Source organism: Veillonella sp. LMAG:90 (genome assembly GCF_008679445.1).
Classification (GTDB): domain Bacteria; phylum Bacillota; class Negativicutes; order Veillonellales; family Veillonellaceae; genus Veillonella_A.
Genome location: NZ_NAND01000001.1, coordinates 1,163,357 through 1,215,000 on the forward strand (window position 1 = coordinate 1,163,357; position 51,644 = coordinate 1,215,000).

At 43.3% G+C, this 51,644-nt stretch carries 52 protein-coding genes and 2 rRNA genes (2 of these 54 running past the window's edge); 51 read left to right on the forward strand and 3 right to left on the reverse strand.

The genetic code is table 11. The features are described 5' to 3' along the window. From CCC71_RS05110 to CCC71_RS05235, 26 genes are all read left to right on the forward strand, one after another. Nucleotides 1-578 carry the 3' portion of a lysophospholipid acyltransferase family protein gene (locus CCC71_RS05110; RefSeq protein ID WP_021840896.1) on the forward strand. The gene continues 358 nt to the left of window position 1, outside the view, so only the last 578 of its 936 coding nucleotides appear in the window; its start codon lies off the left edge, out of view; its stop codon occupies nt 576-578. Further along, a complete protein-coding gene (gene lptC, locus CCC71_RS05115) occupies nt 565-1,104 on the forward strand; it encodes an LPS export ABC transporter periplasmic protein LptC (RefSeq protein WP_296333166.1) in 540 nt (179 codons plus the stop codon). The genes CCC71_RS05110 and lptC overlap by 14 nt, the downstream gene beginning before the upstream one ends. A gap of 16 nt (nt 1,105-1,120) precedes the next feature. Then, the gene (locus CCC71_RS05120) at nt 1,121-1,834 is read left to right on the forward strand and encodes an LptA/OstA family protein (protein WP_021840898.1); all 714 of its coding nucleotides are present in this window, start codon (nt 1,121-1,123) and stop codon (nt 1,832-1,834) included. Between the two features lie 12 nt (nt 1,835-1,846). Then, nucleotides 1,847-2,566 (forward strand): LPS export ABC transporter ATP-binding protein, encoded by a 720-nt coding sequence (lptB, locus tag CCC71_RS05125; protein WP_021840899.1) that lies wholly within the window; start codon nt 1,847-1,849, stop codon nt 2,564-2,566. 19 nt (nt 2,567-2,585) lie between these two features. Continuing rightward, nucleotides 2,586-3,677, forward strand: coding sequence for an LptF/LptG family permease (locus tag CCC71_RS05130; RefSeq protein ID WP_296333169.1), 1,092 nt, complete (start codon nt 2,586-2,588; stop codon nt 3,675-3,677). A gap of 313 nt (nt 3,678-3,990) precedes the next feature. Further along, nucleotides 3,991-5,187 (forward strand): DUF3084 domain-containing protein, encoded by a 1,197-nt coding sequence (locus CCC71_RS05135; RefSeq protein WP_296333171.1) that lies wholly within the window; start codon nt 3,991-3,993, stop codon nt 5,185-5,187. 398 nt (nt 5,188-5,585) lie between these two features. Then, entirely contained in the window at nt 5,586-6,059 is a 474-nt protein-coding gene (locus CCC71_RS05140) for a hypothetical protein (protein WP_156704183.1), read from the forward strand. Nucleotides 6,060-6,062: 3 nt separating this feature from the next. After that, nucleotides 6,063-6,935 (forward strand): YitT family protein, encoded by an 873-nt coding sequence (locus CCC71_RS05145; RefSeq protein WP_021840903.1) that lies wholly within the window; start codon nt 6,063-6,065, stop codon nt 6,933-6,935. A gap of 142 nt (nt 6,936-7,077) precedes the next feature. Beyond that, nucleotides 7,078-7,674 (forward strand): signal peptidase I, encoded by a 597-nt coding sequence (lepB, locus tag CCC71_RS05150; RefSeq protein ID WP_127058468.1) that lies wholly within the window; start codon nt 7,078-7,080, stop codon nt 7,672-7,674. Nucleotides 7,675-7,841: 167 nt separating this feature from the next. Further along, nucleotides 7,842-8,816: a glycosyltransferase family 2 protein gene (locus tag CCC71_RS05155; protein ID WP_296333175.1), complete on the forward strand. Its 975-nt coding sequence runs from the start codon at nt 7,842-7,844 to the stop codon at nt 8,814-8,816. A 203-nt stretch (nt 8,817-9,019) separates the two neighbouring features. Then, nucleotides 9,020-9,961, forward strand: coding sequence for a C40 family peptidase (locus CCC71_RS05160; RefSeq protein WP_021840906.1), 942 nt, complete (start codon nt 9,020-9,022; stop codon nt 9,959-9,961). Nucleotides 9,962-10,072: 111 nt separating this feature from the next. Beyond that, nucleotides 10,073-10,783, forward strand: a complete 711-nt coding sequence (locus tag CCC71_RS05165; RefSeq protein WP_021840907.1) for a metal ABC transporter ATP-binding protein — start codon at nt 10,073-10,075, stop codon at nt 10,781-10,783. Between the two features lies 1 nt (nt 10,784). Next, on the forward strand, nt 10,785-11,591 hold the full coding sequence (locus tag CCC71_RS05170) for a metal ABC transporter permease (protein WP_156704181.1): 807 nt from the start codon (nt 10,785-10,787) through the stop codon (nt 11,589-11,591). Nucleotides 11,592-11,671: 80 nt separating this feature from the next. After that, the gene (gene alaS, locus CCC71_RS05175) at nt 11,672-14,281 is read left to right on the forward strand and encodes an alanine--tRNA ligase (RefSeq protein ID WP_156704179.1); all 2,610 of its coding nucleotides are present in this window, start codon (nt 11,672-11,674) and stop codon (nt 14,279-14,281) included. An 80-nt stretch (nt 14,282-14,361) separates the two neighbouring features. Next, entirely contained in the window at nt 14,362-14,619 is a 258-nt protein-coding gene (locus tag CCC71_RS05180) for an IreB family regulatory phosphoprotein (RefSeq protein ID WP_021840910.1), read from the forward strand. Then, a complete protein-coding gene (gene ruvX / locus CCC71_RS05185) occupies nt 14,619-15,041 on the forward strand; it encodes a Holliday junction resolvase RuvX (protein WP_127058473.1) in 423 nt (140 codons plus the stop codon). Before CCC71_RS05180 ends, ruvX begins: the two co-directional genes overlap by 1 nt. Before the next feature lie 10 nt (nt 15,042-15,051). Next, nucleotides 15,052-15,345 (forward strand): DUF1292 domain-containing protein, encoded by a 294-nt coding sequence (locus CCC71_RS05190; RefSeq protein ID WP_021840912.1) that lies wholly within the window; start codon nt 15,052-15,054, stop codon nt 15,343-15,345. Between the two features lie 95 nt (nt 15,346-15,440). Then, on the forward strand, nt 15,441-16,448 hold the full coding sequence (gene mltG, locus CCC71_RS05195) for an endolytic transglycosylase MltG (protein WP_156704177.1): 1,008 nt from the start codon (nt 15,441-15,443) through the stop codon (nt 16,446-16,448). 11 nt (nt 16,449-16,459) lie between these two features. Then, a complete protein-coding gene (locus CCC71_RS05200; RefSeq protein ID WP_021840914.1) occupies nt 16,460-17,062 on the forward strand; it encodes an O-methyltransferase in 603 nt (200 codons plus the stop codon). Between the two features lie 3 nt (nt 17,063-17,065). Then, on the forward strand, nt 17,066-18,298 hold the full coding sequence (locus CCC71_RS05205; RefSeq protein WP_021840915.1) for a peptidase U32 family protein: 1,233 nt from the start codon (nt 17,066-17,068) through the stop codon (nt 18,296-18,298). Beyond that, nucleotides 18,298-18,510 carry a DUF4911 domain-containing protein gene (locus CCC71_RS05210; protein ID WP_021840916.1) on the forward strand — a complete coding sequence of 71 codons (213 nt, stop codon included), beginning with the start codon at nt 18,298-18,300 and terminating at the stop codon, nt 18,508-18,510. Before CCC71_RS05205 ends, CCC71_RS05210 begins: the two co-directional genes overlap by 1 nt. Nucleotides 18,511-19,033: 523 nt before the next feature. Then, nucleotides 19,034-20,944 carry a threonine--tRNA ligase gene (gene thrS / locus CCC71_RS05215; protein ID WP_021840917.1) on the forward strand — a complete coding sequence of 637 codons (1,911 nt, stop codon included), beginning with the start codon at nt 19,034-19,036 and terminating at the stop codon, nt 20,942-20,944. Between the two features lie 739 nt (nt 20,945-21,683). Further along, entirely contained in the window at nt 21,684-22,226 is a 543-nt protein-coding gene (locus tag CCC71_RS05220) for a hypothetical protein (RefSeq protein WP_021840919.1), read from the forward strand. Between the two features lie 107 nt (nt 22,227-22,333). Beyond that, complete coding sequence (locus tag CCC71_RS05225; protein WP_296333178.1) at nt 22,334-23,314, forward strand: DUF805 domain-containing protein; 981 nt, start codon at nt 22,334-22,336, stop codon at nt 23,312-23,314. Between the two features lie 141 nt (nt 23,315-23,455). Then, complete coding sequence (locus CCC71_RS05230) at nt 23,456-24,082, forward strand: hypothetical protein (protein ID WP_021840921.1); 627 nt, start codon at nt 23,456-23,458, stop codon at nt 24,080-24,082. A gap of 321 nt (nt 24,083-24,403) precedes the next feature. Continuing rightward, entirely contained in the window at nt 24,404-25,753 is a 1,350-nt protein-coding gene (locus tag CCC71_RS05235; protein WP_021840922.1) for an amino acid permease, read from the forward strand. Between the two features lie 177 nt (nt 25,754-25,930). Here CCC71_RS05235 and CCC71_RS05240 read toward each other — a convergent pair whose 3' ends face one another. The 3 genes from CCC71_RS05240 to CCC71_RS05250 all read right to left on the reverse strand — a co-directional run bounded on the left by CCC71_RS05240 (nt 25,931) and on the right by CCC71_RS05250 (nt 28,075). Continuing rightward, nucleotides 25,931-26,206 carry a thioredoxin domain-containing protein gene (locus CCC71_RS05240; protein ID WP_021840923.1) on the reverse strand — a complete coding sequence of 92 codons (276 nt, stop codon included), beginning with the start codon at nt 26,204-26,206 and terminating at the stop codon, nt 25,931-25,933. Nucleotides 26,207-26,414: 208 nt separating this feature from the next. Next, nucleotides 26,415-27,305 (reverse strand): LysR family transcriptional regulator, encoded by an 891-nt coding sequence (locus CCC71_RS05245; protein WP_021840924.1) that lies wholly within the window; start codon nt 27,303-27,305, stop codon nt 26,415-26,417. Nucleotides 27,306-27,442: 137 nt separating this feature from the next. Continuing rightward, the gene (locus tag CCC71_RS05250; RefSeq protein ID WP_021840925.1) at nt 27,443-28,075 is read right to left on the reverse strand and encodes a YigZ family protein; all 633 of its coding nucleotides are present in this window, start codon (nt 28,073-28,075) and stop codon (nt 27,443-27,445) included. Nucleotides 28,076-28,387: 312 nt separating this feature from the next. Between CCC71_RS05250 and CCC71_RS05255 the strand changes: the two genes are divergently transcribed. From CCC71_RS05255 to CCC71_RS05375, 25 genes are all read left to right on the forward strand, one after another. After that, on the forward strand, nt 28,388-28,657 hold the full coding sequence (locus tag CCC71_RS05255) for a metal-sensitive transcriptional regulator (RefSeq protein WP_021840926.1): 270 nt from the start codon (nt 28,388-28,390) through the stop codon (nt 28,655-28,657). 118 nt (nt 28,658-28,775) lie between these two features. Next, complete coding sequence (locus CCC71_RS05260; RefSeq protein WP_021840927.1) at nt 28,776-30,944, forward strand: heavy metal translocating P-type ATPase; 2,169 nt, start codon at nt 28,776-28,778, stop codon at nt 30,942-30,944. Between the two features lie 567 nt (nt 30,945-31,511). Then, a complete protein-coding gene (locus CCC71_RS05265; RefSeq protein WP_021840928.1) occupies nt 31,512-31,862 on the forward strand; it encodes a putative DNA-binding protein in 351 nt (116 codons plus the stop codon). Nucleotide 31,863: 1 nt separating this feature from the next. Beyond that, complete coding sequence (gene ffh, locus CCC71_RS05270; protein ID WP_021840929.1) at nt 31,864-33,222, forward strand: signal recognition particle protein; 1,359 nt, start codon at nt 31,864-31,866, stop codon at nt 33,220-33,222. Between the two features lie 36 nt (nt 33,223-33,258). Beyond that, nucleotides 33,259-33,522 carry a 30S ribosomal protein S16 gene (rpsP, locus tag CCC71_RS05275; RefSeq protein WP_021840930.1) on the forward strand — a complete coding sequence of 88 codons (264 nt, stop codon included), beginning with the start codon at nt 33,259-33,261 and terminating at the stop codon, nt 33,520-33,522. A gap of 21 nt (nt 33,523-33,543) precedes the next feature. Further along, nucleotides 33,544-33,771, forward strand: coding sequence for a KH domain-containing protein (locus CCC71_RS05280; RefSeq protein WP_156704165.1), 228 nt, complete (start codon nt 33,544-33,546; stop codon nt 33,769-33,771). Nucleotides 33,772-33,784: 13 nt separating this feature from the next. Next, entirely contained in the window at nt 33,785-34,192 is a 408-nt protein-coding gene (locus CCC71_RS05285; RefSeq protein ID WP_021840931.1) for a YlqD family protein, read from the forward strand. Continuing rightward, nucleotides 34,192-34,689 (forward strand): ribosome maturation factor RimM, encoded by a 498-nt coding sequence (rimM, locus tag CCC71_RS05290; RefSeq protein ID WP_021840932.1) that lies wholly within the window; start codon nt 34,192-34,194, stop codon nt 34,687-34,689. Before CCC71_RS05285 ends, rimM begins: the two co-directional genes overlap by 1 nt. Before the next feature lie 57 nt (nt 34,690-34,746). Next, on the forward strand, nt 34,747-35,541 hold the full coding sequence (gene trmD, locus CCC71_RS05295; RefSeq protein ID WP_021840933.1) for a tRNA (guanosine(37)-N1)-methyltransferase TrmD: 795 nt from the start codon (nt 34,747-34,749) through the stop codon (nt 35,539-35,541). Between the two features lie 144 nt (nt 35,542-35,685). Beyond that, nucleotides 35,686-36,411 (forward strand): gamma-glutamyl-gamma-aminobutyrate hydrolase family protein, encoded by a 726-nt coding sequence (locus tag CCC71_RS05300; RefSeq protein WP_021840934.1) that lies wholly within the window; start codon nt 35,686-35,688, stop codon nt 36,409-36,411. Between the two features lie 164 nt (nt 36,412-36,575). Continuing rightward, nucleotides 36,576-37,076: a crossover junction endodeoxyribonuclease RuvC gene (gene ruvC / locus CCC71_RS05305; RefSeq protein WP_021840935.1), complete on the forward strand. Its 501-nt coding sequence runs from the start codon at nt 36,576-36,578 to the stop codon at nt 37,074-37,076. Nucleotides 37,077-37,098: 22 nt separating this feature from the next. Then, entirely contained in the window at nt 37,099-37,707 is a 609-nt protein-coding gene (ruvA, locus tag CCC71_RS05310) for a Holliday junction branch migration protein RuvA (RefSeq protein WP_021840936.1), read from the forward strand. Between the two features lie 2 nt (nt 37,708-37,709). Further along, nucleotides 37,710-38,759 (forward strand): Holliday junction branch migration DNA helicase RuvB, encoded by a 1,050-nt coding sequence (gene ruvB, locus CCC71_RS05315; protein ID WP_021840937.1) that lies wholly within the window; start codon nt 37,710-37,712, stop codon nt 38,757-38,759. Beyond that, nucleotides 38,756-40,279: a SpoIID/LytB domain-containing protein gene (locus CCC71_RS05320; RefSeq protein ID WP_295225149.1), complete on the forward strand. Its 1,524-nt coding sequence runs from the start codon at nt 38,756-38,758 to the stop codon at nt 40,277-40,279. Before ruvB ends, CCC71_RS05320 begins: the two co-directional genes overlap by 4 nt. Nucleotides 40,280-40,379: 100 nt before the next feature. Then, nucleotides 40,380-41,402, forward strand: a complete 1,023-nt coding sequence (gene queA, locus CCC71_RS05325; RefSeq protein ID WP_226974217.1) for a tRNA preQ1(34) S-adenosylmethionine ribosyltransferase-isomerase QueA — start codon at nt 40,380-40,382, stop codon at nt 41,400-41,402. A 127-nt stretch (nt 41,403-41,529) separates the two neighbouring features. Next, nucleotides 41,530-42,639 (forward strand): tRNA guanosine(34) transglycosylase Tgt, encoded by a 1,110-nt coding sequence (tgt, locus tag CCC71_RS05330; RefSeq protein WP_296333180.1) that lies wholly within the window; start codon nt 41,530-41,532, stop codon nt 42,637-42,639. Between the two features lie 51 nt (nt 42,640-42,690). Continuing rightward, nucleotides 42,691-42,972, forward strand: coding sequence for a preprotein translocase subunit YajC (gene yajC / locus CCC71_RS05335; RefSeq protein WP_021840941.1), 282 nt, complete (start codon nt 42,691-42,693; stop codon nt 42,970-42,972). A gap of 1 nt (nt 42,973) precedes the next feature. Beyond that, complete coding sequence (locus CCC71_RS05340; RefSeq protein WP_247239742.1) at nt 42,974-43,537, forward strand: 5-formyltetrahydrofolate cyclo-ligase; 564 nt, start codon at nt 42,974-42,976, stop codon at nt 43,535-43,537. A gap of 101 nt (nt 43,538-43,638) precedes the next feature. Then, nucleotides 43,639-44,895, forward strand: coding sequence for a protein translocase subunit SecD (secD, locus tag CCC71_RS05345; protein WP_021840943.1), 1,257 nt, complete (start codon nt 43,639-43,641; stop codon nt 44,893-44,895). Continuing rightward, nucleotides 44,895-45,797 carry a protein translocase subunit SecF gene (gene secF / locus CCC71_RS05350; protein ID WP_296333183.1) on the forward strand — a complete coding sequence of 301 codons (903 nt, stop codon included), beginning with the start codon at nt 44,895-44,897 and terminating at the stop codon, nt 45,795-45,797. Before secD ends, secF begins: the two co-directional genes overlap by 1 nt. Nucleotides 45,798-46,044: 247 nt before the next feature. Continuing rightward, nucleotides 46,045-47,316 (forward strand): MFS transporter, encoded by a 1,272-nt coding sequence (locus tag CCC71_RS05355; RefSeq protein WP_226974692.1) that lies wholly within the window; start codon nt 46,045-46,047, stop codon nt 47,314-47,316. A 261-nt stretch (nt 47,317-47,577) separates the two neighbouring features. Further along, nucleotides 47,578-47,787, forward strand: coding sequence for a hypothetical protein (locus tag CCC71_RS05360; protein WP_021842383.1), 210 nt, complete (start codon nt 47,578-47,580; stop codon nt 47,785-47,787). A 254-nt stretch (nt 47,788-48,041) separates the two neighbouring features. After that, a complete protein-coding gene (locus CCC71_RS05365; protein ID WP_021842384.1) occupies nt 48,042-48,431 on the forward strand; it encodes a hypothetical protein in 390 nt (129 codons plus the stop codon). Nucleotides 48,432-48,943: 512 nt separating this feature from the next. Further along, nucleotides 48,944-50,506, forward strand: a 16S ribosomal RNA gene (locus tag CCC71_RS05370). A 296-nt stretch (nt 50,507-50,802) separates the two neighbouring features. Beyond that, a 23S ribosomal RNA gene (locus tag CCC71_RS05375) occupies nt 50,803-51,644 on the forward strand; it runs 2,091 nt beyond the window's last position. The 16S and 23S rRNA genes sit together here, the layout of an rRNA operon.

The following is a 51,644-nucleotide window of genomic DNA, read 5'->3' on the forward strand; positions in this document are numbered from 1 at the left end:
TAGGCAACTGGGAATGGATGGGCGCAGCGTTGGCTGCCAGCGGTTATCCGTCCACAACCATTGTTAAGAAACAGCCAAATGCACAAGTTACACGATTGCTTAATGAATATCGTGAAATGGTAGGGCTTGAAGTATTTGCTCGCGGCGGTTCCGAAATGATTCGTGCCGTAAAAGCGATGAAACAAAAGAAACTCTTAGGTTTCTTGGCGGACCAGGATGGTTATATTCAGGGATTACCGGTTGAATTTTTGGGACAGGAATCATCGGCTGTAACAGGTCCGGCAACCTTTGCCCAGAAATTTAAAGCCCCCGTAGTACCTGTATTTACGCACCGTAAGCCGGATGGGGTAGGCCATGTAGTGGAAATACTGCCGCCGCTTTACTATGAAGATACGGGGAATGAAGAAGAAGATATTTACCGCTTGACGGAAGCCACCGTACGGGTTACGGAAGATTTTATCAGACAGCATCCTACCGAATGGTTATGGTTCCAGCATCGTTGGAATACTAAACTAAATGAAATAGTGGATATTGAGGCAAAACTGAAGGTGAGGGACGCAGTTCATGCTAAAAAATAAGAAGACGATTTTAGTCATAGCCATCATACTTGCACTGGTAGGGGTGTTTATCTGGATATTACTAAGCGGTGAGGCGGAAACGAAAACGGATCCGACGCAACCGACGGGGAATCTAGTGACATTTGACGGATCGACCATCACAGAAGAACAAAACGGTAAAACTGCTTGGTCCGTTTCGGCGGAACAGATTAAAGTGAATCCGAAGACTAAGGAGATTTACCTGACAAATATGAAGGGAACATTTTATGATGGTGATAAAACACTCGTTGTAACGGCACCGCGCGGTTACATGTCGGGGGACCATAATAAAATGCAATTGGCCGGTGGTGTAAAGGGTACTAATGGTGCCGATGTGGAACTTACTACCGAATCTATTTCCTTTGATAATAAAACGAAGAAATTGACTTCTGAAACACCGTTTACATTCTCTAACAGCGATGCTGTAGTGACCGGTGATCAATTGGAAGCCGATACGGTATTGAATAAAGTCATGGCCAAGGGTCATGCTAAATTAGTTAAGAAGTGATGGGAGGATTTGACAGATGAAATTGTCAAAAATAATGGCGGTTACTGCACTTGTGGCAGGCCTTGCGGTACCGGTTTGGGCGGCTCAGTCCAATTTGTCCATTACCGCCGATACCTTGGAATATGACGGTAACAGCGGTATTGCCAGAGCCAATGGCAATGTGGTAATTATCAATGAAGACAAGACGATGACCGGTAAAACCGGCTGGTATAATACAAAAACACAGGAAGCTGATTTGTCCGGCGGTGTCAGCATGATTGGTTCGGATACATCCTTATCCGCGCAGACGCTTCACAGTACCAATAATGAACAGCTTCAGGCAACCGGTAATGTTCGTTTGCAAAAAGAAAATAAACAAGTTTTCGGTGATACCGTAACATACAATACTAAAACGGAATACGGTACATCCCGCGGCAATGCTAAACTCGTTATGGATGATGCCGTATTGACCGGTGATTATGTACAAGGATGGCTCAATGAAATTCGTGCCACTGCACAAGGAAATGTAACCTTGCACAGTGCTAAGCACAATTTGGATGCCAGTGCAGATAATGCCGTGTACACCCAGACGCCCGGTCAGGATGATGGGGTAGCGTATTTAACCGGTAATGCTCACGCCGTACAAAACGGTAATGTGCTTAATGCGCCGGAATTAAAATTAGAAATGAAAGATAATTCGGTACAAACTGTAGGTGGACGTAGTACGTTGATCATCACGCCGCAGCAGTAAGGAGTAACTTGAATGTTTATTGAAACCCGAGATTTAGTAAAAACATATAAAGGGCGCAATGTTGTAGATGGTGTCAGTGTTCGTGTCGAAGAAGGCGAAGTGGTGGGCTTATTGGGGCCTAACGGGGCCGGTAAGACAACCACCTTCTACATGATTGTTGGCATTGAAAAACCAAATAGCGGTACAATTACTATCGGTGAGAAAGACATTACCAGAATGCCTATGTATAAAAGAGCCGATCAGGGCATCGGTTACTTGCCGCAGGAAGCTTCTGTATTTCGGTCACTCTCCGTGGAAGACAATATCCGCGCCATGTTGGAAACAACGACTAAATCGAAGGCGGAGATTGAGGAAACGGTAGAAGCGTTATTGCAGGAATTCCATATTGAACATGTGCGCCAACGCACGGGGATGCAATTATCCGGGGGTGAACGACGCCGTGTGGAAATTGCCCGTTGTATCGCCTTGGCACCGCGGTTTATTTTGTTGGATGAACCGTTTGCCGGGGTCGATCCTATTGCCGTAGCCGACATTCAATCTATCATTCGCCATCTAAAAGCACGCGGTATCGGCGTCTTAATTACGGACCATAATGTGCGTGAAACTTTAGGTATCGTTGACCGTGCTTATATTTTGAGCAATGGTAAAATCCTCTTGGAAGGTTCCGCTGATGAAGTGGCCAACAGTCCGGTGGCTCGTAAGCATTATTTAGGCGATAGTTTTAATATGTAGGGGCTGGTGATATACAAACATGCGAATATTAGATAAATATATTTTAAAAAGTTTTATAGGCCCCTTTCTTTTCGGTATTTTTGCCTTTACCAGTATTTTCGTAGGGACCGGTACTTTATTCCGTATCGCTCAATATATTACGGAATACGGGGCGTCCTTATGGTCGGTAACCAGGGCCTTTATTTTAGCCTTGCCGAGCATTGTGGTACTTACATTCCCGATGGCCGTACTTTTGGCATCGCTGTTGGCTTTTGGCCGTTTGAGCGGTACCAGTGAGATTATCGTAATGCGTGCCGGCGGCATGAGTTTCTTGCGCTTGGCCATGCCGGTGTATATTGCGGCATTCTTCATTTCTATCGGCGCTATTGCGTTCAATGAATATGTAGTACCGGCCGCTAACCATGCGTATCAAAACATTATTCGTAATGAAATTAAGAAGCAGGCGGAGCCGCCGGCTCAGGAGCATATTGTTTTGAAAACTATGGAAGGGGACAATATCAGTACCCTCATGTATGCGAAGCGTTATGATTCGACAACCAAACTCATTAACGGTGTTACGGCTCAGCTTTTTACCAATGGCGAAGTAATCCAGATTGAACATGCCGATACGGCAACCTGGAACGGTACGTATTGGGTAATGCACAACGGTGTTATCTATGACTTGGCGGCCGACGGCAATGGTGTAGAACGTACGATGCGATTTAAAGACCAGATATTGCCAATCGCTAAAGATCCGGACCAGATTTCACAGGAACAACGCGATCCTGACGAAATGACGATTAAAGAACTGCGTCAACAAATTAAGGCCTTAAATGCGAGCTATGTAACGGCTACCAAGTGGGAAATGGAAATGTATCAACGTTTTACCATTCCTATTGCCAGCTTCGTATTTGCCTTGGTAGGGGCGCCGTTGGGCCTTCAAAAACAGCGTTCCAGCTCGTCCATCGGGTTTGGTCTCAGCGTCATCATTATCTTCGTGTATTACGGGGTAATGACCTTTACCGGTGCGCTTGGTAAAGGGGGAGCGCTGCCACCGCTTGTAGCGGCTGCTATCCCTGATACTTTGGGGATTATCGCCGGTTTGTGGTTGAACTGGAAAGTATCTAAATAAAAGAAAAACGAAAACAGAAGGCATCTATTACAATAGATTCAGAAAGTTTTCCAATAAAATGTTGGATATAGATATAATGACCTTGGTATTTGTTTTGCCAAGGTCATTTTTTTCATGAAGTTTACTTTTTCTTTTCTTGAAAATAGAGTACAATAGAAACGGAAACTATATATTTCAGTTTTCAATTAGCAGAGTTAATAAGACGATAAAAAACCTCGCGCCTTGGCATAAAGGTTTATTATAAGTCTCTCGCATAAATGTTTTAGTGATAAATTGGTAAATTTGATTATAAGAGGAAAGGAGTGCGCTCGACATGTTGGTCGGTTTAAATATTATTTTAATTATTGCTATCATGGGCGGCGCCATTGCTTTCATTGGCGATAAATTAGGTACTAAAATCGGTAAGCGACGTATGTCCATTTTTGGCCTCAGGCCTAAACATACATCCATTATTATGACAATTGTTACGGGGATTTTAATTTCCGCCTTTACCTTAGGGGTGCTGGCCATTGCGTCGGAAAATGTTCGTATCGCTCTTTTTGGTATGGAGCAGTTGCGAGCTGAAATGGATCAGTTGAATAGCGATGTAGCGGCTAAGAATCAAGAGTTGGAAGCGGGCAAAAAAGAATTAAGCGAAAAGACTGTCGCTTTAAATACGATGCGTAAAGATGTGCAAGCAACACAGGAGGAATTGGAGGAAGCTCGCGCTGCTCGTAATGCTATGAGTGAAGAGCTTGTTTCCGTTCAAGAAGCGTACCGTCAGGCTGATGCACGCTTGGCTCAATCGGCCAAAGATATTCAAACATTGGAAAATACCAGAACCGAATTGGAACAACATATTGAAGATTTACGGGTAACTACGAAACGGTTGGAAGAAGGGATTACCCATGTTCGTGAAGGCACCGTGCTTTTCCGTGTCGGTGAAGTATTAAGTGGGGCCTTGGTTCGTCCGGGCTTAACCGAAGATGAAAGCGCCAAGGCGATTACGAGCATTTTGAATGACACCAACGGTTTGATTTTACGCCGTCTCGGAATTGATGAAAACCGTGCCGCTATTTATGTAAGTCGCAACAATTTGGAAGAAGTAGCCAAACAGGTGGCCAGCGCTACGGAACCGATGACGATTCGCGTGACCGCAGCGGCCAATATTATTTACGGCGAAGCCGCTTTGGCTGAAATTCATGCGTATCCGTATCAGAAAATATACGATAAGGGCGATGTAATTTGGTCCGCTGAAGTTGAAGGGGGCGACAATGCGCAGTTTGCCGTATTATCTTTCTTAAAAGACGTGAATGCCCAGGCAAAGTCTAAAGGCATTTTGCCGGATCCGATTTCCGGCGACGTAGGCTCTTTACCGGGTGATGAATTATTTGATACCATTCGTCAATTGAGCCGCTTGAGTGGTCCTGTTCGCATCAGAGCTATTGTAAATGAAGATACTTATACGACCGGTCCGGTTCAGATTGAATTGCGCCTTGATCCGGTGCGCACCAATACTTCTGGATCGTAAGTTTTAGCGTGATGATTTAATATCGATGAAATAGTCATGACGATTAAATTGCGGTAATTTGAGATTCAATGATTTTAATTATGTGAAAAAAGCATAGGTTATATAAGATTTAGTAACTAAGCCTTGTTACTTATATGGTATAATAAAACATATCGAAAAGATTCGTTTGAAAAGCAAATTGTAAATTCACCTGTTGCAGCTATGTTTGTAGGGCATGTAGGCTGAGTATTGCTTATAAACTGAGGTATCGATTTGATTACTATGCCGGAACAGATAGAATGCTGCCGATAGCTTAGCTACCGACAGCATTTTTTGTGAAAATTTTTAGGTAATAGGGTAGGGATATGTTCGATGGTTGTGCCGAATAGTTGGCACGAGTATAGTAAAGGAGGCTGGGGATGCAATTAGACACAGATGCTTTGTATAAAGCGGCTAATGTAGACGCCAAGGCGCCTTTACTGTTGGCGGTGGATCCGGGACGCGAGAAAAGTGGCGTTGCGGTCATGACGAAAGCAACCGCTACATTGGTATATAAAGCAATTGTTCCGACTGCGGAGCTTGAAACATCACTCACATCCGTTCTTACACAGTTTAAAGCGATTAATGAATTAATTTGCGGTAATGGGACGAATCATAAATTTGTATTTCACATATTGGAAACCTTAGGCAAAACACAAGATTTACCGGTAGCACTCGCTGAAGAAGCACATACTACGGAAGTGGCGCGTAAACGTTATTTTGAGTTTCATCCGCCTACCGGTTTGAAACGATTGGTGCCGAAAGGCATGCTGTATCCACCGGTGCCGGTTGATGATTTTACGGCGTGGATAATCGGTGAACAATATATTTTGGGCAAGAAAGAAAGGGGATAGACAATGGCAGCAGCTAAACGTTCACAAAAATTAACATGGAAGGATCATGCAATTCGTTACTTTTGGATGATTGTAGGGTCTTTGATTTATACCTTCGGTTTGGATGTATTTCTCGTACCGAACAGCATCATCGACGGTGGTGTAGTCGGTATTTCTTTGATGGCAACGGAACTTACGGGCATATCTTTCAGTGTTTTCGTAGTTATTCTTAATTTACCGTTCCTCTATATAGGCTATCGCCTTATCGGGCGCAGTTTTACCATTGCCACCTTATTCTCGGTAATGTGCATTTCTGTTTTTTCCGTATTCATGCATGATGTACCACCGGTGACCATCGACCCGTTCCTGGCTTCGATTTTTGGCGGGATTATCCTTGGTCTGGGTGTTGGCATGATTATTCGTAACGGCGGTTCTTTGGATGGCAGTGAAATTGTGGCTATTATTTTTGACAAAAAGAGCAGCTTCTCCGTTGGCGAAATCGTTATGTTTTTAAACTTATTCATTTTGGGGGCAGCAGGCTTCGTATATAGCTGGAACAGTGCTATGTATTCCCTTATTGCGTACTTTATTGCGTATAAGATGATTGATATTACCATCACCGGTCTTGAAGAATCCAAGGGCGTTATGATTATTACGGATTATCCGGATGAAATCAGTGAAGTGCTTACGAAACGACTCGGTCGTGGCGTAACCGTTCTTTTTGGTGAAGGTGGCTATTCAAAACAACCGAAAAAAGTGCTATACTCAGTAGTGACGCGTTTGGAAATCACCAAGTTGAAAGACGTGGTATATGAAAATGACGAAAATGCGTTTATTACTATTTCTGACGTGCATGATGTATTTGGCGGTCAGTTCGGGAAGAAGACGATTCACTAAATAGCAGCACGGTTCTTTGAAGAAAGGAGTCCGGTTTTAGCAACAATGGTTGAGTCTTGGTAAGAAACTTTCAACATAGAGGTTGACAGTTTTAAGCAATATGGCTTGACAGTAGGGTGTTGTAACGAAGCCGGAAGGTTGTATGGCAGAAGAAAAGTCAATTGGAAAACAGATTATACATGAAATCGGTGAGTGGTTATATGCGATTATTATTGCCCTCGCTATTGCGATTGTAGTTCATTTGTTCTTGGGGCAGATTACTCGTGTATCCGGTGAATCCATGGAAGATACACTGCATAACGGTGATTTTCTGGTTGTATCTAAATTAGATCATATTCAAGGCAATATGCCGCAATACGGCGATATTGTTATCATCGACAGCCGTGTTAATCGTGATCGTACCTGGAAAGATGATGTGGCTGATGTTGTATCGAACTACGTTTCTATTTTCAGTAAAGATGCGGAACGCCATGATGCTTGGGTAAAACGTGTGATTGGCTTGCCGGGCGATACGTTAGAGTTTAAAGATGGCCATGTATGGCGCAATGGCAAGGAATTGGAAGAACCATATACGAAAGAACCGACTATGCAATATAGCCAAACGGCACCGGTCGTTGTACCGGAAGGTCATGTCTTCGTAATGGGGGATAATCGCAATCATTCCAGCGACAGCCGCTTTATCGGCCCTGTGCCTATTAAAAATGTAATCGGTCATGTGGTATATGATTTAAGCTTTTAATTTGAATTGAAAGTTTAACGTGGAGTCGATTACATAACAGATTTTGCAGAAAGTCAGTTGAACTCTGCTTCGGCGGGGTTCAACTTTTTATTTTAAACTTTGTTTATTTGCCAAGGGCCTTGAAATTTAGTAAAATAAAGTCGCAATTAAGGAAACGGAGGCGGCCTATGTTATTGTCAGTAGTAGTGCCCGTATATAATGAAGAGGCAAATATAAAAAAATTCTACAGCTCGGTCAAAAAAGTGCTGAACACGCTACCTTACGACCAGGAAATTATCTTCGTCGATGATGGTTCGTCCGATGATTCGGCGACTATGCTCAGCCATATTGCGGCTGAGGATAAAGATGTTAAGGTGTTGTTGTTGGCCCGTAATTTCGGCCATCAATTGGCGCTGACCTGCGGACTTGATTATTCCACCGGTGATGCGGTCATTACTATGGATGGTGATATGCAGCATCCGCCGGAATTGATTCCGGAATTAGTTCGACTTTGGGAAGAAGGCCACGATGTAGTGCGCACCATTCGTGATTCCACGGAAGATGCGGGCTGGGCTAAATCTTTCACATCAAAATATTATTACAAATTAATGAACATAATGGCCAATGTGCCAATCGTAGAAGGGGGCTCCGATTTCCGTTTGATGAATCGTCGCGCCTTGGATACCTTGCTGCGTTTCCGTGAGCACGGTCGCTTTTTGCGTGGCATCGTTGGTGCTATCGGTTATAATCAAGCGGAAGTCCACTTTGTGGCGCCACCGCGTTTTGCCGGCAAATCCAAGTTCAGTGTGCGCAAAATGTTGCACTTTGCCTTGGACGGCATTGCGGCTTTCTCAAAAGTACCGCTAAGGGCCGCTTTTTATATCGGTCTGATTTGCGGCTTATTGAGCTTGCTCATGATTTTGCATATTCTATATGTGCATTTCTTCACCGACTCCGCTGTGAGCGGCTGGGCTACTTTGGGCGTTGCTATTTTCTTCTTAGGTGGTGTGCAACTCGTCGGTATCGGTATTATCGGTGAATATGTGGGACGTGTGTTTGAAGAAGTTAAGCACCGACCGTTATATTGGATACGCGGCGGTTATAATATTGACGAAGCCAATCAATCGCAAGGGCATAATAATGCACCAAAACGAGGTTTATAATACAGTAAGTGGAAGCGTATAATACAGTAAAATGAAGCTGATAATACGCCTAAGCGAAGTGTAATGAGTAAATAATATAGCTGTCTAAGGCTAGTTAATAGTCATCTGCAAACTATTTGTGGTATAATTATAAGAAGACAGTTTTGACGTAAGGAGAACCTGTTGAAGTATGGGTACTCAGAGACTAGTTTGAGGATAGTACTATGAAATCAATTAAAAGAAAAGTCGCCATCACAGCGGCAGTAATGTTAATGGTCAGCACGCAATTTGTCAGTGCGGCCGGGTATACGTATGGCGCTAAAGGCGGCGACATTTCGGCTATTCAGAAGAAGTTGATTGCAGCCGGATATAATGCACGACTCAATGGCGAGTATGATGCCAATACCAAATGGGCAGTACGCCTATATCAAAAAGATAACAATTTACCGGTGAACGGTGTTTTAGATGCTGTTACTTATAAGAAATTAATGGGTAAAGAGCTTGATGAACATGTGGTAGCCGGTTTGGGCCGTATGTCTGATGATAAGATTGCCGCTGAAATGGCGGCCGGTCGTAAAGCTACGGTTCAGAAAAAGACTGCAGCAGCAACCGATACAACGGCTGCCAAAACGACTAAAAAGACTAAGGTAAAAAATAACAAGTCAAATAAAAACGGCGATGCGAAAGTACAAGCGGTAGCCAAGAAAAATACCGCTACGATAAAGTCAAAGACACCGACAAACGGTATTCTCGATCCAATCGCTCCGGACTTTATTTTTACTAAAACCGGTAAAGTATCAAAGTCTATCAGTGAAATTATTACTGAAGCGGAACGTTATCGCGGTGTGCCGTATGTATTCGGCGGCGCTACCCCGCAGGGCTTTGACTGCTCCGGCTATGTGCGCTATGTATTTGCCAAATCAGGGATTGATTTGCCGCGCAGTGCGGATGAACAATATTTGGTAGGCCAGAAAATCGGGAAGCATAATTTGCAGCCCGGTGATTTAGTGTTTTTCCAAACCTATGAAGAGGGCGTATCCCATTCGGGGATTTATATCGGCGACGGTAAATTTATCAGTGCCACTTCCAGTAGTGGCGTAGCCATAGCCAGTGTTAATGACAGTTATTGGGGCGAGCGTTATATCGGTGCCAAACGCGTAATGTAAATGAACAACATTACATTATGTGAATGCGAAATATTGCATTATGTCAAATTAAGATATTTTGAAGAGGAGGCCCATGCCTCCTCTTTTAGCCTATAAAGTGAGGTTTTGCGGATGGGAGAAATTACTGTCGCTAAGGTACAGTTTAATTATGAGCAGGACACAGTAATCAGTGAAGTGTCGCTGACGATTCCGGAAGGGGATTTTACGGTTATCGTAGGTCCTAACGGGGCGGGGAAGACAACCTTTTTACGCCTCATTGCGGGGCTTTTAAAACCGGCAAGCGGTCAAATTACGATTGACGGTTATTCGGTAAGCGAGGCACAACAAAAAGGTCTCCTTCATTTGGTGCCGCAGATTTATAACAAAAATGCCGCTCAGTTTCCGGCTACTTGCGGTGAAATTGTGGAGTTGGGTTTACGTATTCGCGGTATGGGCCGCGCGGAACGGAAGGCCAAAGCTCATGAAGCCTTGGCTCAAGTGGGGATGGCTGAATTTACCCATCGCCGCATCGGTGATTTGAGCGGTGGCCAACAGCAGCGCGTCATGATTGCTCAGGCCTTGGCGCGAAATCCGAAATACTTGCTTTTGGATGAACCGACCAGCGGTATTGATTTTCAAGTGAGTGCTCATATTTTTCAGCTCTTGCGCAGTTTATGTGACAAGGGTATGACGATTATTATGGTTACCCATGATATTGAGGATGCCTGTAAGGAAGCTGACCAGGTAATTTGTATCGACCGTCACGTTTGTTATAACGGCGACAGCCAAGGATTTTTGAAAAGCCATAAGAATACGCCGCTCGCATGGCATATAGGAGGTTAACGTGGATATATTTACCTATGAATTTATGCAACGAGCCTTTATGGCCGGTTTAATTGTAGCCTTAATGTGTCCTTTAATCGGCACCTTTATCGTTATTAAACGACAATCGCTCTTAAGTGAAGGGCTCGGCCACGTAGCCTTTGCGGGCGTTACAGGGGCTTCGTTATTATCCATTTATCCGCCTTTGGGCGCCGCTATATTAACAGTGCTTACGGCTATCGGTATTGAGTTGGTGCGCCGTCGTCAGAACCAATATACCGACATGATTTTGGCCTTATTCTTTTACACCGGCTTGGCCTTGGCCGTAATCTTTGCGACTATGACTAAAATGCCGAGTACGGGCCTTTTGAACTTTCTGTTCGGCAGTATTTTGACCGTAACGGATACGGATATTATGACAATTGCCGGGGTGGCCGTCGTTGTGGCTCTGACCGTATATTTTATGTATTCGAAATTATTATTTACCGCTTTTGACGAACAGATTGCCGTGACTGCGGGGATTGCCGTTGGGCGCATCAATATGCTCTTCGCTATTTTGACCGCCTTAGTAGTGGTTATGGGGATGACCATTGTCGGGATTTTGCTTATCGGGGCACTCATGATTGTACCGGTAGCGGCTGCCCATTTATGGCGTCGTGGTTTTGGCCAAACGCTCATAATCAGTGAAATTTATTCATTAGCCAGCGTCAGCCTTGGACTTTTGGGGGCTTTTGAATATGATTTGGCACCGGGCGGGACCATCGTGCTGGTGGCAATTCTGGGCTACGCCTTAACTTTTGCCGTTACGGTGGCGCGCGACCGAAAATAGGCATAACTAAAAAATAGACAAACATAGACAATAAGGCTTATAATAAAGAGAATTCATATTTATTTAGGAGGCTGAAACTCATGAAGGGTAATGAGCTGCGTCAGGCTTATTTAAAATTTTTTGAAAGCAAACAACATTTAATCTTAGACAGTTTTTCCTTAATTCCGGAAAACGATCCTTCGTTGTTATTAATCGGCGCCGGCATGGCACCGTTAAAACCGTTCTTTACGGGTAAATTGGTACCGCCTCGTACGCGTGTCACCACATGCCAGAAATGTATTCGTACCGGCGATATTGAAAACGTAGGCCGCACGGCGCGTCATCATACTTTTTTTGAAATGCTCGGCAACTTCTCGTTCGGCGATTATTTCAAAAAAGACGCCATTCATTGGGCTTGGGAATTTTTGACCGAAGTTATTAAACTCGACAAAAATCGTTTATATGTAACCGTATATCCTGATGATCAGGAAGCTTACGATATTTGGCATAAAGAAGTAGGTATGCCGGAAGACCACATTACCCGCTTGGAAGATAACTTCTGGGAAATCGGGGAAGGTCCTTGCGGTCCGGATAGCGAAATTTTCTACGACCTCGGCGAATCTCGCGGTTGCGGTGAACCGGATTGTGCACCGGGCTGTGATTGCGATCGTTATCTTGAAATTTGGAACCTCGTGTTCACTCAATTTAACCGTACCGCTGACGGTGAATATGTACCGCTTGAAAAGAAAAATATTGATACCGGTGCCGGTCTCGAACGTTTGGCATCCGTATTACAGAATAAAGAAAGCAACTTTGAAACGGATTTAATTTTCCCAATCATTGAAAAAGCGGCTGAAATGGCTAAGGTAACCTATCACACCGACGCCAATACGGACGTATCCCTCAAAGTTATCGGCGACCATGCGCGCGCCATTACCGTACTCATCAGCGACGGCGTTTTACCGTCCAATGAAGGTCGCGGTTATGTATTGCGCCGTATTTTGCGCCGTGCCGTACGTCACGGTCGTTTACTCGGTATCGAAGGTCGTTTCTTGACCGATTTGGTGGACGTGGTTATCGACATTTTAGGCTCCGGCGTACCGGGTCTTATTGAAAAACACGACTTCATCAAACGCGTTGTAGCCAATGAAGAAGATCGTTTCAACCAGACTTTGGCACAAGGCCTCGATATGCTCGGTGCTTTGATTAACGAATTAAAAGAAGCTAAAGCTACGGAAGTTCCCGGTGCCGAAGTATTCAAATTATATGACACGTACGGATTCCCTTGGGAACTTACGGAAGAAATTGCCGGCGAAGCAGGCCTTACCATCGATATGGCCGGTTTTGAAAGTGCTATGGCGGAACAGCGTGCTCGTGCCCGTGCGGCTCGTGAAGACGTAGATGCCAAAGTGGCTACTCCGGACATTACCTTCCTTCGCGATGAAAAGTTGACCGATGATGAATCCGCTACTTCCTCTGAAGTCCTTATGCTTGGTGAAGGCGCTACTCGCCTTGACAGTGCGTCGGACGGCATGGAAGTCACTCTCATCGTACGCACTACGCCGTTCCACGCTGAAGGGGGCGGTCAGTTAGGCGATACAGGCTTTATCGTAGGCCCTATGGGTAAAATGGAAGTTCATACGACCAAGAAATTACCGGAAGGCACAACCTACCATGTAGGTACCATTGTGGAAGGTAATTTGCAGGTAGGCGATACGGTTCAGTTCGAAGTGGACACCACTCGTCGCCTTGCCATGGCTCGTAACCACACGGCTACCCATTTATTGCATGCCGCTTTGAAACAAGTATTGGGCAATCACGTAAATCAGGCCGGTTCCTTAGTTATGCCGGATCGTTTGCGCTTTGACTTTACTCATTTCTCTCCGGTAACAGCTGAAGAATTGCAACAAATTACTGATTTGGTAAACGGTGAAATCTTAAAAGCCGTGAGCTTGAACATCCAAGAAATGTCCATGGACGAAGCTAAAAAATTAGGCGCTATGGCACTCTTCGGTGAAAAATATGGTGACCGCGTACGCGTAGTTACCGTACCTGATTTCAGTATCGAACTCTGCGGTGGTTCCCATGTTGTGAACACCGCTGTAATTGGCACATTCCGTATCTTGTCGGAAGGCGGTATCGGCTCCGGTGTACGTCGTATCGAAGCGGTAACCGGCGAAGCAGCGTTGCAGTTAGCTCAAAAAGAACAGGCTGAACTTCGCGAAGTGGCAACGCTTCTTAAAACGAAACCGGAAGATATCGTAGCCCGTGCACAGCAGCTCGTGGAAGAAACGAAGCAATTGGAACACGAATTGGCAGCAGCTCGTAAAGAATTGATGTCCGGCGGTCTTGATGCGGTATTGAACACCGCTTTTGATGCCGGTGAATTCAAAGCCGTAGTAGCCGATGTAAAAGCAGCCGATATGGATGAACTTCGCAGCACGGCCGATATGGTTCGCGATAAAATCGGTTCCGGTATCGTTTTATTGGGGATGGCTGGTGACGACAAAGTTAACTTTGTCTGCATGGCTACCAAAGATGCCGTTAAAGCCGGGTTCCACGCCGGTAACATCGTTAAAGCAACGGCTCAGGCAGCCGGCGGTAACGGCGGCGGACGCCCTGATATGGCACAAGCGGGCGGTAAAAATCCAAGTGCCTTACAAAATGCTTTAGAAAAAGGTAAAGAAACTATCCTTTCTATGGTAAAATAGAAGTATGCCAGATTAATAGTCTGTCGGTGAGGGCTTAGCCAATCGGTTAAGCCGAATCACTCTATAAAGGAGGCTTTAGCATGAGTGTATCAGATGAAACTATGATGTTTCAGAAAGTAAATGATGTTCCTTCCGCCAGTGAAGTGTTACGTGATGTATATCACGCTTTGCAGGAAAAGGGATATAACCCGGTGGAACAAATAGTAGGTTTTCTTATCTCCGGCGAGCCTACCTACATTACCAGCTACAACAATGCGCGCAGCATGATTCGTCGCTTGGATCGTGATGAGCTCATCGAAGAATTGGTTAATGAGTATGTAAAGGCTAAGAAACTATAATGCGAATTATGTCGTTGGATGTGGGCAGTCGTACTATTGGCGTCGCGTGTAGTGACGCTTTGTACATGACGGCTCAAGGTATCGAAACAATACGGCGCACTTCCTTAGAACGGGATTTCTCGCGATTACAGGAACTGATTACGGAGTATGAAGTAGAAGAAATCGTGGTGGGCATGCCCAAGAATATGAACGGCACTAAGGGCGATCGTGCGCTAAAAACGGAAGAGTTTGTCGCTAAAATGCAGGAAGTCATCGATGTACCTGTTAAGTTTTGGGATGAACGACTCTCTACCGTTATGGCCGAACGTTCCTTGATTGCGGCCGATGTGAGTCGTAAGAAACGCAAGGATGTTATTGATAAAATGGCGGCGGTTGTTATTTTACAAGGTTATTTAGACAGTCGTAGTAATTTAATCAAATAAGGAGGATACCATGGCAGATTTAGATTATGAAGGCGAAGTGACGGTTGTTACATTTACAGACGATGAAGGGCATGAAACGCATTACGAAGAAGATATGGTCATCAACTATGACGGTAAACGTTTTGCCGTATTAGTTTCATTGCCACCGGAAGACTGTGAACCGGGGTGCAAATGCCACGAAGAACCGGAAGCTATCATTTCCCGTATCGATACGGAAGATGGTGAAGACGTCTATGTAGATCCGACCGAAGAAGAATTCGAAGCGGTTCTTGCTATTTATGAAGACGATTTTGTTGAAGAATAATCGGGTATAGGTTAAAAGGGAAAGAGGGGCCACGCCCCTCTTTCGTATGTTTATAATCATTTTTGACAGCATGTTTCATAAGGAGTTTTTAATGTATGGATAGACGTGTGAAGTGGATTGGAATTGGCGTCATCGGCGTTGTTCTGATTCTTTGCATCGCCATGATTACTATGTATTTAAAACCGAATTCTGTGGCCGGTACGCCGCAGGATGTAGTATTTACTGTTGATAAAGATCAAACGGGCGCCGAAATCGGTGATATGCTTTATGAGAAAGGTATCATCAGTTCGCCAACTACCTTTCGTTTGGCACTTAGGTTGACCGGTTCTATGGATAAATTGCAGCAAGGGTACTATCAGATTCCTCAAAACGCCAGCTTGCGTCAGGTAATCGCCTTATTGCAAAAGGGTAAATTGCAAGAAATTAAAGTCATCATTCCGGAAGGCTATACGATTCAGCAAATTGCCGATGAATTAGAAAAAGACGGCCTGGGCCCGAAAGAAGCTTTTTTAGAAAAAGCCAAGACCTATGTACCGTATCAATATATGTACGGACCGGCGAAAGTCGACTACCGTGTTGAAGGCTTCTTATTCCCAAGTACCTATGAAATTCCCGTAGGCAGCACGCCGGAAGAAATTTTAAAACGCATGGCCGGCGAAATGAATAAGCAATTGACGCCGGAAATTCGTGCTCAAATTGAAGCTAAGCATATGACGATTTTTGAATTCATCACCTTGGCCTCTTTGGTAGAAAAAGAAGCACTCTTTGATGAAGATCGTCCGATTATTGCGGCCGTATTCCTTAAACGTTTGCAAATCGGTATGCCCCTGCAATCCTGTGCCAGCATTCAGTATATTTTAGGTTACCCTAAGCCTCATATATCGATTGAAGATACAAAGTTACCGAGTCCGTATAATACGTACATGCACGTAGGCTTACCGCCGGGACCGATTGCCAATCCGGGCATGAAATCCATGGAAGCGGTACTCAATGCGCCAAGTACGGATTATCTCTTCTTTGTAGCGGATAAAGAAGGTCATCACCACTTTACTAAAACATACGAAGAACATATGAAAGTGGTAGAATCAATTTATGGGGAATAGTGGTGTGAGCTATGCAATTAAAGGAAATTTTGAATGAGCAACGCATTTATGCGATACTCAATAAAGTGCCGATTTTACGCGAATCGGAAGTCCATTTATTTGAAGAATTAATCGGTTTGTACGAGCCGTCGCGGGTTCTCGAAGTGGGGACCGCCATCGGTTATTCGACACTTCTTTTGGCAAAACATGCGGCTAAAGATGCGGAGATTGTGTCCATTGAATTGGACGAACAACGACATAATATGGCTAAGCAATATATCGGTCAGTCCGAGTACAAGGATAACATCACTTTGCATTTGGGAGATGCCAACGAAGTACTGACTAAGCTGGAAGGCACGTTTGACTTGGTATTTCTGGATGGGCCGAAAGGTCAATACGGTAAGCAACTGGAGCTCATAGAGTCTCATTTGGCGCCGGGGGCCGTTGTTTTGGCGGATAATGTCCTCTTCAGAGGCTATGTGCGGGGCGATAAGGAAGCACCGCACCGTTATAAAACGATTGTTAAACGATTACGTGAATATTTGGACATGGTTGAAGATAAATCGAAATTTAATACTACCATTTATCCTTTAGGTGATGGTATGAGCGTTAGTATATGGAAAGGTAATAAGTAATACATGAACAGACATATTGAAGTATTGTCGCCGGCCGGCAATATGGATAAATTAAAAATGGCCATTCGTTATGGCGCGGATGCTGTGTATTGTGCGGGCCAATCTTTTGGTTTGCGTGCCAGCAGCTCCAACTTCAGCAATGAAGAATTAAAAGAAGCAGTGGAATTTGTTCATAGTCATGGTAAAAAAATCTATGTAACTTGTAACATTATTCCCCACAATGAAGACTTGGTAGGCCTTGAAGACTACTTGAAATTCTTGGAATCCATCAAAGTAGATGCCATTATCGTAGCCGATTTGGGTATTTTCTTATTGGCAAAACGGGTGGCTCCTAATTTGGAACGCCATGTAAGTACACAGGCCAATACGACGAACTATTTGACTACCGAGTTTTGGAAAGAACAGGGCGCTACTCGTGTTGTGGTGGCTCGTGAAGTAAGTATTGCGGACATCAAGACTATGAAAGAAGCCGCTGACATTGAAATCGAAGCGTTCGTTCACGGTGCTATGTGTATTTCGTACTCCGGTCGTTGCCTCTTGAGTAACTATTTTACAACTCGCGATGCTAACCGCGGACAGTGTACGCAGGCTTGCCGTTGGAAATACTCCTTGGTGGAAGAAAACCGTCCCGGCGAATACTATCCGATTGAAGAAGACCAGCACGGTACTTATATTTTCAACTCCAAAGACCTTTGCTTATTGAAATATATCCCTGATTTGGTAGAAGCGGGCGTTGACAGTCTTAAAATCGAAGGCCGCATGAAGAGCGTTCACTATGCGGCGACGGTAACTAAAGTATATCGTGAAGCGGTGGATAGCTACTTGGCAGATCCTGAGCACTACGAAGTGAAACCGGAATGGATTGAAGAATTGGAAAAAATCTCTCACCGTCCGTATACGGAAGGTTTCTCCGTGGAAAAACCGGATGAAACGGCTCAGAACTACGGCCAGTCCAGCAATACGCAGACTCATGACTTCATCGGTCTTGTAGAAGGCTACAATGTGGAAGAAGGTTATGCATACTTAGAACAACGCAATAACTTCAAAGTGGGCGACGAAGTGGAATTTTGCCAACCTCATGGTGAACTCGTACATCATGTGATTACGAAGATGACCGATGAAGAGGGGAACGAAATCACCGTAGCGCCGCATCCGCAGATGAAAGTGCGTCTTTATATCGATACGCCGCTGGAAGAATATGCCATGATGCGTCGTCGCTGTAAGGTGAAAGCATAATGGAAGATTCCTATGTATATTTCAAAATTTCACCGAACCACACCAATTATGTAAATCGCATTTTGGAAGGCTATGAGTATTTGGGCGTCATGACGACCGTTAATCGCGCAGAAGGTCTTTGTATGGTACGAAGCACACCTGATACGGCACCGTTGGTGCGTGAAATTTTGAGCAGTTTACCTATTGAATTAGCTTTAGTAGATGCTATTTAAGCTTACCACTACTATAAAGTTTGTAGGTTCTATCGAGTCATATGACTAAAGTTATACAGTGAAAACTATAAAAGCTCCTATGGCCAACGGCTGTAGGGGCTTTTTAGAAGTATAAGCAATCAGAAAAATTTAATGGTGTAAAATTAAATTTTTGAAAATTATTATAAATTGTACACAATTAGTATTGACATTAACCCGGATATGGTGTAAAGTTAATACATCAAATGAAACAGGTAGAGCGAAGGATATGATATTTAATCCACTGTGTTCCAGAGAGAGACGGCTAGGCTGTGACCGTCTTACACAAGATCATCTATTACCCCCTTCAAACCGATTGGCTGAACTAAGTAAGCTAATCCGCGAGTATGCGTTATCGACAATAAAGTGAGTTATCCGAGTGGATGACTAACTAGGGTGGAACCACGAGACCTTCGTCCCTTGTCGGGATAGAGGTCTCTTTTTTATTATGCGTGCAGCTGTAGCGTGTCCCGCCGGTATAGCTGATTTCTTAGGAGGAATAACCATGAGTGAAGTAAAAATTATTTTACCTGACAACAGTGAACGCGCTTATGCAGCGGGCACTACTTTAGGCGAAGCTGTTAAACAACTGTCCAATAGCTTGGCTAAAAAAGTTTTGGCAGCCGACGTAGACGGTGAATTAACCGATTTGCGTGAAGAAGTAAAGGACGGCTCCAAAGTAAGCTTCTTGACTTTTAACGAACAGGGCGGTAAAGACACTTTGCGTCACAGCGCCTCTCATATTATGGCTCAGGCTATCAAACGCCTTTGGCCGGATGCTCAATTAGCCATCGGACCGGCTATTGAAAACGGTTTCTATTACGATATCGACATGGAACATGTATTGGTTCCTGAAGATTTGGCTAAAATCGAAGCGGAAATGCATAAAATCGTAAAAGCAAACTTCCCAATCGAAAAAGAAGTTCTTTCTCGCGATGAAGCGCTTAAATTCTTTAAAGAAAAACATGAAAACTATAAAGTGGAATTGATTGAAGATTTACCGGCTGACGCTGAGATTTCCACTTACCGTCAAGGCGAATTCGTTGACCTTTGTGCCGGTCCGCACGTAGCTTCTACCGGCAAAGTAAAAGCTTTCAAATTGCAGAGCTTGGCCGGTGCTTACTGGCGCGGCGACGAAAAGAACAAAATGCTCCAACGTATTTACGGTACTGCTTTTGAAAAGAAAGAAGAACTCGACGAATACTTACATCTTCTTGAAGAAGCAGCTCGTCGCGATCACCGTAAATTGGGCAAAGAATTGGGCTTATTCGTACTCAAAGAACAGGGCCCCGGCTTCCCATTCTTCTTACCGAAAGGTATGGCTCTTCGCAACGAATTGGAAAACTTCTGGCGTGAAGTTCACCATGATTTCGACTACGAAGAAATTCGTACCCCAATCATCTTGAACCGCCAACTTTGGGAACAATCCGGTCACTGGTTCCATTATCGTGAAAACATGTACACTACTGTAATTGATGATGAAGATTATGCAATCAAACCAATGAACTGCCCGGGCAGCATCTTGGTATATCAGAACGATTTGCATTCCTACCGTGATTTCCCAATGCGTATGGCTGAACTCGGTCTCGTTCATCGTCATGAATTATCCGGTGCGTTACACGGCTTGTTCCGCGTTCGCAGCTTTACTCAGGATGATGCCCATGTATTCATGTTGCCATCTCAGATTAAAGCTGAATTAATTAAAGTTATTGAATTGTTCGACCGCATTTACAGCCAGTTCGGTTTAACTTATCGCGTAGAATTGAGTACTAAACCTGATAACGCAATGGGTGATGATGCTATTTGGGAATCTGCAACTAATGCACTTCGCGAAGCTATCGAAGAAAAACAAATCCCTTACCAGATTAACGAAGGTGACGGTGCGTTCTACGGTCCTAAATTAGACTTCCATATTCGCGACTCCATCGGTCGTACTTGGCAGTGCGGTACTATCCAGTTGGATATGAACTTGCCTGAACGTTTCCATATGGAATATGTCGGTGAAGACGGTCAGAAACATCAGCCTATCATGATTCACCGTGCTTGCTTCGGCTCCATGGAACGTTTCATCGGTATCCTCATCGAACACTATGCCGGTGCATTCCCAACTTGGTTGGCTCCGGTACAGGTTAAGATTTTACCTATCAGTGAAAAACACGTTGAATATGCTGAAAAATTACGTAAAGCCTTCAAGAAAGCTTATGTTCGTGTTGAACTTGATGATCGTAACGAAAAAATCGGTTACAAGATTCGTCAGGCTCAGATGGAAAAAGTACCTTACATGCTCGTAGTAGGGGATAAAGAAGAACAAGAAGGCACTGTAGCAGTTCGTAGCCGTGTTGAAGGTGAAAAAGGTTCCGTTAAATGGGAAGACTTCTTGGCTGATATCTTAGAAGAAGTAAAAGAACGTAAATAAGAGTTCTTTGATTAAGCGTTCCTAAAACGGCCGCACTAAAGTATGGTGCGATTTAATATTGTAGCATAACTGTGGCTAATCAAGTTTAAAATTTAAATAAAGAGCTTGCTCAACAATTAGTTAGCGATTAATAATTTCTTAGAAATGTATTCAATCGAAACCTTTTGGAGAGCAAGCTCTTTTTATATTTGTATTGCATATTTACAAATTGATTTCCTTCCGATATAATCATTTTAATAAATGATGAAACAAATGTGAACTGCATGCTGTTTTTTTAGTATGACTATATTCTTAAATCAATTAAGGAGTATTTGTATGAAACATGCTTATGTTATATTGACAGCAATGAACGAAAATAAATTGAAAGAGTATAGAATGAAGGTATTCTTACGTCTATTGCATAAGTTTATGTAGTGGACCGAGGAGGGCCTTCTTTTTTTGTTGCCCATACGATTTTTATGATTAAGAGCTTATTTGCTTTCAAATTATGGACTTAACCATAAACGCTATCGCGGCTGTGATAGCTCCATATCTATCCATAGTTAAAGAAGGAATCAATGTTGTGATTGTGAAAATTTTAATGAGCTGGGAGTAATTATGGAAAAGCTGATGTAGGTATTGCCGTAAGGAATGCAGTATTAAGGTCGATAGAGGTGAAGGTATTTATATAGATAGGGGTTAAATATGAAGCAATTCCAATTAATGAGGAGAATAACGAATAAGAGCGTGATAAGAAAAAATGAAAATAATAAAAGACTGGATTGAAAAAAATGCTCAAAAAGAGGCACCATCTATTAGAATTCTTTTTGCTTGTATCTGCTTTATAGTTGGTGGAGTCTTTTTTATAGTGTATTGCCTTATAGATATTTTATTTCGGGAAAATAGATATCCTGATAGAGATGAAATTATTGTAATTTCTGCTCTTAGTGTATCAGTAATAATTTGCTATATAGTGGTAAAAGTGCATATTCGAGTTTACAAGCAAATTGCTAATGAGACGATAGGACAATATGGACTTATAGAGTTGCCAAGATGGCGACAGTATATTGAATTTGTTCGTCGGGCTATGGATATACATCAAGAACCTCCAAATAGAGAAATGTACCCGAAGGAATATATAACTTTTATGTGGAAACGATGGCTAGCTCGCTGCATTTATGGTGTTTTTTCAGTTGGTACGATATCATTACTGGTATATCATTGGGAAGATATTGATGCAGAAATTATTAGTACAATTATTGGCTTAATTATGTGGGCTATTGCACTTAGACGGTGGTTGTAATTTACGGGCGATATAGTTTTATTGCTAGCGGCTAAAGATATACAATTATTGGTAGGTACTAATTCAGGGAAAACTGAAAAAATATTATGAAAGAGCGAAGGTTTAATATGATAAATTACCAACCTATAGACTGGGGCAATGAGTGGAAATTATTTGTCTATAATTTTAAAGTATTTTGGTCAGGGCTTAGGCGACCTTTATTAGGACAACGAATTAATAAGGATACTTATAGATTTTTAGTATTTTTTTCTTTTCTGTTATTACCATCGAGTATTATTTTTTTTATTCCCTTTACATATTTTGAAATATTAGCTAGAGGTGACAGTATTTATTGTATATATATTATACATATGATAGTTCGTGTATTTTTTCAGCTTCTACTGTTAGGTAGAAGATTACAAGATTGGGGTATACCTAAATCTATAGTCTTGCTAATTTTAAGTGGCTGTATCTGGGGAACCTATGAGATGGGATATACTATGACCTTTGATATCAATCATCCTTTTATTGATCTGTCCAGCACGAAAGAAACAATTCTTGACCTACCTCAATACGTGGATTGGATGAGTTGTTTAGTTTTAGTAGCTATTTTTATACCAGATAATAAAAAGTTCAATCGATTTGGAGACTTTCCTAAGCAAGGAGTTATATTTTTTAGGTGGCGATTCAATGAATGGAAAACGGTTATTTATATAAGTCCTTTAAAATTCATTCAAAGTGGATTACTATTTTTAAAAAAATCGTTGAATTTTAGTGGCCGCACTTCTGCTGAGGAATTAGGTGGATTTGGTGGCTTTATAATAGCAATTCAGTGGTTTGTATCTGCAATGTGGTATGGTGGACAGTATGCAAATACTAATACTTTCGTAACAGTTTGTGAATGGTTACACATAATTTTTTTTATTCCCTCGGTTAGCTTATTTACACGACGGCTACACGATTGTTACTGTAGTGCGTTTTGGATTCCCTTTATGTATATTCCCATTACCAATCTTTTTGTATATGCTGTTCTAATATTTGGGAAATCATGGAAAATAGAGGATTTTGAGCTTAACGAGAATACGCTTGTGGGAAATATGAAAAATTAGGATGGATTGTAAATTAAAAAATAGCGGCTTTATGATATTTAGACCAATTAGTCATTTCGATTCTAGTCTTGTAAAAGATATAAATACAACATCTTTTTTATCTCAAAAAATTCACTTTATTAGATAAAAGGAGTATTTTGAATGATATTTACATTTAAAGATATACTAACGCCTGATGAGATATTAAGGTTAAGGTTCCTTAATAAGAAAATTTTAGATAGAATCTATTATTTTGATTATGTAAAGATGATAAATGATGACAGAGTTTTTGCAAGATCTTTATTTTTAGAATGTGATAAAAATATAATTATTATAGGAGCAGAGGAAAGTTGGAGAGCCGACGGTGAGGATTTTCAACGATTAAGAGTTGATAATATTAGTGATATTGATAATGTAAAAGAATATGTAAAAACTTTTTTTCCGAATACCGTTTCTAGAAAAAAAGAATTAGCTTTAAAATGTATAGAAATGGAAGTTAGAATTGATCGTGTTATTTGGAATAGAGAGCACTTCAAATATAGAAATCAAGATAATTATTGGAAAAGAGAATGGGATAATATGATTGTACTTTTTCTTGAGAATAATAAACAAATAATATTAGAATGTGTAACTGATTGTTTAGCGCCATGCATAGTTCTTTACAATTATTCCGATTTAAATTCTTACTTAAAAAAATATAATGAGCTGGATAGGCTAATCGGTAATTGGAATCCGGAAGATACTTATACTGCTGATATATTAGAATATAATCGATGTTTGTTAGAATAATGTGGTCTTAAATAGTAATATGAACCGGAATCTTTATGGGATACAAATAGATACTATAATTTATTAGGAGGTAAGCATGAGGAAAACTTTTTTAATAATAGTATCTATATTAGGGTTATGTATAGCTACTCTTATTTTTGTATATTCAATAGTTTGGCTAGCATTTGATGAATTTTTTGAAAGACCTGACAATATTAGATATACTGCAGTGGCATCACAAACTTCATGTATATTGTATTTTTCATAATTCTCTATAGAAATGAAAGTTTTTTATTGATATAATATGAAAATATAAAATTTATAGGTAGAGGAGTGAGTCACTTGGAGAAAGAGCAAACCCTCAATAGGGGGCTTAAGAACCGCCATGTGCAGTTAATTGCCATCGGAGGTGCTATCGGGACGGGCCTGTTTTTAGGATCGGGTCATTCCATAGCCTTGACGGGGCCGGCTATTTTATTTGCCTACATCATTACCGGTATCATTTGTTTTTTGATGATGCGAGCCCTTGGAGAGTTACTCTTATCAAACACGGAGTATCATACTTTTATTGAATTCGTGCAAGACTATATGGGTGAAAAAACCGCCTTTGTTACCGGTTGGACGTATTGGTTCTGTTGGATCTCCGTAGCCATGGCCGATATTACGGCCGTAGGGATTTACGTTAAGTATTGGTTTCCGTCCATTGAAGCATGGATACCAAGTCTCGTAACGCTGATTATTTTACTGCTTATGAATCTTGTGACGGTAAAATTATTCGGTGAAATGGAGTTCTGGTTTGCCTGTATTAAAGTAGTAGCTATTATAGCGCTGATTGTGCTGGGGCTGTATTTTATTCTTACGGGTCAGCCTACTTCAGCCGGTGTTGCCAGCTTCAGTAATTTATGGAGTCACGGAGGCTGGTTTCCGAAAGGGATGGACGGGTTTATCCAATCCTTCCAAATGGTTGTGTTTGCCTTTGCCGGTATTGAGCTCGTAGGTCTAACGGCCGGTGAAACGGAAAATCCGGAGAAGGTTATTCCGAAATCTATTAACAGCATTCCGGTGCGCATCATTTTATTCTATGTAGGTGCGCTCGGTGTTATTATGAGTATTTTCCCGTGGGATTCCGTAAATCCCGATCGCAGCCCGTTTGTTGAGGTTTTCCTGGCCGTCGGTATCGTCGGGGCTGCATCCATGGTTAACTTTGTAGTACTCACATCGGCAGCATCGGCCTGCAATAGTGGCGTGTTCAGTACGAGTCGCTTGCTCTATTCGTTGGCCAAACGCAATCATGCACCGGGGATTCTTGAAATTTTGACGAGTAAACAGGTGCCGGCTAACGCTTTGTTTTTATCGGTACTCGTAATTTGCCTCGTTGTGGCCTTGCAATATGTGGTGGCGGAAGGGGTATTCGTTATTATTTCCAGTGTGTCCACGTTCTGTTTCCTCTATATTTGGGGGATTATCACTATTTGTCACATGAAGTTTATTCGCAAGCGTCCTGATTTGGCGGCGAAAAGCGTATTTAAAATGCCGTTATTCCCATTCTTGAACTACTTGGTATTGGCGTTCTTTGCCTTCGTTATTGTTACCTTGGCCTTTAATCCGGCCACGAGAGTTGCACTCTTTGTAACGCCGGTATGGTTCATCATGTTGCTTTTGATTTATCAGTTGAAAAAGGAAATTGCATAATATCTGAGCAAAGATGAATTGCGAAAACGAACTGGTGATATATAGCAGAGAAAATATAATCCGGAAAATATAATACGTTAAGATACTCTATAGGGGTATAAAAAAGAGTTCATTAGGTCATATGACCTAATGAACTCTTTAGGTTGCTTGCGTTATGCTGTTAGTTGCTTTTTAGAATTATAAAGCTTTGTCAAAAACAGCTTTAATTAAGCGTTTAGTTTCGTCGTAAGATTCGCCCGGTTGAGCTTCATACTGTTTATCCAAGTCGAACCAAAGATTTGGATAGTATTCGTACGGATGAGTTTTGAATAATTCGTGAGCATCCTGATCTTCTACCCAATTAATTTTAATATCTTTGTATTGTGGATTTTCAGCTTTTAATTCGTCGATGGCTTTGAATGCGTTTTTGCAATAAGGGCAACCATTTAAATGGAATCCTAAAATTTCTTTCATAGTTATCTGTCCTTTTCGTATTAATAATAGAAACAAAAAAGGGAGTGGTTATCGTACCACTACCCTTAGTGTATCACAAAATCATACAATATTCAATTTTATAAATATAGAAATATCAAGAATTATAGGATTTACAATTACATAATCTCTTGATAGAAATCTATAATTACATTATCCCCAAATAGTATCTTTTAATAGAGTCCTACGATTACATCGTTCCTTGGTAGAATTCCAAGAATTGCTTGCTTACCAAAGAAGGCGTATGGCCTTTGACTACGATAAAGCTCTTGTGAAAACCGGTGGACAACTCGGGTAACCGAATGCGCGACATTTTGCGACCATGTACTTTTTCTTGTGAATCCATGGGAATAATGGCGACCGATCGGCCAAGCTGCGCCCATTCGATGGCGGAGCTCTTGGTAGTCGTTACAGAGACAACGTTTAAGTTGTTAAAGAGGCGACTCGCACTTTGCATAAGCATGCGCACCGATCCGCCGGATAGGCTGAGGGGGCAACGGGCGATTTCCTCCCACGTGAGGCTGTCTTTTTCCTGACTGCTCCAGAATACGTCATTCCGAAATACGGCATAGAGTGACTCCGGCTGGGTAAAAAGAATATCGAAGCGGCTGGTGTCCACCATTTGGGAATTGCAAAGACCGATTTCGGTGCGTCCGTTTAATAATGATTCCGTAACATCGCTCATGAGACCTTCGTAAATTTCGTAGTGCACGGAAGGATATTTTTGTGAAAAAGCATGTAAATATTGCTGTATCAGCCCCGTTGAGCGCGAGGCGGATGAGCTGATGCGGAGTGTCCCTTCCACCGCAGAGTTTAAGCGTTTTACATCTTCGTAGGTCGCCTCTTCAATCGCACATAATTGTTGGGCTTTTTCATAGAAAATGCGACCTGCTTCGGTGAGACGAAAATTAGCCCCTCGTTGACCGCGTTTTATATGCAGGAGGGGCGTACCGAATTCGGCTTCCAAATATTTAAGCTGTTTGCTCAGGGCCGGTTGTGTGATGTGTAAGATGTTGGCTGCCTGAGTCATATTGCCTGTTTGTACCAAGATAATGAAGTTGTAATAATATGATGTGTCCATGAGAATCCTCCCTTTGTTTTAGTCGGATTGTCATGACATGTAGTTTTGGGCGTACTACTTTACTATATGTTTACTTTATATTATACTATGGTACGAGAGTTTTGTCAGTACCCCATGGGGTATAAACGAATCGCAGATTAATCGTTGTAGGGGAGGGCTACCATTTTTTCTTCCAACGGCTCCCACGTCTGTTGACCGTTAGTTAGGTTAGTCATGGTAGTTGCCAACGTATTTATATCAGCCGGATCCACATAGATTAAAAGGCGTACCTGTTCGGCAAATTCTGACTCGTAGTGATAGCCCTGCTCTTGTAAAAACCGTTCGATAGCGCCGTAATAGCTGTAATCGATGGTAAGGGCTACAATTTGGCGCGGTGCGTAGAGTGTTTTCGGTGCATCGTGAATGACTTCCGCCGCACTGTGGGAATAGGCTCTGATGAGTCCGCCGGCGCCCAGTTTGATACCGCCGAAATAGCGGGTGACTACAATTAAGGTATTGGTGATGCCCGTCTTTTTCAAAACTTCCAGCATCGGTTTACCCGCCGTGCCGGACGGTTCACCATTATCTGAGGAGCGTTGTTGTTCTTGGCCGGGGCCTAAGGCGTAAGCCGTACAATTATGCGTGGCGTCCCAAAACTCCTTGTTGATGCGGGCGATACCGGCCTGCGCTTCTTCTTCCGTTTCGCAGGGAATCGCGGTGGCGATAAAGCGGGATTTTTCTACAATATATTCAATACGATGCTCTTTGGCAACCGTAATATAGGATTTCATATATACCCCCCTGTAAAAATGTTTTTAATTTTGGATGATAGTATTTATCAAATCGGAAATTTTAAATGCGAATAATGGCCTAAAGACCATGTATAAAGCTAAGTATAGCTACTGTGTTTTATGTATTTTATGATACGTAATTTTTTACAATTGCACAATACCCCCTTGTTGACCTTTTGGGGGTGAAGGTATAACATAATATACAGATGAGATACCCCATAGGGGTATCGAGAAGGAGATGAAAATCCCCGATGCTTTTCGTTTTTACAGCAGTTTTAAGCTGTTGTTAAGATAGAGTAAGGAGGAAGTAAGATGCTTACAGATATGGAAACAGAGAAATTAACTCGTCGCCTGCGCCGTATCAAAGGTCAGGTAGAAGGCATCGAAAAGATGATTGACGATCATCGTTATTGTGTAGAAGTGTTACAGCAAATAGGTGCCGTAAGAGCGGCTTTATATCAAGTTGGCCTTCTAATGTTAGAAAGTCATTCTCGCTCATGCGTAGTGGATGCCATTAAAAGCGGCAAGGAAGATGATGCCATTACGGAATTGATGGGTGTTTATAAATCACTCCATAAGTAATAAATTCATTAATTGACACTAAGTTGTGTATCATTTATTGAAATAAACAATGCGTTATGATTCGTTTGAATTAGCGAAATTAATTGCAATACAGTAGAGTTAAAAGGATGTGTTATATATGAGTCAAAAAAGTAATGAATTCGACATCACCGGCATGCACTGTGCCGCCTGTGTCGGTCGTGTTGAAAAAGTCGTCAGTCGCATGGATGGCGTAGCTGATGTAAAGGTTAACCTCTTAACCCGTAAAGGCAGTGTTACCTATACGGATGACAGCAAGGTAACCCCTGATGACGTAATTAAAGCTATTACGGGTATCGGTTTTGGTGCTACCCTCGCTGAAGAAGGGGTTCAGAAACTTGAAAAAGTTAATTACAAACCTCAATTATATCGTATGATTATTGCTGCCGTTATGGCTATTCCGATGATGGTCAGCATGATGGGTAACCATTTATTCGGCTGGCCTATGTTGCCTCATTGGGTAGAATTGGTATTGGCTACGGTTGCTCAGTTCGGTCCGGGCCTCGTGTTCTACCAAGGTGCTTGGAGCGCTATTAAGAGCGGTTCCTTGACCATGGATGTATTGGTTGCGTTAGGTACTTCGGTAGCTTACTTATTTAGTATTTACAATATGTATGTAGGCAGCCACGACATGTATTTTGAAACGTCCGCATGGCTCATTACCTTCATCTTATTAGGTAAGGTCCTTGAAGAAGTAGCCAAAGGTCGTACGTCCGAAGCGCTTGAAAAATTGATGGGCTTAACACCAAGTATTTCTCACGTGCAGCGTGACGGTCAGTGGGTAGATATTCCAACTGCCGAAGTTCAGGTTGGCGATATTCTTCAAGTTCGTGCCGGTGAAAAAGTTCCGGTTGACGGTGTTGTGATTGAAGGTCAATCGGCGGTTAACGAATCCATGTTGACCGGGGAAAGTTTGCCGGTTGAAAAATCCGTAGACAGCAAGGTTATCGGTGCTACCGTTAACGAAACCGGTGTTTTCACCATGCGCGCCGAAAAAATCGGTTCCGACACTATGTTGTCGCAGATTATTAAAGTTGTAGAAGCTGCGCAAACCTCCAAAGCGTCCATTCAGCGTGTAGCCGATGTGGTTGCTGCTTATTTCGTACCGACCGTTATTGCCCTAGCCGTATTAACATCTCTCGTATGGTATTTCGGTTTTGATTCAACTTGGGGCGTAGCTCTCATGCACGGTACGGCCGTATTGGTTATCGCCTGTCCTTGTGCCTTAGGTTTAGCGACCCCAACCTCTATCATGGTAGGCTCCGGTTTGGGTGCTGAACACGGTATTTTGATTAAGAGTGCCGAATTCCTTGAACGAGCCGGCAAATTAAATGCCATCGTATTGGATAAAACCGGTACTATCACTAAAGGTACCTTGATGGTAAGTAAAACTGTTAACTTCGCCGGTGATGAAAAAGTAAACACCGGTATTATGACCGCTATCGAAAGTTTGACAACTCACCCAATCGCCAAAGCTATGGCAGCGTATGGTACTACTGAATTGGGTAACGGTGTATTACCGAATGTTACCGGTTTTAAAGAAGTGCCCGGTCATGGTCTTGAAGCTGTCGTAGCTAATCAGATGGTTCAATTAGGTCACAGCCGCTGGATGCAGTCCTTAGGGTATATGAATGAAACGATTGAAAAAGCCGTTCTCGCCGAAGAAGAACGAGGCGCTTCCGTATCGCTCTTAGCCGTTGGCGGTGAAATCAGAGCTTTATGGGCTGTAGAAGATGAAGTTCGTCCGGAAGTACCGGAAGTGATTAAGACATTACAGAACCGCGGCATTGAAGTTTGGATGCTTACCGGTGATAATCGTCGTACCGCTCAATACATAGCCGACAAAGTGGGGATTACCCATGTTATGGCGGAAGTGTTGCCTCAGGATAAAGCCGGTAAGATTGATGAATTGCGTAAATCCGGTAAAGTTGTGGGCATGGTTGGTGACGGTATCAATGACGCACCGGCCTTGACTTTGGCTGATATCGGTTTTGCCATCGGTAACGGTACGGATATTGCCGTTGAAGCGGCCGACATCGTACTTGTTCGTAATGATTTGAACACCTTGGTTCAGGCCGTAACCTTAAGCCGTAAGACAATGACGAATATTCGTCAGAACCTCTTCTGGGCGCTTATTTTTAACAGTCTAGGTATTCCATTGGCTGCCATCGGTATGTTAACACCAATCGTAGCCGGTACGGCCATGGCTTTCAGTTCCGTTACGGTTGTTACGAATGCGCTTCGCTTGAAACGAGCTAAACTTGACTGATAATCGGTAGCACTGATTTAGGCGGTTCAAAGTAAGGCGCAGTAAAAAGCAAAATTAAATAAGACAAGTTAAAGTGAATTCCGTAAATCGAGGTTAATCTTAATTAACCTCGATTTTTCATTATTGGTTAACTTTGTATTTTTGTATTCAGTTAACATAAAAGAAGATAACAAGTCTGAAACAACGGCATTTATCAATATAGATTAAGGTTCTACTTAATTAAAGACTTTATTACTTTTCGTAATAACAGATATAAAAAGAGGCAATTTTACTAAATGGAGAGGGAGGTATATACTATCTGTAGAGAACGAAGCTGGGGGACTGAAGCGAGCAGTTTTTCAGTCGATTTTCTAATCTCCGTATTAGCGAGCGCTGCAAACTGTACGCTAATAGAGATAAAAATTCAATATTCACTACCGAGAAAGAAAAGCACCACGATGAAGCGAGCATCGTGGTGTTTTTCTGTTTATTTCACTTGTTAAGGAAAAAACCTTGACAGGGCATATTAACCCTGTTAGAATAACGTGTAAAGTTTTTTAGCTTGACACCGTGAAGGAGTGAGTTGACATGGAAGAAAGAGTTTTGATTAGCTTGCTGTTAGACTTCTATGGCGCTCTTTTGACGGAGCGTCAGCGCCAATGTTTGGTTCTGCATCATGAAGATGACATGTCTTTGGCGGAGATTGCCGAGGAAATGGGCGTATCGCGCCAGGCTGTATATGACAATATGCAAAGGGCCAGACAATTATTGGAAATGTATGAAAGCAAGTTGCACTTGGTGGCTCAGTATGAAGAGCGAGAACGTTTGATGAGCGCCATGCGTAGTGAATTAGACAGATTGAAAGCAAGTGTGGGCCGGGATGAGTTCCGCACTTCCACCAATATATTATATCAATTAGTTGCACAGATGGAGGGGTAGGATGGCTTTTGAGAATTTAACCCAAAAACTGGAAGAGGCTTTGAAATCCCTAAAAGGTAAAGGCAAAATTGAAGAAGATGATCTGAAGCAAGCCCTGCGTCAAGTGCGCTTAGCCATGATTGAAGCGGACGTAAACTTAGGCGTTGTTAAAGATTTTATCAATAACATTAAAGAAAAAGCCATCGGCCAGGAAATCTACGGGAACTTGAATCCGGTACAGACGGTTATTAAAATCGTTAAAGACGAATTAACCGACCTGTTGGGTGGCGTACAGAGTGGGATTACCATTTCCTCCAAACCGCCGACAGTAATTATGCTGGTTGGTTTGCAAGGGGCCGGTAAAACGACAACGGCCGGTAAATTAGCCGTTTACTTACGTAAGAAAGGTAAGCATCCAATGTTGGTAGCTGCCGACGTATATCGTCCGGCCGCTATTAAGCAGTTGCAGGTGGTTGGTAAACAGATAGATATTCCCGTGTTTGCCGATGAAACGCCGGGTGCCAATCCTGTAAATATTGCTCGTGACGCCATCGCGGCGAGCACATCCATGCTTAAAGATGTAGTAATCATCGATACGGCCGGTCGTTTGGCCATTGACGAAGTCCTCATGACGGAATTAGTCAACATCAAACAGTCCGTACGACCTCATGAAATTCTCCTCGTTGTGGATGCCATGATCGGTCAGGATGCGGTACAGACGGCGAAGACGTTTAACGAGCGCCTCGGTATCGATGGCGTAGTTATGACTAAGCTTGATGGTGACGCCAAAGGCGGGGCCGCCTTATCCATTAAATCCGTAACCGGTCGCCCTATTAAATTTATGGGTACCAGTGAAAAGATGGATGGTCTCGAAGAATTCAGGCCGGAAGGCATGGCTTCTCGAATCCTCGACCTCGGTGACTTGGGGGCTTTGATTGATAGAACCAAGGAACTGGTAAATGAGGAAGAAGCGAAAGAATTGGCCGATAAAATGCGGCGTAACGAATTCACGCTTGATGATTTCTTGAAGCAAATGAACCAAGTTCGCAAAATGGGTAAATTCCAAGATTTATTGGGATTGATTCCCGGCATGGGCAAAGTTAAAGATCAATTAAAAGATATAGATTTAGATAGTAAAGAAATTCGTCGTATTGAAGCGATTATCCAATCGATGACGCCTCAAGAAAAGACGAATCCTAAAATATTGAACGGCTCTCGCCGTAAACGCATCGCTATGGGCTCCGGCACTCGTGTGCAGGATGTAAACCGTTTAATCAAGCAGTTTGAAGAAGCTCAGAAGATGATGAAAAAAATGGGATCTATGCGTAAAGGTAAAAAAGGTATGTTACCTAAACTGCCAAACTTACCGTTTATGGGTTGATCATAGAAGATATTCTTACAAGGAGGTGAAATATACATGTTAAAAATTCGTTTAACTCGCTTGGGCGCTAAAAAAGCTCCATTCTATCGTATCGTTGTAGCCGATTCCCGTGCTCCTCGTGAAGGTCGTCCGGTAGACACTATCGGTCAGTACGACGCTACTAAGTCCCCGGCTGTTATCAACATTGATGAAGAAAAAGCTTTGACTTGGTTAGGTAATGGTGCACAACCAACCGACACTGTTCGTTCCCTTTTCAAACAGCACGGTGTTATGCAGAAATTTGCTGATGCTAAGAAGTAATTCATAGAGAGGCATACTGTGATGAAAGAATTAATTACATTAATTGCGAAGTCATTGGTTAAGCAGCCTGGAGCCGTTTCTGTTACCGTGACCGTAAAAGGTGATGTGGAAGTCTATGAAGTTCACGTGGCACCGGAAGACATGGGTAAGGTTATTGGAAAGCAGGGCAGAATTGCTAAAGCAATCCGAGCTGTCGCAAAAGCAGCAGCTATTAAAGAAAACAAAAAAATATCCGTTGATATTGTCTAAAGGGTGAGAAAACATGGAAGAAATGACAGTACGTGTTCCTGTAGCTATCAAATCGAAAGTTACAGAAGGGCTCAAAGCTAAGCTTATTGCCGATCTTCAGCAGCGTTTGGATCTTGTTGAACAGGACTTACAGCAAATCGAATTCCAAGCTAAACGTTTACTCAGTGAACAAGCTAAAATCGATGCGCAAGGTCTTATTCAATTACGTCAGCAGATTGAAGAAGAAAAGCAAAAACGTTTAAACTTTAAGGCGGACGTAGCAGCCAAATTAAAGGATGCGGAAAAGCTTGAACTTGGTTCTGAAATTAGTCAGGGCACTATGGAACAGACCATTACGGTTAAAGTTGGGGATGACCTCGACGCTTTAATGGGTTCTGAAATTTTGCTCGAAGACGGCAAAATTGTCGCTTTCCGTAAATAATGGATCGGAATGAGCTGATTACCATAGGCGTTATTGTTGCCCCGCACGGTGTGCGGGGTGATCTTCGTATAATGCCGCAGACCGATTTTCCCGATCGGTTTTTGACGATGGATGCCTGCTACATTGATGGTAAAGAATACCACATCACATCCGCTCGTTATCATAAACAATTTATTTTGGCGACTTTTAAAGAAGTGCCGGATCGTAATGCTGCCGAATTGATGGCTCGCAAGGAAATTCAAGTTCCTCGCGACCAGTTGGTGGAATTGCCGGAAGGCCGTTACTACATTTTTGATATCATCGGTTTAACCGTGGAAGATACAAAGGGCCATGTACTGGGTACCGTGTCTGATGTATTGCAACCGGGCGCCAATGATGTGTATGTAGTCAAACAGGAAGGTCAGCCTGATTTATTATTACCTGTGTTGGAACATGTAATTTTAGATATTGATGTTGAAGGCGGTAAGATTATTGCCGATCCGCCGGAATGGATTTAATAGAGCAGCCGAGACTTAGGTGAAAGGCCTTTAGGCCGGAAAGGATAATGTGATACTATGAGAATTGACATTATTTCTTTATTCCCTGAGTTCTTTGCTGCTTTTTTTGACCATTCTATTATTAAGCGAGCTATGACTGCCGAGCGCCTTACTATGGAAGTAACGAATCCCCGTGATTTTGCTCACAATAAGCATAATCAAGTGGATGATACACCCTATGGGGGCGGGGCCGGGATGCTCATGATGGCGCCACCCATTTTTGAAGCTGTGGAGCATGTATTGGCAAAAACAGCGGAACAGGTTGATGCACCAGAATCAGCTGAAGCGAACGAACCTGCTCCAGAGCTGCGAAAACGGGTCATTTTCTTAGGTCCTACGGGCAGTACTTTTAATCAGGCCAAGGCACGAGAATTGGCGACTTACGACCAGTTGGTGCTTATTTGCGGTCATTATGAAGGCGTCGATTATCGCGTGGAAGAGCATTTAATCGATGAAACGATTTCCATCGGTGACTTTGTGCTTACCGGCGGTGAACTGCCGGCCATGGTTGTGGCTGATGCGGTTGCGCGCATGATTCCGGGCGTTCTGGGGGCTGCTTCGGGGGCGATTGAAGATTCCTTCTACAGGCCTATTTTGGAAGGGCCGCAGTACACCAAACCACCGGTTTTTCGAGACTGGGAGGTTCCGGAAGTATTGCGCAGCGGTCATCACAAAAACATAGCCACATGGCGCTTACAGCAGGCCTTATTGCGTACTCGCCGTTTGCGTCCGGATTTATTGGAACGCGAACTTACAGATGATGAAAAACGGGCCATTAAAGAATTGGAAAAACAAGGTCTATGGAAACCATAAACAGGTGGAAATTTCATAGGCCTTTTTTGTATAATGTATGTAATGATAGTTTGACGGACGGCAGGCTTTAAAGGCGCTTACAGCTAAGCCGACTTGATTTACCTGTTTGCCCGAAGTTTACGTTTTTAGAAATGAGGGACTGCTATGAAACCACGCATTGCAATTACGGCCGATACTTATATGGATGCTACGAACAGCACCAATTTACAACGAGCACCGTATGTATCTCGTGAGCTGGTAGAAGTGCTCAGTGCATTGGGATGTATTCCGTTTATTTTACCGGATGTACCGAATGCCATCGGCGAAGACTATTTTGAATTATATGATGGTCTTATTGTTCATGGCGGCCCCGATGTAGATCCTCATTTATTCGGTGAAGAACCGCGTCGTGAAATCGGTATGGTGAATTATAAACGGGATGTGTTTGAGCGTGAATTGATTCAGGCTACCGTTAAGGTGCGTAAACCTATCTTGGGTATCTGTAAAGGGGCACAAATCATCAACGTAGCATTAGGCGGTGATTTGTATCAGGACATCAAAACGCAGTGCCCGAATTCGTATATTAAGCATTCCCAAAAAGCGCCCGGCGGCTATCCTACTCACAGTATAACCGTGGCCAAGGACAGCTTTTTACATGCTGTGTTAGGGTTAAATACTTTGGTCAATTCCCGCCATCATCAGGCGATTCGTGAGGTTGCTCCTTCATTGAAAGTAACGGCTACCAGTCTCGACGGCATTGTGGAAGGCATTGAAAACAATGATGCGTCCGTAGTGGGCGTACAGTGGCATCCTGAAAATATGTGGCGTGAACACGAAGATATGTATGCTCTTTTTGAAGCGTTTGTGTCAAAAGTTAAGGAACGCATGTAATACAGGAAAACTTACTTCTAATCATAACGGACTTATTTTAATAATAGCGGGCTTGAACGATAGTGAAGATGACTCATAGACTGTGATTAATTCGCTAATCTGTTTGGTCTATAGTTCTATAAATGCTATAATAAAAAGATAAATAGTTTTAGAAGGAGATTATTATGCGAATTATAGGTATAGACCCGGGCACCGCTATTTGCGGTTATGGCATTATCGACGTGGACGGCAGTCGGTTGCAACCCGTTGCTTACGGCTGTATTACAACCACGCCGCAGGACACGGATGCCATGCGGCTTGAAATATTATTCAATGATTTAAGTGATATTTTGGAAGAATACCGGCCCGATAAATTTGGCGTAGAACAATTGTTTTTTAATCGCAATGTAACGACTGCCATTGCCGTAGGACAGGCGAGGGGCGTCATTTTGTTGGCCGCCAGCCAACGGCGCATCCCTATTTATGAGTATACGCCGCTACAGGTTAAGCAGGCCGTAGTAGGCTATGGTCGTGCAACTAAAGAGCAGGTTATTTATATGACTATGAATATGCTCGGAATTCGTGAGAAAATTAAGCCCGATGATACGGCCGATGCCTTGGCCATTGCCATTTGTACTGCTCACAGCTCCCATGGCGATGACTTACGGCGCCGTTTGCAGTTATAGATTTTGTAGGAGGCAGTAGTTCATGATAGGTTTTCTTCGTGGTATCATTAATCAGATTTTTCAAGGCTCCTGTTTTATTGATGTGCATGGTGTAGGTTATCGCGTATATATTTCCGGAACCACCCGCGATGCGTTAATAGAAGGACAAGAAGCATTATTATATACCCATATGAGTGTTCGCGAAGATGCGATTCAGCTCTATGGATTTGCTACACAAGACGAATATGATCTTTTTACTTTGCTGATTTCCGTATCCGGTATCGGGCCAAAAGTGGGGCTCGGTATTTTGTCCGGGCTGTCCGTGGATGGTATCAAAGTGGCCATTATGAATGGCGAATTGGGAACACTTACGAAGCTTCCCGGTATCGGTAAAAAATCGGCCGAGCGTTTGGTGCTCGAATTAAAAGATAAAATCGGTAAATTTACGACGGCACCGGCCCCTCAGGCGGCTCTTGATACGGCGGTACATGTTGCGCAAACCGGCATTGCCGGTGAGGCGGCGGACGCATTAATGGCCTTGGGCTATCGGGAATCGGAATTTGTTGATATACTCACTCAATTGGATAATGGTGAGCGAGATGTGGCGACATTGATACGCGACGTATTATCTGAATTGGGAAAGGGTAGGTAGTCATGAAAGAAGAAATACGTGTGGTTGACAGTCAAAGCCGCGTGGTGGGTAAAGAAGAACAAAGTGGCGACACTTGGCAGTTCTCTTTGCGACCGCGCTATTTGCACGAATACATCGGCCAAACGGATGTAAAAAATAATTTAAAAGTATATATTCAAGCGGCGAAAGAACGTAAAGAAGCGCTTGACCATGTTTTGCTATACGGACCGCCGGGGCTTGGAAAAACTACCTTGGCCGGCATTATTGCTAATGAAATGGGCGTAAACTTCCGCATTACATCCGGACCGGCCATTGAACGTTCCGGCGATTTGGCGGCGCTCCTCAGTAATTTACAGGACCATGATGTATTATTCATCGATGAAATACATCGTTTATCCCGTACGGTAGAAGAAGTGTTGTATTCTGCTATGGAAGATTATTCTTTGGATATTATAGTCGGGAAGGGACCGAGCGCTCGTTCGGTGCGCATCGATTTAAGACCGTTTACCTTAGTCGGCGCTACCACTAAGGCTGGTGCTCTTTCGGGACCGTTACGTGATCGTTTCGGTATTATCAATCATTTGGAATATTACAAGCAGGATGAGTTGGAATTCATCGTAAAACGGGCGGCGGAAGTATTGAATACAAAGATTACCGATACCGGAGCCGCTGAAATTGCCCGTCGTTCCCGGGGAACCCCGCGTATTGCGAACCGCTTGTTGAAGCGCGTCCGCGATGTGGCGCAAGTACTGGGTGACGGTGAAATTACCAATATCATTGCCGATGATGCCTTGCAGCGTTTAGACATTGACCAATTGGGACTCGATCGGGTAGACCGGGTAATTTTAAAAACAATTATTGAGAAATTTAACGGTGGCCCTGTCGGCATCGATACGATTGCGGCGGCTACCAGTGAAGAGCGCGATACCATCGAAGATGTGTATGAACCGTATTTGATGCAATTGGGCTTTTTGATTCGCACTAGTCGTGGGCGTATGGCGACGCAGTTGGCTTACGACCATTTGGGTATTACGAATCCGAATGTTAATGCATCTAGTCAGGGGGATTTATGAGATTGAGAGCAGTAAATCGTGTAATTTTGGCAGCCGTTTTAAGCTGTTTGATGACATCGGTTGTGCCCGTTTGGGGGGCCAGTGTGACGGTCACTAAAGAAGGGTCTGAGTCGACAACGACGACTACGACGATTAAAACACCGGTAAAAGAAACTAAATCGACGACAACGGTGGTAACGAAGGCGAATAAAGATACCCATACGGTAACTACGACGAAAACTACCACGATTACTACGAAGTCGGAAAGTAAGAGTGCTGCAAAAGCTACTGATACAAAAAACAGTGCTACCGCTTCAAACTCTAAGTCTACGAAAGTGCCGGCCTTTAATACGCCACAGCAAGCTAATATTCCGGCCATTCGCGTTTTATTGGCGACGCGCAGCAGTACTTGGCCCGTAGCCGGTAGCGGCCAGTTGGCAGTGTATACGAGTAATAAATCACCATTTGCCAAGTTTGCCGCTACGGACACAGTAACAATCGGCGTTAAAAATAATAAAGTGACGGTAAACGGCAAAACTGTAGACGGTTCTGCCTATATTAAATCGTGGCAAGGCAATGTAGAAGGCACTATTTTGCTGGATAGTAAACCATATCGCGGCGCCATTAAAATTGTGCCCACTTCGTCAGGCGGCATGATGCTCATTAATGAAGTTTCTATTGAAGAGTATTTGTATGGCGTGGTACCGGCAGAAGTATCGCCAAGCTGGCCTCAAGAAGCTTTGAAAGCACAGGCCGTCGCAGCGCGCACCTATGCTTTATACAATATGAAACAAAGTGCTGCCAAAGCTTACGATGTGCAGCCGACTACAAATCATCAGGTCTATAACGGTCAGGCAGCGGAATTTAACAGCACTACGAAAGCCGTGGATGATACCAAAGGCATGGTGGTGCAGTATAAAGGACAGCCTATTGAAGCCTTGTTCCACTCCAATGCGGGTGGTTACACGGAAAACAGTGAAAACGTGTGGGGCAGTAATGTGCCGTATTTGCGCGGCGTTAAGGATTATGCCGATTACAAGCAAAGCGGCGACAGCTTTGCCTGGACCGTTAAACTTACGCGGGCCGAAATGGAAGCGAAGTTGCGTGTAGCCGGTAAAGATGTGGGCACCCTTAAAGAAATTAAACTCAGTACCTTGCGCCAGCGTCCTATGAAGTTTAAAGATCGCGGCGTGTCCGGTCGAGTTATGACGGCGGATTTTGTAGGTAATAAAAAGACGCTTACTTTGACGGGCGAGACGATTATGAAAATATTCGGCTTGAAATCCACCTTGTTTGATTTCTACGTAAACGTGAAAGTGCCGTCTACGGCGGATAGTTTTAAAAATCCAAAAGCTTATCACACGTTTAAAAAGGCAACTGATACCGTTTCGATTCGCGGTTATGGCTGGGGCCATGGTTTAGGCCTGTCCCAGTGGGGGGCAGCGGCTATGGCGGCGAAAGCACCTACGTCGGCTAAGGATTATTACAAAACGATTTTAACGCACTATTATACGGGTGTGACCATAGATAAAGCGTATTAATTTATCTCGCATAGGTATGCATAGCTAAGCCTGATAGATGGGAAATATGCGTAATCTCAAAAAACGTATTAACTACAGTTTGAAAGAAGGAAGTTTTACCATGAAGGTAACAGATTTTGATTATGAATTGCAGGAAGAACTGATTGCTCAGCATCCGGTGGAACCGCGTGATACATCGCGTCTTATGCTCCTTGATAAGGTGACCGGTGAAGTGGCTCACAAGGATCATTTTTATGACATCATTGATGAATTATCCGACAATGATGTGTTGGTCTTTAACGATACGAAGGTAATTCCCGCTCGTTTATACGGTCATCGCCGGGGCAGTGGCGGCAAAGTAGAAGTATTGCTCCTCACGCCTTGTGGTGAAAATAAATGGGAATGCTTGGTCAAACCGGGTAAAAAATGCCCGATTGGTCAGGAATTGGTATTCGATGACCGCTTGACCGGTAAAGTATTGGATAAAACAAGCTTTGGCGGTCGTATCATTGAATTTACGGCACAGGGTGTTTTCGACGATATCATTCAGGAAATCGGCGAAATGCCGTTGCCGCCATATATCCACGAAAAATTAGAAGATAAAGACCGTTATCAGACGGTGTATGCTCGTGAAAAAGGGTCGGCCGCCGCACCTACGGCGGGGCTTCATTTTACGCCGGAATTATTGGAACGCTTAAAAGCCAAAGGCGTTACTTTGGCCTTTGTAACCCTTCACGTAGGGCTTGGTACGTTCCGTCCCGTATCGGAAGAAACGATTGAAGACCATGAAATGCACAGTGAATACTATGTGGTAACGGCGGAAACGGCGAAAATTATTAACGACGCCAAAGCGGCCGGTAAGCGTATCGTAGCTGTAGGTACTACTTCGGTGCGCACCTTGGAATCGGCCACGAAGGATGGCGTTCTTCAGGCCGGTCACGATTGGACGCAGATTTTTATCTATCCCGGTTATGAATATAAGATGGTTGATGCGCTTATAACGAATTTTCATCTTCCTCAATCAACGTTACTCATGCTCATCAGTGCGTTGGCGGGCAGAGAGCATTGCTTAGCTGCTTATAAAGAAGCGGTTAAGGAACGGTATCGCTTCTTCAGCTTTGGCGACGCCATGTTTATTCGCTAACAGATTGGCGACACAACATACTTCGCTTCATTGTTAACAGTCAAGCAACGCGATGTTATGTTTATTCGTTAAATATTTTGTGCTATAATATGTACTTGACAGGTTGCAACTAGATAGGAGGATATGCTTGGTTATTACCTATGAATTACAAAAAGAATGTCCCCATACCGGTGCACGGGCGGGGCTTTTACATACGCCGCACGGTACATTTAAAACACCTATGTTTATGCCGGTAGGCACACAGGCAACGGTTAAAACCATGTCGCCGGAAGAATTAAAAGAGATGGGCGCTCAGATTATTTTGAGCAATACTTATCACTTGTTCTTGCGTCCCGGTCCGGACCTTGTAGAAGAGGCGGGCGGTTTACATCGCTTTATGAATTGGGATGGCGGTATCCTGACCGACAGTGGCGGGTTCCAGGTATTCAGTCTCGGTGATTTGCGCAAAATTACCGAAGAAGGGGTAGCCTTCCGTTCCCACATCGATGGTTCCAAGAAGTTTTTATCACCTGAAATTGCTACTAAAGTACAGGAGCAATTAGGTGCCGATATAGCTATGGCTTTTGATGAATGTATTCCGTATCCGGCTGATTATGCTTATGCGGACCGTTCTACGGCACGTACCACTCGTTGGGCGGAACGTTGCCGCAAGGCTCACACATCACCGACTCAAGGCATGTTCGGTATCGTTCAGGGCGGTATGTATAAAGATTTACGAACCCGTAGTGCCAAAGAATTGGTGGCTATGGACTTTGACGGTTACAGCATCGGCGGTTTATCCGTTGGGGAACCGCATGATTTGATGTACGATATCTTGGATCACACAACGCCATTATTACCGACTAATAAGGCTCGTTATTTGATGGGCGTTGGCACACCGGACTGTTTGGTGGAAGGTGTGGCTCGCGGGGTAGACATGTTTGACTGCGTATTCCCGACGCGTGTGGCGCGTAACGGTATGGCCATGACTCATAATGGCCGTGTAGTTATTAAAAACGCTACGTACGCTCATGATTGGGGTCCGTTGGAAGAAGGCTGTCAGTGCTATACTTGCCGCAATTATTCTCGTGCCTATATTCGACATTTATACAAGGCGGAAGAAATTTTGGCTTTCCGTTTGGTGTCGTATCATAATTTGTATTTCTTATTGAATTGCATGCGTCAAATGCGCGCCGCTATTTTGGAAGACCGATTCCCGGCTTTTCGTGATGAATTTTGGGCCGGTTATAAAAAATAGGGGACACTAGACGTTGAAAGATATATATGTTTTTTTGGAGGTGAACAGACAGTGGCAGATTTAGAACAGTTATTTCAAGCCGGTTGGCCGATATTATTAATGGTTGTAATTTTCTATTTCCTTTTATATCGTCCACAGAAAAAGCAACAGAAAGCTCGTAACGAACTTTTGAACAGTTTGAAAAAAGGTCAGAAAATTGTGACTATCGGTGGTATTTACGGTACAATCAATGCTTTGACTGACGATGCAATTATGCTTCAAATCGCTGAAAAAGTTGAAATCAAATTAGCTCGTTCCAGCGTAGCTCATGTGCTTGGCAAAGATGACAAATAATATGGATAAGCATACAATGCGCCTTGCTTTTAAAGCAAGGCGCCAAGCCATGTCTGACAGTGAATGCAAAACGCGGGCCGAGGCACTGTGCAAACACATTATGGAATCAGCTGAATATAAAAAGGCTCACTCCATAATGGCCTATTTGGCCATGCCGAAAGAGGCTAATCTCGATGCTCTGGTTACACAGGCTTTGGCAGAGGGCAAAGCGGTCTTTGTGCCGGTTTGCGTATCTAAAACCGAAATGATTGCAGCCCGGTTAACACGTCTTGATGATGTGAAAACAGGCGTCCTTCATATACGCATTCCTAATGAACCTTATGAAACGGCGGCGCCTAATGAACTGGATTTAATTTTAGTTCCCGGAGTAGCTTTTGATACCAAAGGTGGCCGTATGGGGATGGGGGCCGGTTATTATGACCGATTTTTGGCTAAAGTCCCTAAAGAACGCTTAATCGGCGTTGCATGGGACATCCAAGTTGTATCCGATGAGATTCCTATGGAAGCGCATGATAAACGCCTCGCCGGGTTAATTACGGACGAGCGCGTTTTAACATTTAAATAATTATGTATCTTAATTATGTGAAATCATTTTACACTGCTATTACGTTTCAATTTATTGGCGCAATAGTGGCTGCCCTGGCGATTTAAGGAGGGGGAATTTTTTTGAACGGTAAGGCACTGGCAAAATTTCTTGCAGTTATTGCCTTGATCTTTGCAGCCTTTATTTATTTTATTGGGCCTTTGGCACAATCGATTAAACAAGGTCTGGACTTACAAGGTGGTACACACATCGTTCTGGAAGCAGAAGATGCGGGCGAGAACAAAGTAACTGATGATGCGGTAGAACGAGCCAGACAGATTCTTGAACGTCGTATCAACGAAATGGGTTTGGCTGAACCATTAATTCAGCGTGAAGGTAAGAAACGTATCATTATCGAATTACCGGGTGTTAAAGATCCGGACCAAGCCATTAAAACCATTGGTAAAACAGCGGTTATGGAATTTAAGGATGAAAATGGCACAGTTCATTTAACCGGTAATGATTTAAAAGATGCGAAAGAACAAATCGGTCAGAATAAGCAATTCATGGTAGCTATTGAGTTTACCGATGAAGGGGCTAAGAAATTCGCTGATTTGACAACTATGAATGTGGGTCGTCACATCGGGATTTATCTTGATGGAGAACAATTAACAAACCCTGTAGTTAACGAACCGATTACGGGCGGTAAAGCCGTAATCACCGGTAGTAGGACCTTAGATGAAGCTAAAAACCTTGCGATTTTGCTTCGTTCCGGTGCGTTGCCTGTAAAAGTTAATGTATTGGAAGTTCGTACCGTAGGTCCGACACTTGGTCAGGACTCCAAAGATAAGTCGGTAACAGCCTTTGCCGTAGGTATCGGTCTTATCGTAGCGTTTATGTTGGTATTGTACCGTGTCTCCGGTTTCGTAGCGACTACAGCGCTTCTCATTTACGTATTATTATTGTTGGCCGTATTGCATTTCTTGCAGGCTACCTTAACACTGCCGGGGATCGCCGGTATTATTCTCTCCATGGGCGTCGCGGTGGATGCGAATATCCTGATTTTCGAACGCTTTAAAGAAGAAGTTCAGGTTGGTAAAACCTTGCGCATGTCTATGGAATCCGGTTTCCGGCGTGCCCTTGCAACTATCGTGGATGCGAACATGTCCGTTATGATTACGGCAGCCATCTTGTTTGTGCTTGGTTCCGGTCCGGTGCGCGGTTTCGCTATCACCCTCGGTCTCGGTGTTGCTATCAGTATGGTTACGGCCGTATTTGTAAGCCGTTATTTATTGCGGATGTTGATCGAATGTAATTTGACGAATCATCCATTCTGGTATGGTGCTAATGTGTCGCCAACCGCGACCATGGAGCTTTACAAGAAAGGAGGCAAAAAATAATGCGTTTTGACGTTATTAAACACCATCGTTGGTGGTTCACGTTGTCTTCTCTCTTGGTTATTGCCAGTCTTGTGTCTATCTTCGTACGCGGCTTTAACTTCGGTATCGACTATACCGGTGGTACCATTGTAGAAGTAGTATTTAATCAGCCTGTACAGGTTGCGCAAGTTCGTGAAGATTTGAAACAGTTCAATTTGGAAAATGCTATCATTCAGTTATTCGGTGAAAGCAATGAAACATCCGGTAAGGACGTTATCATTCGTACCCGTAACCTCGATGCGAATGAAAGCGCAGCCGTTGTGGAAAGCTTAAATAAAAATGTAGGTCAAAATGAAGTAAAACGTGTGGAATCCGTAGGGGCCGTAATCGGTTCGGAAGTTACGGAACATGCGCTTATTAACTTGGCCATTGCTTTCTTAGTATTGGCAGCGTATATTTCCTTCCGTTTCGAATACCGTATCGCGTTTTCGTCATTAGCCGCTATTTTCCATGACCTTATCATGGTACTTGGCGTATTCTCCTTCTTCCAGTTGGAAATCGATGCGTCCTTCTTGGCCGCTATTTTGACGGTAATCGGTTATTCCATGAATGAATCGGTAGTTATCTTCGACCGTATTCGTGAAAACACGCATACCCATAAACGTTCTGATACATTTGCCGATTTGGCGAATGCAAGTATTGCGCAAAGTATTCACCGCAGTTGCTATACTTTGACAACAGTATTGTTTGCTTGTTGCTCACTCTACTTCTTCGGTGGCGATACAACTAAAAACTTCGCTCTCTGTATGATTGTCGGTTTCGTAAGTGGTGCGTACTCTTCCATTTGCGTAGCTACTTCTATTTGGGCTATTTGGAAGAGCAGCAACAAAAAAGATATGCGTAATGCCGTTAAAGCTAATTAATGGTAATACATAAAATTAGTGTGGCTATATAATGCGAACGGTAGTATAATCGTATAAGTAATATAATTAACACAGTAGTCTTTCGAGGCTACTGTGTTTTATTTGTACTTTATGAGTTACCGCAAAATGATGGGACTCATTAAATACAGCCCAAAGTATAAACCTGTTATTGGAACAGAGTTTTAATAATCTTTCAGCAGGTAAAACTATAATGGTGTGATGATAGCGAAAAAGGAAGGAGATGTCTATGGGTCAGGACGGACAAAAAAATAGTACTCATCAAACTAATGCAGCGGGTACTCATGATATGGGGGATATGATGTCATCGAATCAGCAGCAGGCAGCGGAAGAAGGTAAAATTTGGTCAGCGGAATTTCTCGGTTGCGGCCTAAGCAGTTGTCTTTACTATATGAGCCAATATATATTGATTGCGGGCTTGCCTTTAATTATTACCGGGGTCTACGGCGGGACGGCCTTCCAAGCCGGTATGGCTATGACGTATTTCCAGATTGGTACAATTCTTTGTCGGCCCTTTGCCGGTGAAATTATAGACGGTTTTGACAAACGTAAAGTACTCTTTGCCACAACCGGTATTTTCCTGCTCATTATGATAGCCTTTAACTTTACACAGTCTATGGATTTAATCTTCTTTTTGCGCTTATTGCACGGTATGATTTTTGCTGTCGGCACGACGGCGGTAGCGGCAGTGGCCGTTTTGGTATTGCCGAAGCATCGCAAAGGGGAAGGGATAGGTTATTTTTCCGTATTCGTTAATGTGGCCATGGTTATCGGACCGTTTTTAGGGCTGACTATTCTGGATTTATGGGATAAGAATGCCTACTTTATCTTTTTAAGTCTTTGTGCTTTGTTGAGTTTTTATGTGGTTAATCGTAAACAGCTCGATGAGTCTTTGGCTCTGCCGCAATTAGCTAAAAAACGGCCTTGGAATTTTGATCGTTTCTTTGAGCGCACTACCTTGCCATGGGCTATCATCGGTGTTTTTATCAGCTTCACCTATTCCGGTGTATTGGTATTTGTGCCGATTATGCTTACTGAGATGGGGCAGGGTACTATGGCCAGCATTTTTTTCGTATTATATGCCTTAACCATTGTGGTAACTCGTCCGTGGGTAGGGCGGGCTTTTGACCAGTTGGGCGCGAATATATTAATTTATCCGGGCTTTCTCCTTTATGGTATCGGGATTATCATATTGAGTTTGGCCACTACGCCGTGGTGGATTATAGCATCAGCGCCAATTATCGGTCTTGGCTACGGTGCCATCAGTCCGGCCTTTCAGACATTGGGTGTTCAAGCGGCTGCTCCGGAACGAGCCGGTGCGGCTAATGCAACGTACTTTTTATCGCTGGACATTGGCGTAGGTTTAGGCTCAGCCCTTTTAAGTTTAGTCATCGGCTGGGTCGGCTTTGAATTGATGTATCAGCTTAATGCAGCCATCGCCATTGTGGGGCTCCTAATTTATCACTTCTATGTGAAACGTTTTTATCAACGTTTGGCGTAAAAATATAATAGTCATAATCAATAAACCGCAACATTAGATAATAGTTATATTACTGATTGTTGCGGTTTTTTTATGTAATGAGTTGTAACTTAGTTCTTTGACGGAAGAATACATACAAAAAATATTGAAGTATGAATAGATTGTTGTAAGCTGATATTCATAAGCAAAAATAAAAAAATAATTTTTATATTGAAAAAAATAGAAGAAGTTGTTATTATGATGGTAGCGAGTATGTGTTATTAAGAAATGGGGGTATTTCTTATGTCAGACATAAAAAAAGTAGAAGATCGCTTATTAGAAAAAGAAACAGAACGCCTTAATACCATCAAAGATTCTTTGAATTTGGGTGAAAAACACCCTGAAGAAGAAAAGGTTGAAGTTGATACCGGTAATAAGGTATATGACAAACTTTTGGAAAAAGAAATTAAACGTATGAATGTACAGGAAGAAGAATTAGGTTTAAAGAAATAATATTGGCAAATAATTGCTGAATATTAAGAAACATAACAATTAGCAGGATTAAGAGGCTGTAACTATATAAAGCATTAAGCTATATATCAGTTATGGCTTCTTTTTTTATAACTACACATTATGTTTAATCACTTTTTGAGATAAAATTTATAAAATTAGTTGATAAAGTTTATTTTTTATAATATTATATTTAGTAGAGAATCATTTTCTATTTTTTGTTAGTGTATAGTATTTTGAAAAAAGAGGTGGAGCGTATGAAACTTTGGAAAAGTGCAGTTCTTGCGTTAGGTGTGTTTGGTGCTTTAACTTTTGGTGGTACATTTGAAGTAAATGCAGCTGATTGGTACTACTTGGGTGAAAATACTGATGGGGAGCAATACTCGGTCGATAATAGCTCGGTTGTAAAAGATGATCGGGTAGCTACCATGTGGATTCGTGTAAATGAAACCAATGGCGAACATTATTTAGAGTTGGTTCGTATAAATCGTGTTAACTACACTATGCAAACCTTAGATGTAAAACCTTTCCATGCTGATGGCACACCATATGCAGCGGATGAGTTTTATTTTGATAATACAGTAGATACAATTCCTGAAGGCAGTATGGGTGAAGAGTTGTTCTACCTCGTGTGGGGGAAGAAATAGTTTCTTACTCACAGCAATGTACAGAATGCAATAAAGTAAACAATTAAGAATACATAGCCGATTGCCTGTGAGGTGTCGGCTATTATATTCTTGTTTTAAAATTTTCTGAAAAAAATTAAATTAGGGGTTGACGTTCCCCTTATTAATTTGGTAAGATAGTCAAGTCGTCAGTTGAAGACGACAAACAACACTGAGTGTTGTGAGTAGCCTGAATGTTTAAATCTCGTAAATAACTTGTAAAAAAGTTGTTGACAGAATAAAACAACGGTGTTACAATATAAAAAATGTCAGAGATGACGGTGACTGAATCGCAAATCTGAAATGCGTTAAGTGCAATGAAGATTAAGCGAGCAGATCTTTGAAAACTGAACAATGTAAGGTAATCATTTTTAACGAAATGAACATAGCCAGAGTGCGGGTTTCGACAACGTCGAAACCAACCAAATAAATTCTAGTCACTAACTTCGGTTAGAGACAAACAACGAAAACGAGCTAGCAAATAGCTCCAAGATATCTTGGAGAGTTTGATCCTGGCTCAGGACGAACGCTGGCGGCGTGCTTAACACATGCAAGTCGAACGGAGAGAGATGGAAGCTTGCTTCTATCGATCTTAGTGGCGAACGGGTGAGTAACGCGTAACCAACCTGCCCTTCAGAGGGGGATAACAACGGGAAACCGTTGCTAATACCGCGTACGAATGAACTTCGGCATCGAAGCTCATTGAAAGGTGGCCTCTATTTATAAGCTATCGCTGAAGGAGGGGGTTGCGTCTGATTAGCTAGTTGGAGGGGTAACGGCCCACCAAGGCAATGATCAGTAGCCGGTCTGAGAGGATGAACGGCCACATTGGGACTGAGACACGGCCCAAACTCCTACGGGAGGCAGCAGTGGGGAATCTTCCGCAATGGACGAAAGTCTGACGGAGCAACGCCGCGTGAGTGATGACGGCCTTCGGGTTGTAAAGCTCTGTTAATCGGGACGAATGGTCCTTGTGTGAATAATGCAAGGATTTGACGGTACCGGAATAGAAAGCCACGGCTAACTACGTGCCAGCAGCCGCGGTAATACGTAGGTGGCAAGCGTTGTCCGGAATTATTGGGCGTAAAGCGCGCGCAGGCGGTTTCATAAGTCTGTCTTAAAAGTGCGGGGCTTAACCCCGTGAGGGGATGGAAACTATGGAACTGGAGTATCGGAGAGGAAAGCGGAATTCCTAGTGTAGCGGTGAAATGCGTAGATATTAGGAAGAACACCAGTGGCGAAGGCGGCTTTCTGGACGACAACTGACGCTGAGGCGCGAAAGCCAGGGGAGCGAACGGGATTAGATACCCCGGTAGTCCTGGCCGTAAACGATGGGTACTAGGTGTAGGAGGTATCGACCCCTTCTGTGCCGGAGTTAACGCAATAAGTACCCCGCCTGGGGAGTACGGTCGCAAGGCTGAAACTCAAAGGAATTGACGGGGGCCCGCACAAGCGGTGGAGTATGTGGTTTAATTCGACGCAACGCGAAGAACCTTACCAGGTCTTGACATTGATGGACGAAACAAGAGATTGTTTTTCTCCTTCGGGAGCCAGAAAACAGGTGGTGCACGGCTGTCGTCAGCTCGTGTCGTGAGATGTTGGGTTAAGTCCCGCAACGAGCGCAACCCCTATCTTATGTTGCCAGCACTTCGGGTGGGAACTCATGAGAGACTGCCGCAGACAATGCGGAGGAAGGCGGGGATGACGTCAAGTCATCATGCCCCTTATGACCTGGGCTACACACGTACTACAATGGGCTTTAATAGAGGGAAGCGAAACCGCGAGGTGGAGCAAACCCCAGAAACAAGCTCTCAGTTCGGATCGTAGGCTGCAACTCGCCTACGTGAAGTCGGAATCGCTAGTAATCGCAGGTCAGCATACTGCGGTGAATACGTTCCCGGGCCTTGTACACACCGCCCGTCACACCACGAAAGTCGGAAGTACCCAAAGCCGGTGGGGTAACCTTCGGGAGCCAGCCGTCTAAGGTAAAGTCGATGATTGGGGTGAAGTCGTAACAAGGTAGCCGTATCGGAAGGTGCGGCTGGATCACCTCCTTTCTAGGGAGACATACACGAAGACAGGTTCTTCGATGTCACTTAGGTCGACACTTTGGCGCTGTACTTCGTACAGTAACCTACATTGTTCGGTTTTGAGAGATCTGCAAAGACTCTCAAGTTCATATAACTATATATGAGCATTGTTCTTTGAAAACTGCATAGAAGATAGATAATTAATATGTAAGGTAAGCCTCTTGGAGTAATCCAAATGGTTTAACCAAGCACATTAGGAAAAAATTCTCTGATTTATAAAGAGTAGGTTAAGCTACAGGCGAGACGCAAGTCTTAAAAATCTAAGTAAAGATTTTAAGGGCGTACGGTGGATGCCTTGGCTATACTGGCCGATGAAGGACGCGGTAAGCTGCGATAAGCTACGGAGAGGTGCAAGCAACCTTCGACCCGTAGATTTCCGAATGGGGGAACCCGGCAGAAGTTATGTTCTGTCACCCATACCATAGAGTATGAGGAGGGCACCTGGGGAACTGAAACATCTAAGTACCCAGAGGAAGAGTAATCAAACGAGATTCTCCTAGTAGCGGCGAGCGAACGGGGAAGAGCCCAAACCGGATCGGGAAACCGAACCGGGGTTGAGGACTGTCATCAAGTGTAAATGGGATAGAAGAATCGTGTTGGAACACACAGCCGTAGAAGGTGAAAGCCCTGTAATCGAAATCCTGCATGCACGGGACAGTATCCAGAGTACCACGAGACACGTGAAACCTTGTGGGAAGCAGGGGGGACCACCCTCCAAGGCAAAATACCAGTATGGACCGATAGCGCATAGTACCGTGAGGGAAAGGTGAAAAGCACCCCGGGAGGGGAGTGAAAGAGAACCTGAAACCGTATGTCTACAAACAGTCGAAGCGCGTATAATTGCAGCGCGACGGCGTGCCTATTGAAGAATGAACCGGCGAGTTACTGTTACTAGCGAGGTTAAGTGGAAAACATGGAGCCGAAGCGAAAGCGAGTCTGAATAGGGCGAATAGTTAGTGATAGTAGACCCGAAACCGTAGTGATCTATCCATGGCCAGGTTGAAGCACAGGTAAAATTGTGTGGAGGACCGAACTCGTGAGCGTTGAAAAGCTTTGGGATGAGCTGTGGATAGGGGTGAAATGCCAATCGAACACGGAGATAGCT

Bases quoted from the DNA above. Each gene is read 5' to 3' on its own strand.
- lptC (WP_296333166.1), top strand. From the start codon at position 565: ATGCTAAAAAATAAGAAGACGATTTTAGTCATAGCCATCATACTTGCA.
- CCC71_RS05120 (WP_021840898.1), top strand. From the start codon at position 1,121: ATGAAATTGTCAAAAATAATGGCGGTTACTGCACTTGTGGCAGGCCTT.
- lptB (WP_021840899.1), top strand. From the start codon at position 1,847: ATGTTTATTGAAACCCGAGATTTAGTAAAAACATATAAAGGGCGCAAT.
- CCC71_RS05130 (WP_296333169.1), top strand. From the start codon at position 2,586: ATGCGAATATTAGATAAATATATTTTAAAAAGTTTTATAGGCCCCTTT.
- CCC71_RS05135 (WP_296333171.1), top strand. From the start codon at position 3,991: ATGTTGGTCGGTTTAAATATTATTTTAATTATTGCTATCATGGGCGGC.
- CCC71_RS05140 (WP_156704183.1), top strand. From the start codon at position 5,586: ATGCAATTAGACACAGATGCTTTGTATAAAGCGGCTAATGTAGACGCC.
- CCC71_RS05145 (WP_021840903.1), top strand. From the start codon at position 6,063: ATGGCAGCAGCTAAACGTTCACAAAAATTAACATGGAAGGATCATGCA.
- lepB (WP_127058468.1), top strand. From the start codon at position 7,078: ATGGCAGAAGAAAAGTCAATTGGAAAACAGATTATACATGAAATCGGT.
- CCC71_RS05155 (WP_296333175.1), top strand. From the start codon at position 7,842: ATGTTATTGTCAGTAGTAGTGCCCGTATATAATGAAGAGGCAAATATA.
- CCC71_RS05160 (WP_021840906.1), top strand. From the start codon at position 9,020: ATGAAATCAATTAAAAGAAAAGTCGCCATCACAGCGGCAGTAATGTTA.
- CCC71_RS05165 (WP_021840907.1), top strand. From the start codon at position 10,073: ATGGGAGAAATTACTGTCGCTAAGGTACAGTTTAATTATGAGCAGGAC.
- alaS (WP_156704179.1), top strand. From the start codon at position 11,672: ATGAAGGGTAATGAGCTGCGTCAGGCTTATTTAAAATTTTTTGAAAGC.
- CCC71_RS05180 (WP_021840910.1), top strand. From the start codon at position 14,362: ATGAGTGTATCAGATGAAACTATGATGTTTCAGAAAGTAAATGATGTT.
- ruvX (WP_127058473.1), top strand. From the start codon at position 14,619: ATGCGAATTATGTCGTTGGATGTGGGCAGTCGTACTATTGGCGTCGCG.
- CCC71_RS05190 (WP_021840912.1), top strand. From the start codon at position 15,052: ATGGCAGATTTAGATTATGAAGGCGAAGTGACGGTTGTTACATTTACA.
- mltG (WP_156704177.1), top strand. From the start codon at position 15,441: ATGGATAGACGTGTGAAGTGGATTGGAATTGGCGTCATCGGCGTTGTT.
- CCC71_RS05200 (WP_021840914.1), top strand. From the start codon at position 16,460: ATGCAATTAAAGGAAATTTTGAATGAGCAACGCATTTATGCGATACTC.
- CCC71_RS05205 (WP_021840915.1), top strand. From the start codon at position 17,066: ATGAACAGACATATTGAAGTATTGTCGCCGGCCGGCAATATGGATAAA.
- CCC71_RS05210 (WP_021840916.1), top strand. From the start codon at position 18,298: ATGGAAGATTCCTATGTATATTTCAAAATTTCACCGAACCACACCAAT.
- thrS (WP_021840917.1), top strand. From the start codon at position 19,034: ATGAGTGAAGTAAAAATTATTTTACCTGACAACAGTGAACGCGCTTAT.
- CCC71_RS05220 (WP_021840919.1), top strand. From the start codon at position 21,684: ATGAAAATAATAAAAGACTGGATTGAAAAAAATGCTCAAAAAGAGGCA.
- CCC71_RS05225 (WP_296333178.1), top strand. From the start codon at position 22,334: ATGATAAATTACCAACCTATAGACTGGGGCAATGAGTGGAAATTATTT.
- CCC71_RS05230 (WP_021840921.1), top strand. From the start codon at position 23,456: ATGATATTTACATTTAAAGATATACTAACGCCTGATGAGATATTAAGG.
- CCC71_RS05240 (WP_021840923.1), bottom strand. From the start codon at position 26,206: ATGAAAGAAATTTTAGGATTCCATTTAAATGGTTGCCCTTATTGCAAA.
- CCC71_RS05245 (WP_021840924.1), bottom strand. From the start codon at position 27,305: ATGGACACATCATATTATTACAACTTCATTATCTTGGTACAAACAGGC.
- CCC71_RS05250 (WP_021840925.1), bottom strand. From the start codon at position 28,075: ATGAAATCCTATATTACGGTTGCCAAAGAGCATCGTATTGAATATATT.
- CCC71_RS05255 (WP_021840926.1), top strand. From the start codon at position 28,388: ATGCTTACAGATATGGAAACAGAGAAATTAACTCGTCGCCTGCGCCGT.
- CCC71_RS05260 (WP_021840927.1), top strand. From the start codon at position 28,776: ATGAGTCAAAAAAGTAATGAATTCGACATCACCGGCATGCACTGTGCC.
- CCC71_RS05265 (WP_021840928.1), top strand. From the start codon at position 31,512: ATGGAAGAAAGAGTTTTGATTAGCTTGCTGTTAGACTTCTATGGCGCT.
- ffh (WP_021840929.1), top strand. From the start codon at position 31,864: ATGGCTTTTGAGAATTTAACCCAAAAACTGGAAGAGGCTTTGAAATCC.
- rpsP (WP_021840930.1), top strand. From the start codon at position 33,259: ATGTTAAAAATTCGTTTAACTCGCTTGGGCGCTAAAAAAGCTCCATTC.
- CCC71_RS05280 (WP_156704165.1), top strand. From the start codon at position 33,544: ATGAAAGAATTAATTACATTAATTGCGAAGTCATTGGTTAAGCAGCCT.
- CCC71_RS05285 (WP_021840931.1), top strand. From the start codon at position 33,785: ATGGAAGAAATGACAGTACGTGTTCCTGTAGCTATCAAATCGAAAGTT.
- rimM (WP_021840932.1), top strand. From the start codon at position 34,192: ATGGATCGGAATGAGCTGATTACCATAGGCGTTATTGTTGCCCCGCAC.
- trmD (WP_021840933.1), top strand. From the start codon at position 34,747: ATGAGAATTGACATTATTTCTTTATTCCCTGAGTTCTTTGCTGCTTTT.
- CCC71_RS05300 (WP_021840934.1), top strand. From the start codon at position 35,686: ATGAAACCACGCATTGCAATTACGGCCGATACTTATATGGATGCTACG.
- ruvC (WP_021840935.1), top strand. From the start codon at position 36,576: ATGCGAATTATAGGTATAGACCCGGGCACCGCTATTTGCGGTTATGGC.
- ruvA (WP_021840936.1), top strand. From the start codon at position 37,099: ATGATAGGTTTTCTTCGTGGTATCATTAATCAGATTTTTCAAGGCTCC.
- ruvB (WP_021840937.1), top strand. From the start codon at position 37,710: ATGAAAGAAGAAATACGTGTGGTTGACAGTCAAAGCCGCGTGGTGGGT.
- CCC71_RS05320 (WP_295225149.1), top strand. From the start codon at position 38,756: ATGAGATTGAGAGCAGTAAATCGTGTAATTTTGGCAGCCGTTTTAAGC.
- queA (WP_226974217.1), top strand. From the start codon at position 40,380: ATGAAGGTAACAGATTTTGATTATGAATTGCAGGAAGAACTGATTGCT.
- CCC71_RS05340 (WP_247239742.1), top strand. From the start codon at position 42,974: ATGGATAAGCATACAATGCGCCTTGCTTTTAAAGCAAGGCGCCAAGCC.
- secF (WP_296333183.1), top strand. From the start codon at position 44,895: ATGCGTTTTGACGTTATTAAACACCATCGTTGGTGGTTCACGTTGTCT.
- CCC71_RS05355 (WP_226974692.1), top strand. From the start codon at position 46,045: ATGGGTCAGGACGGACAAAAAAATAGTACTCATCAAACTAATGCAGCG.
- CCC71_RS05360 (WP_021842383.1), top strand. From the start codon at position 47,578: ATGTCAGACATAAAAAAAGTAGAAGATCGCTTATTAGAAAAAGAAACA.
- CCC71_RS05365 (WP_021842384.1), top strand. From the start codon at position 48,042: ATGAAACTTTGGAAAAGTGCAGTTCTTGCGTTAGGTGTGTTTGGTGCT.